The sequence below is a fragment of the Bradyrhizobium sp. UNPF46 genome (assembly GCF_006658625.1).
GTDB lineage: Bacteria > Pseudomonadota > Alphaproteobacteria > Rhizobiales > Xanthobacteraceae > Bradyrhizobium > Bradyrhizobium nitroreducens.
This window is the reverse complement of record NZ_LFJB01000018.1, coordinates 1-55,182: the sequence shown is the minus strand read 5'-3', so window position 1 is coordinate 55,182 and position 55,182 is coordinate 1. Positions and strand designations below refer to the sequence as shown.

53 protein-coding genes and 1 other RNA gene (1 of these 54 only partly in view) are annotated in these 55,182 nt (G+C 65.8%); 28 read left to right on the top strand and 26 right to left on the bottom strand.

From position 1 onward, the window contains the following. Window positions 1–831: the 3' portion of an aldo/keto reductase gene (locus UNPF46_RS08540; RefSeq protein WP_142249717.1), read on the top strand. 147 nt of this gene lie to the left of the window's left edge; only the last 831 of its 978 coding nucleotides appear in the window; its start codon lies off the left edge, out of view; its stop codon occupies window positions 829–831. 3 nt (window positions 832–834) lie between these two features. Beyond that, window positions 835–1,686 carry an amidohydrolase family protein gene (locus tag UNPF46_RS08535; protein ID WP_142249688.1) on the top strand — a complete coding sequence of 284 codons (852 nt, stop codon included), beginning with the start codon at window positions 835–837 and terminating at the stop codon, window positions 1,684–1,686. 66 nt (window positions 1,687–1,752) lie between these two features. Here the strand turns inward: UNPF46_RS08535 and UNPF46_RS08530 are convergent, their stop codons facing one another. Continuing rightward, a complete protein-coding gene (locus UNPF46_RS08530) occupies window positions 1,753–2,982 on the bottom strand; it encodes an ABC transporter substrate-binding protein (RefSeq protein WP_142249687.1) in 1,230 nt (409 codons plus the stop codon). A gap of 116 nt (window positions 2,983–3,098) precedes the next feature. Then, window positions 3,099–4,025 (bottom strand): class I SAM-dependent DNA methyltransferase, encoded by a 927-nt coding sequence (locus tag UNPF46_RS08525; RefSeq protein WP_100174893.1) that lies wholly within the window; start codon window positions 4,023–4,025, stop codon window positions 3,099–3,101. A 68-nt stretch (window positions 4,026–4,093) separates the two neighbouring features. Here UNPF46_RS08525 and UNPF46_RS08520 point away from each other — a divergent pair, with 68 nt between their 5' ends. The 5 genes from UNPF46_RS08520 to UNPF46_RS08500 all read left to right on the top strand — a co-directional run bounded on the left by UNPF46_RS08520 (window position 4,094) and on the right by UNPF46_RS08500 (window position 9,507). After that, on the top strand, window positions 4,094–5,131 hold the full coding sequence (locus UNPF46_RS08520; RefSeq protein ID WP_142249686.1) for a ligase-associated DNA damage response exonuclease: 1,038 nt from the start codon (window positions 4,094–4,096) through the stop codon (window positions 5,129–5,131). Beyond that, window positions 5,128–7,005: an ATP-dependent DNA ligase gene (locus tag UNPF46_RS08515; RefSeq protein WP_142249685.1), complete on the top strand. Its 1,878-nt coding sequence runs from the start codon at window positions 5,128–5,130 to the stop codon at window positions 7,003–7,005. The genes UNPF46_RS08520 and UNPF46_RS08515 overlap by 4 nt, the downstream gene beginning before the upstream one ends. A 106-nt stretch (window positions 7,006–7,111) precedes the next feature. Then, window positions 7,112–7,414 carry a DUF6460 domain-containing protein gene (locus UNPF46_RS08510; RefSeq protein WP_100174896.1) on the top strand — a complete coding sequence of 101 codons (303 nt, stop codon included), beginning with the start codon at window positions 7,112–7,114 and terminating at the stop codon, window positions 7,412–7,414. A 31-nt stretch (window positions 7,415–7,445) separates the two neighbouring features. Next, a complete protein-coding gene (locus UNPF46_RS08505) occupies window positions 7,446–8,180 on the top strand; it encodes an MBL fold metallo-hydrolase (RefSeq protein WP_142249684.1) in 735 nt (244 codons plus the stop codon). A gap of 1 nt (window position 8,181) precedes the next feature. Then, window positions 8,182–9,507: an MATE family efflux transporter gene (locus UNPF46_RS08500; RefSeq protein WP_142249683.1), complete on the top strand. Its 1,326-nt coding sequence runs from the start codon at window positions 8,182–8,184 to the stop codon at window positions 9,505–9,507. A gap of 103 nt (window positions 9,508–9,610) precedes the next feature. Here UNPF46_RS08500 and UNPF46_RS08495 read toward each other — a convergent pair whose 3' ends face one another. Then, window positions 9,611–10,708: a quinone-dependent dihydroorotate dehydrogenase gene (locus UNPF46_RS08495; RefSeq protein WP_142249682.1), complete on the bottom strand. Its 1,098-nt coding sequence runs from the start codon at window positions 10,706–10,708 to the stop codon at window positions 9,611–9,613. Next, complete coding sequence (locus UNPF46_RS08490; RefSeq protein ID WP_142249681.1) at window positions 10,705–11,049, bottom strand: DUF952 domain-containing protein; 345 nt, start codon at window positions 11,047–11,049, stop codon at window positions 10,705–10,707. Before UNPF46_RS08490 ends, UNPF46_RS08495 begins: the two co-directional genes overlap by 4 nt. 192 nt (window positions 11,050–11,241) lie before the next feature. On the opposite strand from UNPF46_RS08490, the gene UNPF46_RS08485 reads away from it, so the two are divergent. Next, window positions 11,242–11,895, top strand: coding sequence for a S24 family peptidase (locus UNPF46_RS08485; protein WP_142249680.1), 654 nt, complete (start codon window positions 11,242–11,244; stop codon window positions 11,893–11,895). Window positions 11,896–12,028: 133 nt separating this feature from the next. Continuing rightward, window positions 12,029–12,781, top strand: coding sequence for a carbonic anhydrase (locus tag UNPF46_RS08480; RefSeq protein WP_142249679.1), 753 nt, complete (start codon window positions 12,029–12,031; stop codon window positions 12,779–12,781). Between the two features lie 105 nt (window positions 12,782–12,886). On the opposite strand, the gene UNPF46_RS08475 is transcribed toward UNPF46_RS08480, so the two are convergent. The 5 genes from UNPF46_RS08475 to UNPF46_RS08450 form a co-directional block, all read right to left on the bottom strand. Then, complete coding sequence (locus tag UNPF46_RS08475) at window positions 12,887–14,542, bottom strand: lysine--tRNA ligase (RefSeq protein ID WP_142249716.1); 1,656 nt, start codon at window positions 14,540–14,542, stop codon at window positions 12,887–12,889. 228 nt (window positions 14,543–14,770) lie between these two features. Next, entirely contained in the window at window positions 14,771–15,721 is a 951-nt protein-coding gene (locus tag UNPF46_RS08465) for an ABC transporter substrate-binding protein (RefSeq protein ID WP_142249715.1), read from the bottom strand. A gap of 218 nt (window positions 15,722–15,939) precedes the next feature. Beyond that, the gene (locus UNPF46_RS08460) at window positions 15,940–16,530 is read right to left on the bottom strand and encodes an SCO family protein (protein ID WP_100174908.1); all 591 of its coding nucleotides are present in this window, start codon (window positions 16,528–16,530) and stop codon (window positions 15,940–15,942) included. A 24-nt stretch (window positions 16,531–16,554) separates the two neighbouring features. Next, window positions 16,555–16,749, bottom strand: coding sequence for a hypothetical protein (locus tag UNPF46_RS08455; RefSeq protein WP_142249678.1), 195 nt, complete (start codon window positions 16,747–16,749; stop codon window positions 16,555–16,557). Window positions 16,750–16,874: 125 nt separating this feature from the next. After that, a complete protein-coding gene (locus UNPF46_RS08450) occupies window positions 16,875–17,396 on the bottom strand; it encodes a hypothetical protein (RefSeq protein ID WP_174718706.1) in 522 nt (173 codons plus the stop codon). 275 nt (window positions 17,397–17,671) lie between these two features. On the opposite strand from UNPF46_RS08450, the gene UNPF46_RS08445 reads away from it, so the two are divergent. The 7 genes from UNPF46_RS08445 (at window position 17,672) to UNPF46_RS08415 (ending at window position 25,463) form a co-directional block, all read left to right on the top strand. After that, complete coding sequence (locus UNPF46_RS08445; RefSeq protein WP_142249677.1) at window positions 17,672–19,330, top strand: FAD-binding dehydrogenase; 1,659 nt, start codon at window positions 17,672–17,674, stop codon at window positions 19,328–19,330. A gap of 3 nt (window positions 19,331–19,333) precedes the next feature. Further along, window positions 19,334–20,254, top strand: coding sequence for an extracellular catalytic domain type 1 short-chain-length polyhydroxyalkanoate depolymerase (locus UNPF46_RS08440; protein WP_142249676.1), 921 nt, complete (start codon window positions 19,334–19,336; stop codon window positions 20,252–20,254). A gap of 151 nt (window positions 20,255–20,405) precedes the next feature. Beyond that, entirely contained in the window at window positions 20,406–20,756 is a 351-nt protein-coding gene (locus tag UNPF46_RS08435) for a RidA family protein (RefSeq protein ID WP_063199776.1), read from the top strand. A gap of 213 nt (window positions 20,757–20,969) precedes the next feature. After that, window positions 20,970–21,335, top strand: a complete 366-nt coding sequence (locus UNPF46_RS08430) for a nuclear transport factor 2 family protein (RefSeq protein WP_142249675.1) — start codon at window positions 20,970–20,972, stop codon at window positions 21,333–21,335. A gap of 265 nt (window positions 21,336–21,600) precedes the next feature. Beyond that, the gene (locus UNPF46_RS08425) at window positions 21,601–24,189 is read left to right on the top strand and encodes a ligase-associated DNA damage response DEXH box helicase (RefSeq protein ID WP_142249674.1); all 2,589 of its coding nucleotides are present in this window, start codon (window positions 21,601–21,603) and stop codon (window positions 24,187–24,189) included. 54 nt (window positions 24,190–24,243) lie between these two features. After that, entirely contained in the window at window positions 24,244–24,915 is a 672-nt protein-coding gene (gene pdeM / locus UNPF46_RS08420) for a ligase-associated DNA damage response endonuclease PdeM (protein ID WP_174718707.1), read from the top strand. A 116-nt stretch (window positions 24,916–25,031) separates the two neighbouring features. Beyond that, complete coding sequence (locus tag UNPF46_RS08415; protein WP_100174916.1) at window positions 25,032–25,463, top strand: hypothetical protein; 432 nt, start codon at window positions 25,032–25,034, stop codon at window positions 25,461–25,463. Window positions 25,464–25,589: 126 nt separating this feature from the next. Here the strand turns inward: UNPF46_RS08415 and UNPF46_RS08410 are convergent, their stop codons facing one another. Continuing rightward, entirely contained in the window at window positions 25,590–26,369 is a 780-nt protein-coding gene (locus UNPF46_RS08410; protein ID WP_181769844.1) for a DUF2865 domain-containing protein, read from the bottom strand. Window positions 26,370–26,666: 297 nt separating this feature from the next. Beyond that, the gene (gene pyrE / locus UNPF46_RS08405; RefSeq protein WP_100174917.1) at window positions 26,667–27,230 is read right to left on the bottom strand and encodes an orotate phosphoribosyltransferase; all 564 of its coding nucleotides are present in this window, start codon (window positions 27,228–27,230) and stop codon (window positions 26,667–26,669) included. A 201-nt stretch (window positions 27,231–27,431) separates the two neighbouring features. Between pyrE and UNPF46_RS08400 the strand changes: the two genes are divergently transcribed. Beyond that, on the top strand, window positions 27,432–28,058 hold the full coding sequence (locus UNPF46_RS08400) for a glutathione S-transferase family protein (RefSeq protein WP_142249673.1): 627 nt from the start codon (window positions 27,432–27,434) through the stop codon (window positions 28,056–28,058). A 182-nt stretch (window positions 28,059–28,240) separates the two neighbouring features. Here UNPF46_RS08400 and UNPF46_RS08395 read toward each other — a convergent pair whose 3' ends face one another. From UNPF46_RS08395 to UNPF46_RS08385, 3 genes are all read right to left on the bottom strand, one after another. Then, a complete protein-coding gene (locus UNPF46_RS08395; protein ID WP_100174919.1) occupies window positions 28,241–28,876 on the bottom strand; it encodes a LysE family translocator in 636 nt (211 codons plus the stop codon). Window positions 28,877–29,111: 235 nt separating this feature from the next. Further along, window positions 29,112–32,168, bottom strand: coding sequence for a DNA polymerase I (gene polA / locus UNPF46_RS08390; protein WP_142249672.1), 3,057 nt, complete (start codon window positions 32,166–32,168; stop codon window positions 29,112–29,114). 217 nt (window positions 32,169–32,385) lie between these two features. After that, window positions 32,386–33,453 (bottom strand): acyltransferase family protein, encoded by a 1,068-nt coding sequence (locus tag UNPF46_RS08385; RefSeq protein WP_142249671.1) that lies wholly within the window; start codon window positions 33,451–33,453, stop codon window positions 32,386–32,388. 200 nt (window positions 33,454–33,653) lie between these two features. Between UNPF46_RS08385 and UNPF46_RS08380 the strand changes: the two genes are divergently transcribed. The 4 genes from UNPF46_RS08380 (at window position 33,654) to UNPF46_RS08365 (ending at window position 39,954) form a co-directional block, all read left to right on the top strand. Further along, window positions 33,654–34,970 (top strand): UDP-glucose dehydrogenase family protein, encoded by a 1,317-nt coding sequence (locus UNPF46_RS08380; protein ID WP_100174922.1) that lies wholly within the window; start codon window positions 33,654–33,656, stop codon window positions 34,968–34,970. 176 nt (window positions 34,971–35,146) lie between these two features. Then, window positions 35,147–37,621 (top strand): ATP-dependent helicase HrpB, encoded by a 2,475-nt coding sequence (gene hrpB, locus UNPF46_RS08375; protein ID WP_181769843.1) that lies wholly within the window; start codon window positions 35,147–35,149, stop codon window positions 37,619–37,621. Between the two features lie 128 nt (window positions 37,622–37,749). Then, entirely contained in the window at window positions 37,750–38,262 is a 513-nt protein-coding gene (locus UNPF46_RS08370) for a TIGR02281 family clan AA aspartic protease (protein ID WP_100174923.1), read from the top strand. Window positions 38,263–38,454: 192 nt separating this feature from the next. Next, complete coding sequence (locus UNPF46_RS08365; RefSeq protein ID WP_142249670.1) at window positions 38,455–39,954, top strand: phosphomannomutase/phosphoglucomutase; 1,500 nt, start codon at window positions 38,455–38,457, stop codon at window positions 39,952–39,954. 14 nt (window positions 39,955–39,968) lie between these two features. On the opposite strand, the gene UNPF46_RS08360 is transcribed toward UNPF46_RS08365, so the two are convergent. The 3 genes from UNPF46_RS08360 to UNPF46_RS08350 form a co-directional block, all read right to left on the bottom strand. Next, window positions 39,969–40,808 (bottom strand): sterol desaturase family protein, encoded by an 840-nt coding sequence (locus UNPF46_RS08360; RefSeq protein ID WP_142249669.1) that lies wholly within the window; start codon window positions 40,806–40,808, stop codon window positions 39,969–39,971. Window positions 40,809–40,817: 9 nt separating this feature from the next. Then, on the bottom strand, window positions 40,818–41,129 hold the full coding sequence (locus UNPF46_RS08355; protein ID WP_347338498.1) for a cysteine rich repeat-containing protein: 312 nt from the start codon (window positions 41,127–41,129) through the stop codon (window positions 40,818–40,820). Between the two features lie 74 nt (window positions 41,130–41,203). Next, window positions 41,204–41,425 (bottom strand): hypothetical protein, encoded by a 222-nt coding sequence (locus UNPF46_RS08350; RefSeq protein ID WP_142249668.1) that lies wholly within the window; start codon window positions 41,423–41,425, stop codon window positions 41,204–41,206. 182 nt (window positions 41,426–41,607) lie between these two features. On the opposite strand from UNPF46_RS08350, the gene UNPF46_RS08345 reads away from it, so the two are divergent. Then, window positions 41,608–42,330 (top strand): response regulator, encoded by a 723-nt coding sequence (locus UNPF46_RS08345; protein ID WP_100174926.1) that lies wholly within the window; start codon window positions 41,608–41,610, stop codon window positions 42,328–42,330. Then, window positions 42,330–43,679, top strand: coding sequence for a sensor histidine kinase (locus tag UNPF46_RS08340; RefSeq protein WP_142249667.1), 1,350 nt, complete (start codon window positions 42,330–42,332; stop codon window positions 43,677–43,679). The genes UNPF46_RS08345 and UNPF46_RS08340 overlap by 1 nt, the downstream gene beginning before the upstream one ends. Before the next feature lie 179 nt (window positions 43,680–43,858). On the opposite strand, the gene UNPF46_RS08330 is transcribed toward UNPF46_RS08340, so the two are convergent. From UNPF46_RS08330 to UNPF46_RS08290, 9 genes are all read right to left on the bottom strand, one after another. Next, the gene (locus tag UNPF46_RS08330) at window positions 43,859–44,368 is read right to left on the bottom strand and encodes an Lrp/AsnC family transcriptional regulator (RefSeq protein WP_100174929.1); all 510 of its coding nucleotides are present in this window, start codon (window positions 44,366–44,368) and stop codon (window positions 43,859–43,861) included. Window positions 44,369–44,438: 70 nt separating this feature from the next. Continuing rightward, window positions 44,439–45,389 carry a sugar kinase gene (locus UNPF46_RS08325; RefSeq protein ID WP_181769842.1) on the bottom strand — a complete coding sequence of 317 codons (951 nt, stop codon included), beginning with the start codon at window positions 45,387–45,389 and terminating at the stop codon, window positions 44,439–44,441. A gap of 10 nt (window positions 45,390–45,399) precedes the next feature. Next, window positions 45,400–46,344 carry an NAD(+) diphosphatase gene (gene nudC / locus UNPF46_RS08320; protein WP_142249665.1) on the bottom strand — a complete coding sequence of 315 codons (945 nt, stop codon included), beginning with the start codon at window positions 46,342–46,344 and terminating at the stop codon, window positions 45,400–45,402. Window positions 46,345–46,353: 9 nt separating this feature from the next. Beyond that, window positions 46,354–46,773, bottom strand: a complete 420-nt coding sequence (locus UNPF46_RS08315) for an HIT domain-containing protein (protein WP_100174931.1) — start codon at window positions 46,771–46,773, stop codon at window positions 46,354–46,356. A gap of 289 nt (window positions 46,774–47,062) precedes the next feature. Continuing rightward, the gene (locus UNPF46_RS08310; RefSeq protein WP_142249664.1) at window positions 47,063–48,190 is read right to left on the bottom strand and encodes a muconate cycloisomerase family protein; all 1,128 of its coding nucleotides are present in this window, start codon (window positions 48,188–48,190) and stop codon (window positions 47,063–47,065) included. Beyond that, complete coding sequence (locus tag UNPF46_RS08305; RefSeq protein WP_142249663.1) at window positions 48,187–48,942, bottom strand: SDR family NAD(P)-dependent oxidoreductase; 756 nt, start codon at window positions 48,940–48,942, stop codon at window positions 48,187–48,189. Before UNPF46_RS08305 ends, UNPF46_RS08310 begins: the two co-directional genes overlap by 4 nt. Beyond that, entirely contained in the window at window positions 48,942–49,736 is a 795-nt protein-coding gene (locus tag UNPF46_RS08300; RefSeq protein ID WP_142249662.1) for an amino acid ABC transporter ATP-binding protein, read from the bottom strand. The genes UNPF46_RS08305 and UNPF46_RS08300 overlap by 1 nt, the downstream gene beginning before the upstream one ends. Then, window positions 49,733–50,395, bottom strand: coding sequence for an amino acid ABC transporter permease (locus UNPF46_RS08295; RefSeq protein WP_142249661.1), 663 nt, complete (start codon window positions 50,393–50,395; stop codon window positions 49,733–49,735). Before UNPF46_RS08295 ends, UNPF46_RS08300 begins: the two co-directional genes overlap by 4 nt. Before the next feature lie 121 nt (window positions 50,396–50,516). Continuing rightward, entirely contained in the window at window positions 50,517–51,362 is an 846-nt protein-coding gene (locus tag UNPF46_RS08290; protein WP_100174936.1) for a transporter substrate-binding domain-containing protein, read from the bottom strand. Between the two features lie 182 nt (window positions 51,363–51,544). Between UNPF46_RS08290 and ffs the strand changes: the two genes are divergently transcribed. The 5 genes from ffs (at window position 51,545) to UNPF46_RS08265 (ending at window position 55,053) form a co-directional block, all read left to right on the top strand. Then, window positions 51,545–51,641, top strand: an RNA gene (gene ffs, locus UNPF46_RS08285) — signal recognition particle sRNA small type. A 95-nt stretch (window positions 51,642–51,736) separates the two neighbouring features. After that, complete coding sequence (locus UNPF46_RS08280; RefSeq protein ID WP_142249660.1) at window positions 51,737–53,575, top strand: DNA polymerase III subunit gamma/tau; 1,839 nt, start codon at window positions 51,737–51,739, stop codon at window positions 53,573–53,575. Window positions 53,576–53,602: 27 nt separating this feature from the next. Next, window positions 53,603–53,923: a YbaB/EbfC family nucleoid-associated protein gene (locus UNPF46_RS08275; RefSeq protein WP_100174938.1), complete on the top strand. Its 321-nt coding sequence runs from the start codon at window positions 53,603–53,605 to the stop codon at window positions 53,921–53,923. A 1-nt stretch (window position 53,924) separates the two neighbouring features. Then, window positions 53,925–54,527: a recombination mediator RecR gene (gene recR / locus UNPF46_RS08270; RefSeq protein WP_097661786.1), complete on the top strand. Its 603-nt coding sequence runs from the start codon at window positions 53,925–53,927 to the stop codon at window positions 54,525–54,527. A 91-nt stretch (window positions 54,528–54,618) separates the two neighbouring features. Then, window positions 54,619–55,053 (top strand): hypothetical protein, encoded by a 435-nt coding sequence (locus tag UNPF46_RS08265; protein ID WP_100174940.1) that lies wholly within the window; start codon window positions 54,619–54,621, stop codon window positions 55,051–55,053. Window positions 55,054–55,182: the final 129 nt, after the last annotated feature.

Sequence of the window (55,182 nt, the reverse complement as noted above, 5' to 3'; positions counted from 1 at the left end):
ACCGCACCGCTCTACGGCTTTGGTCTTGCCGAGCGGCGACTCGGCGCGTTCCTGCGGCAACAGAAGCGCGACTCCTACGCCATCTCGACCAAGGTCGGCCGCCTGCTGCGTGCGCCCGATGGCGGCGCCACCGAGGACGAGCATTACAAGGGCACGCCGCGCGAACGGCCGGTGTTCGATTTCAGTTATGACGGCGTGATGCGCTCGGTGGAGGAGAGTCTTGCCCGTCTCGGGCTCGACCGCGTCGACGTCCTGCTCGTGCACGACCCTGACGATCACTATGACGAAGCCGTCACCGGTGCCTTCCGCGCGCTGCAGCGCCTGCGCGCCGATGGCACGGTCAAGGCGATCGGCGCCGGCATGAACCAGTCGGAGATGCCGGTCCGCTTCGCCGAAGCCGTGCCGGTCGACTGCTTCCTGCTCGCCGGCCGCTACACGCTGCTCGACCAGGGCGCGCTGGACGCGTTGTTTCCGGTCTGCACGGCGAAGGGCATCGGCATCCTCCTGGGCGGCATCTACAACAGCGGCATCCTGGCCAATCCGCATGCGGGCGCGAAGTTCAACTATCGGGATGCCGATGCGGCGCTGGTGGCGCGGGCGCTCGAACTCGACGCGCTCTGCCGCAAGCATGGCACCGAGCTGAAGGCCGCCGCGCTGCAGTTCTGCATGGCGCATCCGGCGGTCACGGTCGCCGTGATGGGTGCGCGCAATGCGGGCGAGGTCGCCGACAACATCGCGATGTCGGAGAGGGCGGTGCCGGCCGCGTTCTGGCAGGAGCTGCGCGCGCGAAACCTCGTCGATGCGCGTGCGCCGCTGCCGGGCGGAGCGTGAGGCATGATCATCGACGCCCACCAGCATTTCTGGGATCCCGCGCGTGCCGATTATCCGTGGATGGCGGCGGACGAGCTCGCGCCGATCCGGCGTGCTTTCGGTCCTGCCGATCTCGCGCCGCTGCTGAAAGCGAACGGCATCGATGCCAGCATCGTGGTGCAATGCCGCTCCTCCCTGGAGGAGACCGAGGAATTCTTGGCGATTGCACATGCCACACCGTCGGTGATCGGTGTCGTTGGTTGGGCCGACCTGACGGACGGCGCGCTCGGCGACACGCTCGACCGGTTGCGCGGCTTGCCGGGCGGGGACAAGCTCGTCGGCATCCGCCACCAGGTGCATGACGAGACAGATCCCGATTGGCTGCTGCGCGAGGACGTCCAGCGCGGCCTCACCGCCGTGTTCGCGCGCGATCTCGCCTACGATGTCCTCGTCCGCAGCCGCGAGCTGCCCGCCGCGATCGCCATCGCGCAGGCCTTTCCGCAGGCGCGCTTCGTGCTCGACCACGCGGCCAAGCCGCCGATCGCCGATGGTGGAAGCTCCGAATGGTCCGATCGCATCAGGGCGCTCGGGGCGTGCGGCAATGTCTGGTGCAAGATCTCCGGGCTCGCGACCGAGGCGATCTGGAACGATTGGGACGCGGAGCGCCTGTTTCCGTTCGTCGCGCATGCCGCAAGCTGTTTCGGCGAGGACAGGCTGATCTTCGGCTCGGACTGGCCGGTGTGCCTGCTTGCGGGAAGCTATGGCGAGATCAAGAACGCGCTGGAAACCTGCCTGGCCAGGCTTGGCTTGCAGGTGCGGGACAAGGCGTTTGGGGTGAATGCCGCGCGGGCGTATCGGCTGGCGATCGCGCCTTAGCGCGATACGCAGGTTTCCTTCCTCTCCTGACAGCGCAGGAGAGGAGAGGTGGCGAGAGGCTTCGGCCTACTCCGACATCGGCTTGTCGGAGATGTCCCAGTCCTTGCCGGTGAAGGTGGAGATGAAGAGCGTCTTCATCGGCGTGTAGTCCTCGGGCGTGTAGTCGTAGGTGACGCCGTCCAGGAAATAGGGCGAGTGGAAGCCCTTGAGGTTGGAGGCCTGCTTCAACACGTTGGCGCGGGTGAGGTCGTCGCCGCAGCGCCGCAGAATCTCGCCCATGGTCACCGCCTGGCCGTAGCCGGCGAAGGCGATGGTGTTGTCGGGGTCGATGGCCGGGGTGTACTTCTTGCGCAATTCCTCGAACGCCATCACGTCGGGGTCCTTCTCCCATTTGGGCAGGCCGACCTCCTTGTTATAGCGGATGGCGACGATGCCGGTGGCGTTCTCGAGCCCCGCGGCATTGAGGATCGAGCGGCCGGTCGAGCCCGCGGAAAGAAGCTGCAGCGGCTTCCAGCCGAGCTCGGCGACTTTCCGGATCGACTGCGACGACGCCTTGCCGGTCGAGATGTTGTAGAATACGTCGGCGCCCGACTTCGAGAGGTTGATGAGCTGGGAATCGACGGTCGGCTCGGTCAGATCATAGGTCTGCTCCATGATCACCTTTGCGGTGCCGCCGGCGTCTTCCAGAACCTTCTTGAAGGGACCGAGGAAGTCGCGACCAAAGTCGTCGTTCTGGTAGAGGATGCCGATCTTGGCGTTCGGCTTCACACTGACGACGTGGCGGGCCAGGATGCGCGCCTCGGTCGGATAGAGCGGCAGGCCCGCCATCGTCCATTTGAACTCCTTCGGGTTGTTCCACTTCGATGCGCCGGTATTGAGCAGCAGCTGCGGCACGCCCTTGGAGTTCAGATATTTGTGCACGGCGGTCTGCGGCGCGGTGCCGAGCGAGCCGTAGAGCGCGAGCACCTCCTCCTGCTCGACCAGGCGCCGCGTGGCCTCGACGCATTTCGGCGCGCTATAGGCGTCGTCCATGGTCAGGAACTTGACCTTGCGTCCGTTGATGCCGCCCTTCTCGTTCAGCATCTGGAAGTAGGCTTCGCCGATGCGCCCCAGCACGCCGTAGAGCGAGCCGGGACCGGAATGCGGCACGGTCTGCCCGATCTTGATCTCGGTGTCGCTGGCGCCCGCATCGTATTTTTTCTCTGCGGCCCAGACGTAGGGCGCGGGCAGGGTGGATGCGGCGATGGTGGCGAGCGCGGCGGCGCTGAAATCGCGCCGCGATGGATTCTTCGTCATTATTTGTTTCTCCCTAGCGCGCGCATTGTGCTGGCATCGCAGCTCGGCTCGCAAGTGGGAAGTCGCAACTTTGCGACGCAATGACGTTCAAATCGCGGGACGCTTAGCGCCTAGACTCAAGTTTTCTCGGCGACGACGACGAGGCCGCGCACCGGCTCGTTGTTCTCGATGCGCGGTGAGGCCGCCTGCAATGTCAGAAGCTTCAGCCCGGCCCTGACCAGCGCGCTCCGCACATATTCCGCTGCATGGGCATAGCGCAAGCCTTCGCCGAGTATGATGCCGTTGCCATCGTGGGTCTCGAGCGTGAAGGCGAGCACGCCGCCCGCTGCAAGCACGCGCCTTGCTTCCGTCAGCACCGGTGCGAGATCCGACAGATACACAAATGCGTCCGCCGCAATCATCAGGTTCGCGCTTGCATTGGGCTTGCCGCGCAAGCCATCGATCATGTCGGCGACTTCGAGCTCAGCGTACAGACCCGTCGCGCGCGCCTCCTTGATCATGCCGGACGACAGGTCGATGCCGGTGAAATGATCGACCTGCTTGGCGAAGGCGGCGGCCGCGAGGCCGGTGCCGCAGCCGAGATCGATGGCACGCTTGAACAGAGCCGGCTTCCTGGCGGCGACGCGTGCGGCGATCACCGCCTTGAAGATCAGGGACGGCGCGCGATATTCGAGATCGTTGACCAGCACATCCTCGAAATGCGGCGCGTATTGATCGAACAAGGCCTGCACGTAGGCCTTCGGCATCTCGGAGAGTTGCTCGTCGCCCAGCCGTATCAAACGCAAGCCGGCGCCGTGCTGGTCGTCCGGGTCAGACTCGCGCGCCTTCCGGAAGGCGGCGATGGCCTTGTCGCGCTCGCCGAGCTCGTCGCGGATTTCGCCCAGCGTGAACCAGGCCGAGGTGAAGTTCGGCGCGATCTCGAGCGCTTGTTCCAGCAGGTCGGCGGCGGCGGGCAGATCACCCTTGAGCTGGAGATCGCGGGCGAATTCGAAGCGACGGTCGGCGATGAGATCGCCCGAGGACAGGAACAGGCGCAGAGGCATTGAGGAACCAAAGGAGCGAAGCAGGCGGGGCGACTCGAAGATACGGCGACCCCACCTATATATCAGGCATGCGTCCGCAAGACATCCTGTTGCCAGCTGCTGCCGGTCTATGCTGCAAGCCCGGTGGCTTTCATATCGACCCCGTCCGCCCCGTGGAGTGGGCCGTGATCACCCACGGCCATTCCGACCATGCCCGCCCCGGCCATGGCGCCGTGCTGGCGACGCAGGAAACGCTGGATATGATGCGGCTGCGCTATGGCGAGAACTTTGCTGGGTCGACGCAGGCCATTGGCTATGGCGAGGAGATCCGGCTCGGCGACGTCAGCGTGAAGTTTCATCCCGCCGGCCATGTGCTGGGTTCGGCGCAGATCGCGGTGACGTGCAAGGACACCTGCATCGTCGCCTCCGGCGACTACAAGGACGCGCCCGACCCGACCTGCACGCCGTTCGAGCTGGTGCCCTGCGACGTCTTCATCACCGAAGCCACGTTCGGCCTGCCGGTGTTCCGGCATGGCGATGCGAGCGACGAGGTCAGGAAGCTGCTCGCGTCCGTCGCGCTGTTTCCGGAGCGCGCGCATCTCGTCGGCGCCTATTCACTCGGCAAGGCGCAGCGCGTGATCAAGCTGCTGCGGCAGGCCGGCTACGATGCGCCGATCTATCTGCATGGCGCAATGGAGACGATTACCGCGTACTACCAGAGCCGCGGCATCGACCTCGGCGAGCTCAGGCCGGTGAAGGGGGTGAAGAAGGCGGCGCTCGCCGGCACCATCACGCTGGCACCGCCCTCGGCGACGTCAGACCTCTGGACGCGCCGCTTTCCCGATCCCGTCACGGCATTCGCCTCGGGCTGGATGCGGGTGCGCGCCCGGGCGCGGCAGCGCGGCGTCGAGCTGCCGCTGGTGATCTCCGACCACGCCGATTGGGACGGTCTCACCGCCACGATCGGCGCGACCGGGGCCGGCGAGATCTGGGTCACCCACGGCCAGGAAGATGCGCTGGTGCATTGGTGCAGGTCGCAGGGCCTGAAGGCGCAGCCGCTCGATCTTGTCGGCTATGGCGACGAGGAGGAGAGCGAGGCGCCGGCCACTGACGAGGCCGAAGCATGAACCGCTTCGCCGAACTGCTCGACCGTCTCGCCTACGAGCCCGGCCGCAACAACAAGCTGCGTCTGCTGGCCGGCTATTTCCGCGAGGTCGGCGATCCCGATCGCGGCTATGCGCTGGCCGCGCTCACCGGTGCGCTCAGCTTCAAGCATGCCAAGCCGGCGCTGATCCGCGATCTCATCGCATCGCGCACGGATGAAGTGCTGTTTGGGCTGAGCTACGACTATGTCGGCGATCTCTCCGAGACGGTGGCGTTGATGTGGCCGCGGCGCGTCGCAAGCAACGACAAACCTTTTCCCGGCCACCCCTCTCCCCCGCCCTCCCCCACAAGGGGGGAGGGAGCGCAGCGGAACCCGCGGCCACCAGCGAGCAGCACGACTGATCGCGATTCCCAAAGTGATGGACGCATTACTCTCTCCGTTCCCTCCCCCCTTGTGGGGGAGGGTCAGGGAGGGGGGTACTCCGGGCGAGATGCCGATGAGCCGCTCCACCCAAGCAACCACAACAACCCGCCACCCCCGACGCTCACCGAGGTCGTCACCACGCTGCGCACCCTCGGCAAGACCGAGTTGCCGAAACAGCTCGAACGCTGGCTCGATGAGCTCGACGAGACCGGCCGCTGGGCGCTGCTGAAACTCGTCACCGGGGCGCTGCGGATCGGCATCTCTGCGCGCCTCGCCAAGACCGCGGCCGCGGCGCTCGGCGACAAGGACCCGCATGAGGTCGAGCTGATCTGGCCGGGGCTCAGCCCGCCCTATCTCGACCTGTTCGCCTGGCTGGAAGGCCGCGGCGACAAGCCGGTCAATCGCGATCCCGCGCCGTTCCGCCCGGTGATGCTGGCGCACGCGATCGAGGATGCGGATTTCGCTGCGCTCGATCCCGCCGACTACATCGCCGAATGGAAATGGGACGGCATTCGCGTGCAGGCGGTCGCCGGCCGCGACGAGCGCGGCCACATCATTGCGCGGCTCTATTCGCGCACCGGCGAGGACATCACGGGGAGCTTTCCGGATCTCGTGCCGTCGCTTCGTTTGCCGGGTGCGATCGACGGTGAGCTCTTGATCCTGCGCGAGGGCCGCGTGCAGAGCTTCAACGTCCTGCAGCAGCGGCTCAACCGCAAGGTCGTCTCGCCCAAGCTGATCAAGGAGTTTCCGATCCATCTTCGCGCCTACGACCTGCTCGGCGATGACGAGAACGATTTGCGCGAGCTGCCGTTCGCGGAGCGGCGTGAACGGCTGGAGATCTTCATCGGGAAGCTCAGCGATCCCCGCATCGATCTGTCGCCGACCGTGCCCATCGCAAGCTGGGAGGCGCTGACGGCCGCGCGCGCCGATCCCGCAAGCGCCGGCGCGGGCGAAGATGCCGATGCCGTCGAGGGCGTGATGCTGAAGCGGCGCGATGCACCTTATCTGCCCGGACGTCCCAAGGGCCAATGGTGGAAGTGGAAGCGCGATCCGCACATCATCGACGCCGTGCTGATGTACGCGCAGCGCGGTCACGGCAAGCGCTCGTCCTATTATTCCGACTACACCTTTGGCGTCTGGACCGCGGGCGAGGGCGGCGACGAGCTGGTGCCGGTCGGCAAGGCCTATTTCGGCTTCACCGACGAGGAGTTGCTGCAGATCGACCGCTTCGTCCGCCGCAACACCACCGAAAAATTCGGCCCCGTCCGCCACGTCGTGCACGAGCCGGAGCAGGGGCTGGTGCTGGAGGTCGCCTTCGAGGGCCTGCAGCGCTCGCCGCGGCACAAATCCGGCGTTGCCATGCGTTTCCCCCGCATCAGCCGCCTGCGCTGGGACAAGCCGCCGCGGGAGGCGGACAGGCTGGAGACGCTGGAAAGGATGCTGAAGGCGGAGCCGGCGGAGATCGAGGCGTGACGCGCCCGAATTAAACTCCCGTAACCCGATTGACGCTCGCTTGCGGGTTCCCCATGTGCCCCGCCGTGCCCTATAATGGGGTCGAATTCGCCCTGAGGAGTTTGCGATGGTCCAAGACGTCAGAGATTTGCCGGCCGGCCGCAGTGATGGCCTGAACCGCTTTCTCGGCGGCTCGCCGCTGGCGGTCGCGTTTCGGCTGGTCCTGCTCTCGATCCTGGTCGGCGTCGTGCTCGCGGCGATCGGATTCGATCCCTGGAACATCCTCACCAGCATCCGCCTGCTGTTCCAGCGCCTGTGGGATCTCGGTTTCGACACCATCAACTGGCTGTGGCGCTACTTCCTGCTCGGCGCGGTCATCGTGATCCCGATCTGGCTGCTGTCGCGCCTGTTCGGCACGCCGCGCCGCTAAGTTCATCTGGTCCGGAAGGAGCCCGCAGCCGATGCAACTCCGCTTTGTCGGCTGCGGCGACGCCTTCGGCTCCGGCGGCAGGCTCAACACCTGCTTCCACGTTTCGGGGCGCGAGGCCAACTTCCTGATCGATTGCGGCGCGTCGGCCCTGCCGGCGCTGAAGCGGCTCGAGATCGACCGCAACGAAATCGATCTCATCCTCATCACGCATTTCCACGGCGACCATTTCGCCGGCCTGCCATTCCTCCTGCTCGACGCGCAATTCTCGCGGCGGACCACGCCGTTGACGGTCGCGGGCCCGCAGGGCATCGAGCGGCGGCTGCGTGAGGTGACGGAGGTCTTGTTCGAGCATTCCTCGAAGACCAGGCAGCGCTTCGAGCTCGACGTCGTCGAGCTCGTGCCCGGGCAAAGCCGGACCTTTGGCTCCGTGACGGTGACGCCCTATCCCGTCGTGCACGGCGAATCCGGTGGTCCCTTCCTCGCCTACCGCGTCGAGGCCGAGGGCCGCACGCTCGCTTACAGCGCCGACACCGAATGGACGGAGGCGCTCATTCCGCTGGCGCATGGCGCGGACCTTTTCATCGCCGAGGCCTACATGTACGAGAAGGTGGTCAAGAACCATCTCAGCCTGAAGACCTTGGAACAGCATCTGCCCGACATCGGCGCAAAACGCCTTGTCCTCACCCATATGAGTGACGACGTGCTGTCGCGGCTGGATGACATTGCGCATCTCGCCGCCGAAGACGGCATGGTCCTCGTATTCTGACATGCACGCGCCTGTCCTGCTCAAGATCGGCTCCCGTCAGGTGTTCGCCATCGCGGGTCCCGCGATGGTTGCGAACCTCACGACGCCGCTGATCGGCGTGGTCTCGACCACCGCAATCGGCCGGCTCGACGATGCGGCGCTGCTCGGCGGCGTCGCGATGGCCTCCGTCATCTTCGACTGCCTGTTCTGGCTGTTCGGCTTTCTGCGCATGAGCACGCTCGCCTTCACCGCGCAGGCGCTCGGCGCCGGCGAGACGCGCGAGCCGGCCGCGATCCTGGCGCGCGGCTTCATCGTTGCCGGCCTGATCGGCGCCGTTCTGATCATCCTGCAACTGCCGCTGGCTGCACTCCTGTTCGACCTCATGGGTGGCAGCGAGGGCGTGACGCGGGCAGCAAAGACCTATTTCGGGATCCGGATCTGGTCGGCGCCCTTCGCGCTGGCGAATTACGTCATCCTCGGCTGGCTGATTGGCCTCGCCCGCGCCAATGCTGCCCTGCTGCTTCAGGTCGTCATCAATCTCGTCAACATGGCAGCGACGATTCTGCTGGTGCTGGTCTACGATACCGGCATCGCCGGTGCCGCGATCGCCGCGCTGCTGTCGGAGGCGGTCGGACTTGCCCTCGGCGTGATCGTCTGCCGGCACTATGCCGATTCCGGCTTCGCCGTACCGTACGCGAACCTGCTCGACCGCGACAAGCTGTTGCGGCTGCTGGCGGTGAACTCCGACATCATGATCCGCACCGCGGCGCTGATCGCCGTGTTCCTGTTCTTCACCGCCAAGGGCGCGCAGGCCGGCGACGTCACGCTCGCCGCCAACTCCGTCCTCAACAATTTCCTGCTGATCAGCGCCTTCTTCCTCGACGGCCTCGCCAATGCAGCCCAGCAGCTCTGCGGCCGCACGCTCGGCGCCCGCGATCCAAAAGGCTTTGCCGCGTCGACCCGGCTGGTGCTGCTTTGGGGGCTCGGCTTCGCGATCGTCGTCGCCGTGCTGTTCGCGCTGTTCGGGCCGGCGCTGATCGATGTCATGACGACGAGTGATGACGTCCGCCGGGCCGCGCGCGAATTCCTGCCTTTCGTCGTGATCGCGCCCATTCCCGGCGTGTTCGCCTTCGGCTTCGACGGCATCTATATCGGCGCGACCTGGGCGCGCGAGATGCGCAACCTGATGCTGGCTTCGTTGGTGATCTTCTTCGCTGTTTGGTGGGCGCTGCAAACGCTCGGTAATGCCGGGCTGTGGTGGGCGCTGATGGCCTCCTACCTCTCGCGCGGCGGCTTGCAGGCCGCGAGGTATCCAACGCAGTTCAGGGCGACGTTTTCGAAAGCGTAGAAGAATCGTAGCCCGGATGGAGCGCAGCGTAATCCGGGGCCCTCGCAGTTGCGGATCGAATCCCGGATTGCGCTGCGCTCCATCCGGGCTACGGAATCACGCCTCACATCCCCGGCCAGTCTTCGGCGGTGAGCGTCGCCGCATCCGCGCCGACGATCTCGGACAGCGAGTCGCGCCCGGTGCGAAGCAGCGTCGAGGTGAGGTCGCGCTTGATCTCGTCGACGAGGCCGAGGCCCTTGTAGACCAGCGACGAATAGAGCTGGATCAGGCTCGCGCCCGCGCGGATCTTGGTCAGCGCGGCGCCGCCGGAATCCACGCCGCCGACGCCGATCAGCGGGAATGCGCCCTCGACGCGCACATAGGTCTCCGCGACCATCCGCGTCGACAGGCGGAACAGCGGCCGGCCGGACAGGCCGCCTTGCTCCTTGGCGCGCATCTCCTCCCGCAGCGTGCTCGGCCGCGAAATCGTCGTGTTCGACACGATCATGCCGTCGACCCTGCGCGAGCGCGCGACCTGCACGACATCGTCGAGCTGGGCGAGGCTCAGATCCGGCGCGATCTTGAGCAGCACCGGCGTGTCGCCGGCCTTCTGGCGCACGCGCTCGCGCGCGTCGATCACGCGCGCGAGAAGATCGTCGAGCAGCGCGCCTTCCTGCAAGTTGCGCAGGCCCGGCGTGTTCGGCGAGGAGACGTTGACGGTGAAATAGCTCGCGACCGGTGCGAAGGTCTCGATCAGCTTGACGTAGTCGGCGACGCGATCCGGCGAATCCTTGTTGGCGCCGACATTGACGCCGACGATGCCGCCGTGCTGCGCGCGCGCGGCAAGCCGGCGCAGTGCCACGTCCGCGCCGTCATTGTTGAAGCCCATGCGGTTGATGATGGCTTCGTCGCGCTCCAGGCGAAACAGCCGCGGCCGCGGATTGCCGGCCTGCGGCTTCGGCGTCACCGAGCCGATCTCGACGAAGCCGAAGCCGAGCCGCAGCAGCGCGTCCGGCACCTCCGCGCTCTTGTCGAAGCCGGCGGCCATGCCGATCGGGTTGGGAAAGTTGAGTCCGAAGGCGCGCATCGCGAGCTTGGGATCATCGGTGCGCGGCTTGATCGGCGGCAGGAAGCGCAGGCCCTGGATCGCCAGGCGATGCGCATCTTCCGGATCGAGCCAGCGCAGCACCGGCAGCGAAAAGGCGTCGAAAGCGCGGATCACGGGGCAAGCTCCGGAACGTCGTGGCCGCCGTCGGAGCGGATATTGAGGTTCATCACCGCGATGACGGCGCCGAAATCGAGCTCGCCATAGAGATGCGGAAAAAGCTCCTCATTGCGCGAGCGCTCCCAGCGCAGCTCGCTGCCGAGCGCGTCGCCGTCGACCTCGACCAGGAACAGCGCGCGCTGTCCGAAATAGTGCTTGCGCAGGGTCTCGGGAACCTGGGCGGCGGTCGAGAAATGGATGAAACCGTCGCGCGCGTCGTCCGCGCTGCCGCGGTAGACACCCTGCCGTTCCGCCTCACGCCAGGCCGAGGCCGGACAGATTTTGTAGATCTTGACCACCGCTTGCGCAGCCCTGTTTGCTCTTTGAGTCTCTTGGGTTTTTTCGTCTCGTGCGGGTCCCGAGAGACCCCGGCGCGACCGTAAAGGCCGCCCCTGACGAACTCAAGAGTTAGCCGCGACCTCTTGCGCGAAAAACGGAAAACCGGTTGATTTGAGGACAGTTTTCCTGAGTTGCGACGGGCTGGACCTTCCATGGTCAGACAGGCCAAAGCGCAGAGGATACTCACTCACGACCAGATCTGGGTCGCGCTGGATCGGCTGGCGGCGCGCGCCGGTCTGTCGCCGTCCGGCCTTGCCAAGCGCGCCGGGCTCGATCCCACCACCTTCAACAGGTCCAAGCGCGTCACCTCCGACGGCCGCGAACGCTGGCCCTCGACCGAATCGATCGCGAAGGCGCTGGCCGCCGCCGACGCCTCGATCGAGAGCTTTGCGAAGCTGATCGACGACGACGCGGGCGAGGCCCGCTCGGTCCCGCTGCTCGGCTTCGGGCTGGCCGGCGCGAGCGGGGCCTTCGACGAGTCCGGTCTGCCTTCCGGCAAGGGCTGGACCGAAACAGCGCTTCCCGCCACCGGGGACAGCCGCACTTTTGCGCTGGAGATTTCCGGCGATGCGTTCGCACCTGTCTATCGCGACGGCGACATCGTCCTGGTGTCGCCGGGTGCGCCGATCCGCAAAGGCGATCGCGTGCTGGTGAGGAGCAAGGCGGGCGAGATGACGATCGCAACGCTGCGGCGCCGCACCGCCAAGGCACTGGAGCTGCAATCGCTCGATGCGTCGCAGGCCGTGCGCACGATGGCGGCGGGCGAGGTGGCGTGGATTGCGCGCATCGTGTGGACGAGCCAGTGACCGTGACCTTAACCGCCTCCTGACTCGCATTCCTGGGGGCCGCGCTTCGTCCCGATCGCCATTGCGACTCACCGGCCCTCTCGCATAGGTTGCGGCCGATACTACCGCTCCAGCTTTATCTTAGGGGAATACGATGAATCGCCGTCACGCATTGAAGGCCCTCGCGGGTCTCGCACTTTGTCCGCTCTGCAAGCCGGCCTTCGCCGCCGAAGGCGCGCATTGGAGTTACGAAGGCGCCGGCGGCCCGGCCAAATGGGGCGATCTTGATGCGGCCAACAAGGCCTGTGCGGTCGGCCTGCAGCAATCGCCGATCGACATCGAGGCGACGATCAAGTCGCAACTGCCGGTGCTGAAGCTGAACTGGGGCAAGAGCGCCGACACCATCGTCAACAACGGGCACACCATCCAGCTCAACTTCGCCGAGGGCAGCACCTTGATGCTCGGCGATGTCAAGTACAAGCTGCTGCAGGTGCACTTCCACCGGCCGAGCGAGCACATGATCGGCGGCAAGAACTTTCCGATGGAGGCGCATTTCGTCCACCGCAACGAGGCCGGCGGCCTCGCCGTGGTCGGCGTGCTGATGGCCGAGGGCCGGGCGAACCCGGCTTTCGGCAAGATCGTCAAGACCATGCCGGCGGCGGAAGGCCCGGCCGTGAAGGCCGATGCCGGCATCGATCCGCACGCCATGCTGCCCTCGAAGCTCAGCTATTTCCGCTATCCCGGCTCGCTGACGACGCCGCCCTGTTCGGAGGTGGTCGAATGGCTGCTGCTGACCACCCCGATCCAGGTCTCGGCCACGGACGTCGCGGCGTTCGCAAAGCTCTATCCGATGAACGCGCGCCCGGTACAGAAGGACAACAGGCGGTACGTGCTGAAATCGATCTGAGCGAGCGCTGAAGGTCCGTAGCCCGGATGGAGCGCAGCGCAATCCGGGACGACTGGAGCGCTCGTGAAGACCCCGGATTTCGCTGCGCTCCATCCGGGCTACACATTACCACGGTCCCGATGCGCTCCGCGCCAGCGCGCCGTCGATCATGTTGACGGCATTCTGCACGCCATACACCGCGACGAAGGAGCCGAAGCGCGGGCCCTTCTCCTGGCCGAGCAGCACCTGGTAGAGCATGTTGAACCAGTCCAGCGTGACGCCGGGCCGGCCATCCTTGCCCTTCTTGACCTGGTCGAGGAACGGCTCGCGGCGACCGATCTCGTAGACGACGTTCTGGATGTCCTCTGGCGTTGCGTCCGGCGCAAGCTGCGACAGCGCATCGCGCAGATCCTGTAGCGCCGCGCGCTCGGTGTCGGTGGGCACGCGGAACTGCTTCGTCGGCGCGACGAAGTCACGGTAATAGTTGATGGCGTAGCCGACCATGGCATCCAGCTTCGGATGCGTCTGCGGGCTCACGCCGGGACGGTAGCGGCCGATGAAGCCCCACAGCGTCTCGGCATTCTCCGCGTTCGACGAGGACACCAATGTCAGCAAGAGCTGGAAAGTGACGGGCATGTCGCCCTTCGGTGGCTTGCCGTTGTGGATGTGCCAGACCGGATTGCCGAGCTGCTGCTTGCCGTCCTGCTTGGGAAAGCCATCGATGAATTGCTGATAGTCATCGACCTGGCGCGGGATGACGTCGAAAAACAGCCGCTTCGCCGCCTTCGGCTCGCGGTACATGAACAGCGACAGCGATTCCGGCGAGGCGTAGCGCAGCCATTCGTCGATGGTGAGGCCGTTGCCCTTCGACTTCGAGATCTTCTGGCCCTTCTCGTCGAGGAAGAGCTCGTAGTTGAAGCCTTCGGGCGGCGTGCCTCCGAGCGCCCTGGCGATCGCGCCGGACAGCTTCACGGAATCGATCAGGTCCTTGCCGGCCATCTCGTAATCGACGCCGAGCGCGACCCAGCGCATCGCCCAGTCGGCCTTCCACTGGCACTTGACGTTGCCCCCGGTGACCGGCGTCTCGACTTCCTGGTTGGTATCGGGGTCGAGATAGGTCACCGTACCGGCCGCGACGTCGCGGCGGATCATCGGCACCTGCAGCACGATGCCCGTGGTCTTGCTGATCGGCAGGAACGGCGAATAGGTGGCGCGGCGATCGGGGCCGAGCGTCGGCAGGATGATCTCCATCACCTTGTCGTAGGCTTCGAGCATCCTGAGCAGCGTCGCGTCGAAGCGGCCGGACGTGTAATAGTCGGTCGAGCTCGCGAACTCGTAGTCGAAGCCGAAATGATCGAGGAAGGCGCGCAGCCGCGCATTGTTGTGGTGGCCGAACGAGGGGTATTCGTTGGAGAACGGATCTGGCACCTGCGTCAGCGGCTTGCCGATATGCGGGGCCAGCATCTCCTTGTTGGGGACGTTGTCGGGCACCTTGCGGAAGCCGTCCATGTCGTCGGAGAAGGCGAGCAGGCGCGTCTTGATCTTGTCCTCGGTCAGGACGCGGAAGGCATGGCGCACCATCGAGGTGCGGGCGACCTCGCCGAACGTGCCGATATGCGGCAGGCCCGACGGCCCGTAGCCGGTCTCGAACAGCACCTCGTCCTTCGGGCTCTTCTTCAGCCGCGCGACAACGGCCTTCGCCTGCTCGAACGGCCAGGCGTTGGATTGTTCGGCGAGCGCACGTAAGTCGCTCGGGCTCATGCTGGGATCGATAACGGACATCAAGAAGGGCCTCCGGGCCGCGGAAAATAGCGATTTTTGCGCGGAATGCAAAAGTTGGTGCGGCTGTTGCCGCTCTACTCCCTCGCCCCGTTCTTACGGGGAGAGGGTTGGGGTGAGGGGCTGCTTCCGCAATGATGGTGAGAATTGGACTCGCGGAGAGTCCCCCTCACCCGGAATTTGCTCTCGCAAATTCCGGCCTCTCCCCGCAGGCGGGGAGAGGCGAAGAAACTAGAACGGGCTCACCGAGAAATACCGCAGCCACAGATCGGTGTAGCGGCCTTTTTCCCAGACCCGGAACAGCGCCCAGTTCAGGGCCTGGCGCAGCACGTCGTTGCCTTTGCGGACGGCGATGCCGATGCCTTCGCCGAAGAAGCGGCTCTCGACGAAGGGGCCGCCGGAGAAGGCGCAGCAATCGCCGGAATCGGTGCCGTTGATCCAGAACGCCAGCGAGATGGCGTCGCCGAAGATGAAGTCGACCTCACCCTTGCGTAAGGCTGCGCGCATCGCATCGTCGTTGGGATAGGGGTGCAGCTCGGCGTCGGTGAACATGGCCTTCAGATAGGCCTCGTGCGCGGAGCCGGCGATGACGCCGACCTTCTTGCCCTCGAGAAATTCCGGGCGGATCTCCGGCATCACCGCGTCCTTGCGCGAGGCGAAGCGCGCCGGCACGCGGTAATAGGGATCGGTGAAGTCGACCCGGGCGCGCAGCTGCGGGCTCACCGCCATCGAGGCGATGATGGCATCGCCCCGGTTGGAGGTGAGCGCGTCCACCAGCGTCTCGAAGCGGCGCATCTGCACCGTGCAGGTGACCTTGATCTCCTCGCACAGGCTGCGGGCGAGATCGACGTTGAAGCCGGCCGGGTTGCCGTCGGCGCCGGTGTAGTTGAACGGCGGATAGTCGGTCTCGGTCAGGAAGCGGATCACGGTCAGGCGCGACAGGTCCGGCCGTTCGGGGCGACGCCTTGGGTCCCAGAAGCCGGGCACGGCCTGGGGGGCCGCAGTTTGAGGGGCGGATTGGGGCGCGACCTGCGGCGTGGCCTGGGGCGCCGCTGGAGGCTGCTTGGCGGGCGCCTGCGCGTTGACGGCCGGGGCGCATCCCAGCAGGCAGAGGCCGGCGGCCAGCGCCGTCAGCAAGCCACGGGCAGATTTGAACGATTTCGCCTGTTGCGATGGAGCCATCGGCCGGAAATGAACGAATTTCATTGGGATCGGAGGGCGTTATAGACCATCCCGCCGGGAACGCGAGCGCCGATTATGGGCTGGGCAAAGGTCCCTCCGCCGTCATGCCCGGGCTTGTCCCGGGCATCCACGTCCTTTCCTGACCCGCCCAGGAACGTGGATGGCCGGGACAAGCCCGGCCATGACGGTGTGGAAACGGTTCGGCCCGAACGCAGGCCTCAGAGATACTTCTTCAAATCCGCCGCCGCCTCTTCCGGCGTCCGCTTCAGGTTGAACGGCGAGACGAAACGGCCGTCGCGGTCCATCAGGTAGATCAGAGCGGTGTGGTCCATGGTGTAGTCGCCGTCCTTGGTCGGGACCTTCTTGGCGTAGACCCGGTAGGAGGTGATGACCTTGGCGGTCTCGGCGGGATCGCCGGACAGGCCTTCGAGGTGCGGATCGAAGCTCGACAGATAGTCCTTCATGGTCGCCGGCGTGTCGCGCTCGGGATCGACCGAGATGAAGACGGCATTGACCTTGTCGGCATCCTTGCCCAGCGCGCGCAGCACTTCCGAGATCTCGAACAGCGAGGTCGGGCAGACGTCGGGGCAATGGGTGTAGCCGAAGAAGATCAGGGTCGGCTTGCCCTTCAGGCTCTTGTCGGTGACGGTCTTGCCGTTCTGGTCGGTAAGCTGGAACGGGCCGCCGATCGCGGCCGGCTGGGCCACCTTGCTGACCCCGCCCATGGCCCAGAACATGATCAGGAGCCCGACAACGAGGCTTGCGGCGAAGGCGGTTGCGATCACCAGCGGACGGGTGGCGGAGCTCATGAGCGGAAAACTTCCTGTCGCGGATCAGAAGCAGGTGGCGAAACCGGCCCGGATCATTTCGAAGAACATCTGCGTGCCGTAGTGGAACCACAGCGCCAGCGCGCCGAGCACGAGCATTCCAAAGGTCGCCACGCCCACCCACAGCAGCACGGACGGCGTCCGGCCGGCAGTGGACGAATTGTCCTGTAACGGATGCGAGGGGTGCAGAGGTTGAGCCATGACAACGATCGGGGGGCGAAGGCCCCGGTTCCAAGCCTTCAGATAGGCTCTGGCCCGCCTGCGGGCAAGCGCTGCCGGCGGGCCGGAACGATCCGGTCAGGTCGAGAACGTCAGTCCGGGGAACGTCAGCGCAGCAGCTGGCCGCGGGCGGATTCGAGCTGATCGGCCTGGGGGAGCGGCCGGCGCGACGGCTTGATGGTCGAGGCCTGCGCGTCCAGGTAGCAGGGCTTGTACATGGCCTGGAGCTGCTTGCCCTTCAGGAACAGCATGTGCGGGGTGAGACCGCCGCGCTGGCTGATCCAGCGCTTCACCTGCGAGGGGTACATCGCATAGAGCATCTGGGTCGCCTCGGGATTGGTGACGGCGCGGCCATTGCTGCCGAAATCCCACGCAGCGTGGAAGCCGAGCGTCGCGCTTGAGGTCACGCAGATGCGGTCATGCGGGATGGCGCCGAGGACGATGGTACAGGCGGAGGCGCACAGGCCGTCGATGATGACGGTTTCGCCGGATTGACGCAGGTCCTGGTACTTGTCGACGTAGGTTCCAATCCGGCCACCGCGGTCATCCGCGATCCGAACCACCGCGTGAGAAGCCCCCATGCCAGCGATCAACAGAACCGCCGCAAGCAACCCCGTCAGAAACCTCATTGTCCCCCGCCCCAGTCGAATCTGCGTGTCCGGTGGTGATGCACGGCTAGCGTCCGTCGTAACCGAGGTTTTGTCTAGGCAGGCCGGCTCGATCAAAACAAATTCAAATCCAGTGTTGCGTCCGCGCTGCACTCGCTGGGTCTCTATCCCAAAGTGGAACAAGTTAAGGATGTCTTGCGTGCCACGGCCTTGATCTCAGTTACAACCGCTGGCTTCAATCCGGGCGAATACAGGGGAACCCATCGAGGTGGGAATAATAGTGGAGGGGGAAATACATGGCTGAGGAGACGGACGTCATCGTCGTCGGCGCCGGGCTGTCGGGCCTCGTCGCTGCGACCGAGATCGCGGACGCGGGCAAGCGCGTGATCGTGGTCGACCAGGAAGGCGAGCAGTCGATTGGCGGCCAGGCGTTCTGGTCGTTCGGCGGATTGTTCCTGGTCAATTCGCCGGAGCAGCGCCGGCTCGGCATCAAGGACTCCTACGATCTCGCCATGCAGGACTGGCTCGGCACCGCCGGCTTCGACCGCGACGAGGATTTCTGGCCGCGCCAATGGGCCGAAGCCTATGTCGCGTTCGCGGCCGGCGAGAAGCGCGCCTGGCTGCGCGCGATGGGCCATCGCATCTTCCCCGTGGTCGGTTGGGCCGAGCGCGGCGGTTACGATGCGATGGGGCACGGCAATTCGGTACCGCGCTTTCACGTCACCTGGGGCACCGGGCCTGGGATCGTCGAGCCGTTCGAGCGCCGCGCGCGCGAGGCGGTCAAGAGCGGCCGGCTAATCTTCAGGTTCCGCCACCGCGTCGATGCGCTCTCCATCACCAATGGCACGGTGGATGGCGTCGGCGGCGCCGTGCTCGCGCCTGACAATGTCGAGCGCGGCAAGAGCTCCTCCCGCAACGTGGTCGGCGAATTTGCGCTGAAGGCGCAGGCCGTGATCGTGGCGTCCGGCGGCATCGGCGGCAATCACGAGCTGGTACGCCAGAACTGGCCGGAGCGGCTCGGCACGCCGCCAAAGTTCATGATCTCCGGCGTGCCCGAACATGTCGACGGCCGCATGATCGGCATCACCGAGAAGACAGGCGCGCGCCTGATCAATCGCGACCGCATGTGGCATTATGTCGAGGGCATCCAGAACTGGAATCCCATTTGGCCGCGCCACGGCATCCGCATCCTGCCGGGCCCGTCCTCGATGTGGTTCGACGCCACAGGCACGCGGCTGCCGGCGCCGCTGTTCCCTGGCTCCGATACGCTCGGCCAGCTCAAATACATCATGTCATCAGGCTATGAATATTCCTGGTTCATCCTGACCCAGAGCATCATCAAGAAGGAGTTTGCGCTGTCGGGCTCGGAGCAGAACCCCGATTTGACCGGCAAGAGCTGGCGCATGACGATCAAGCGCGCCACCAACAAGGGTGCACCGGCGCCGGTGGAGGCGTTCAAAAGCCATGGTGTCGACTTCATCGTACGCGACAAGCTCGAGGATCTTGTCGCGGAGATGAACAAGCTTGCCGGCAGCGACCTCCTCAAGCTCGAGCACATCAAGCTGCAGATCGAGGCGCGCGACCGCGAGATCGCCAACCCCTACGTCAAGGACGCGCAGGTGATGAACATCCACAACGCGCGGCGCTACATCGGCGACAAGCTGATCCGCACCGCGTCCCCGCACAGGATCCTGGATCCCGCGCAGGGACCGCTGATCGCGGTCAAGCTCAACATCCTCACCCGCAAGACGCTGGGCGGCTTCGAGACCGATCTCGACTCGCGCGTGTTCGGCGCCGAGGGCAGCGTCATTCCCGGCCTCTACGCGGTCGGCGAAGCCGCCGGCTTCGGCGGCGGCGGTGTGCACGGCTATCGCTCGCTCGAAGGCACCTTCCTCGGCGGCTGCCTGTTCTCGGGCCGCAATGCCGGCCGTGCTGCGGCGAAAGCGGTGGGGTAGCTGATGCGGCGGTGGATGCTGCGCATCGGCGCGCTGGTCGCGGCATTGGCCGCCGCATCAGGAGCATCCGCCGAGACGATCGACGTCAACGGTGTGAAGCGCTCCTACACGGCGCAGCTTCCGGCGAAGACGCCGGCGCCGCTCGTGGTCGCGCTGCACGGCAAGACCCAGCGCGGCGCCGACATGGTGGCGCGGACGGCGTGGCCGCAGGTCGCCAAGCGTGAAGGTCTTGCCGTGGTGTTTCCCGACGGCCTCAACCATGCATGGGCCGATGCGCGGACAAAAGCGGGACCCGCACTGCGCGGGCCTCCGCCGGGCACCGACGACGTCGCCTTCATCGCAAAGCTCGTCGAGAAGCTGGTGGCGAACGGCACCGCCGACCCGAAGCGGGTTTATGTCACCGGAGTCTCCAATGGCGGCGCCATGGCGATGACGCTTCTCTGCGCCCGCGCCGACCTGTTCGCGGCCGGCGCGAGCGTGATCATGAACCTCACCGACGAGGCCGCCGTCACCTGCCATCCGTCGCGGCCGCTGCCGATGCTGCTCATGAACGGCACGGCCGATCCGCTGGTGCCCTACGCCGGCGGACGCGGATCGAGCTATTTTGCCGCAGACGGATTCTGGTCGACCGAGGAGACGCTGGCCTTCTGGCGCAAGCTCAACGGCTGCGAGACCGACGATGCGGCACGGTCCGATCTGCCCGACAGCAACGCTGCGGACCAGTCCACGGTGACGCGGATCTCATCGCGCTGCCCTGGAGGCCACGACGTCGTGCTCTATCGCGTCAACCATGGCGGCCATCGCATGCCCGGATTTGCGCCGGATGCCCGCTTCCCAAAGGTCGCTGCCAGCCTGCTCGGGCCGCAGAACGGCGACATCGACGGCGCCGAGACGATCTGGGCTTTTTTCAGTCGGTTTCCTTGAAGCGCCAAGCGCCGCTCTGGCGCATGCGCCGCAGGCAACGCATGCGTGCGGGGCAACACATGCGTGCCCTGCAACGCAATGCGTGCCAGGGGTGGCAGAGCGCGAGGTGCTGGGCTAGACAGGGCCGCCATTCCAGTGAGGAGATCCGTAAATGAGCATTCAGCGTTTCGAAACCGGTCCGCGCATGAGCCAGGTCGTCGTGCACGGCAACACCGTCTATCTCGCCGGCGTCGTCGCCAACAAGGCGGCCGGCGAAAGCGTGACGAAGCAGACCCAGGACATCCTGGCCACCATCGACGGCCATCTCGCCAAGGCCGGCACCGACAAGTCGAAGCTGCTCTCCGCCACGATCTACATCACCGACATGAAGACCTTCGGCGAGATGAACGCGGTGTGGGACGCCTGGGTCTCGCCCGGCAACACCCCGGCGCGCGCCACCGTCGAAGCCAAGCTGGCTGCGCCGCAATACACCGTCGAGATCATGGTGGTTGCCGCGAAGTAATCTTCGCAAACTACAGGCATACGAAGAGAGCGCGATGACGACGTCATCGCGCTCTCTTTTTTGCGCGACTTTGTTCTCTTTGCGCATGATCTGATCGGAAAACCGCTCCACACTTTTCCGGATCATGCGCATGACCTGCGAGGTAATCGATTGGCGCTCCCGAACCTTCGATAGTGACGGCAGCCGAATACGGCGCCATCGAAGGAGAGCATCATGACCGACCCCACCACCGTCGCCCGCCGCTACATCGAGCTCTGGAACGAGCGCTCGGCCGGCCGCCGCCGCGAGCTGCTCGGCGAGAACTGGACGAATGATGCGAGCTATGTCGATCCCCTGATGAAGGGCGATGGCCGCGACGGCATCGAGGCGCTGATCGCGGGCGTGCAGCAGCGCTTTCCCGATTTCAAATTCACTCTGATCGGCGAGCCCAACGGTTATGGCGACCACATCCGCTTTTCCTGGGGCCTCGGTCCCGACGGCGCCGACAGTCCGATCAAGGGCACTGATTTCGCCGTGCTGAAGGACGGCCGGATCAGAAGCGTGACCGGATTTCTCGATCAGGTGCCGGCCGGGGCGTGAGACCGCGGCCCGTCGCGGAGCGATCTCGCCTGTGGCCATCCTTCGAGACGCCCGCCTTTGGCGGGCCCTCAGGATGAGGATTGTGTGCGTTGCGCTAGTTCCAACGAGCACTGATGCTGCTTAGCCTCATCCTGAGGAGGCGCGAAGCGCCGTCTCGAAGGACGAGGCGCGTGCTCAGGTCGCGCCGTTGAGCGACCACCCTCCCCGTGCAGCGGGGAGGGCACACCCCTCGACGAAGCCACTCTCGCGGCTTACCTGTCATGGCGTGACGCGCCGTATCCTCAAAAGTCAGGCCGAGACGCCTTCGCTGCTGCCCAACCGCTTCAAGGCGTGGTTCGCGGCCCGCGGCTGGTCGCCGCGCGCGCATCAATTGGCACTGCTGGAGAAGGCGCGCGAGGACCGCTCGGCCCTGTTGATTGCGCCAACCGGCGCGGGCAAGACGCTGGCGGGATTTCTGCCGACGCTGGTGGAGCTTTCGACCCAGGCGGTCGAGCGGGACGCAGGCGCGAAGCAAAGCCTCGTCTCCACCGGCCGCGGCCTGCAACGGACCGGCGGCCTGCACACGCTCTACATCTCGCCGCTCAAGGCGCTGGCCGTCGACATCGCGCGCAACCTCGAGCGGCCGATCGCGGAGATGGGCCTGCCGATCAAGGTCGAGACCCGCACCGGCGATACGCCGGTATCGCGGCGCCAGCGGCAGCGGCGCTATCCGCCTGATGTGCTGCTGACGACGCCCGAGCAGCTCGCGCTGCTGCTGTCCTCCGACGATGCGCCGTTCCTGTTCTCCTCCCTCAAGCGCATCGTGCTCGACGAATTGCATGCGCTGGTGACGTCCAAGCGCGGCGACCTGCTCTCGCTCGGCCTCGCGCGGCTGTGGCGGCTGGCGCCGCAGATGCGCGCGATCGGCTTGTCGGCGACGGTGGCCGAGCCGGAGCAGCTCGCGCGCTTCCTGGTGCCGCAGCCCGATGGCCGGGAGCGAGCAGCCGACATCGTCGTCGCCGGCGGTGCGGCGCCGCCTGAAGTCGAGATGCTCGACACGCGCGAACGCCTGCCCTGGGCCGGCCACAGCGCGCGCCACGCGCTCCCCGAGATCTACGAGCTGATCAAGGCGAACAAGACCACGCTGGTCTTCGTCAACACCCGCAGCCAGGCCGAGATGCTGTTCCAGAATCTCTGGGCCATGAACGACGACGGCCTTGCGATTGCGCTGCATCACGGCTCGCTCGACGTTGCCCAGCGCCGCAAGGTCGAGGACGCGATGTCGGCCGGCCGGCTGCGCGGCGTGGTCTGCACGTCGTCACTCGATCTCGGCGTCGATTGGGGCGACGTCGATCTCGTCGTCAACATCGGTGCGCCCAAGGGCTCCTCGCGCCTGATGCAGCGCATCGGCCGCGCCAACCATCGCCTCGACGAGGCCTCGCGCGCGGTGCTGGTGCCGGCCAATCGTTTCGAGGTGCTGGAGTGCCGCGTCGCGATCGACGCCATTGCCGAGAATGCACAGGACACGCCGCCGCTGCGCACCGGCGCGCTCGACGTTCTGGCGCAGCATGTGCTGGGCCGCGCCTGCGGCGAGCCGTTCCTCTCTAATGAACTCTATGCCGAGGTGCGCACTGCTGCGCCTTACGCCGATTTGTCGCGGCAGGATTTCGACGATGTCGTCGATTTCGTCGCCTCCGGCGGCTACGCGCTGAAGACCTATGAGCGCTTCGCGCGCATCAAGCAGGACAAGGAAGGACGCTGGCGCGTCGCCAATCCCAAGGTGCGGCAAAGCTACCGCATGAATGTCGGCACCATCGTCGAGGACGACATGCTCAAGGTTCGCCTGGTGCGCTCGCGCGGCGGCGGCCATGGCAAAGCAGGCGGCTCGACCGGCGTGATCGCACGCGGCGGCCGGCTGCTCGGCGAGATCGAGGAAGCCTTCATCGAGGGCCTCTCGCCCGGCGATACCTTCGTGTTCTCAGGCGAGGTGGTGCGCTACGAGACCCTGGTCGAGGACCAGGTCTATGTCTCGCGCGCGCATGACAAGGACCCGAAAGTGCCGTCCTATATGGGCGGCAAGTTTCCGCTCTCGACCTATCTCGCCGAACGCGTGCGCCGTCTGCTCGACGACGGCCGCGCCTGGGGCGGCTTGCCGGAGCAGGTGCGCGACTGGCTGTCGTTGCAGAAGGATGTCAGCAGCGTGCCGGCGGTGCGCGAGCTCCTGGTCGAAAGCTTTCCGCGCGCCAACAAGCACTACATCGTCTGCTATCCCTTCGAGGGACGTCTCGCGCATCAGACCCTCGGCATGCTGCTGACGCGCCGGCTGGAGCGCGCCCGCGCGCGCCCGCTCGGCTTCGTCGCCAATGAATATGCGGTGGCGATCTGGGGGCTCGGCGATCTCTCCTCCATGATCCGCGACGGCCGGATCGATCTCAACGCGCTGTTCGACCCCGACATGCTCGGCGACGATCTCGAGGCCTGGCTCGCCGAATCCGCGCTGATGAAGCGCACGTTCCGCAACTGCGCCATCATCTCCGGCCTGATCACGCGCCGGCATACCGGCGAAGAGAAGAGCCGCCGCCAGGTGCTGTTCTCGACCGATCTCGTCTACGACGTGTTGCGCAAGCACCAGGCCGATCACGTCCTCCTGCGCGCCGCGCGCGCCGATGCCGCTACCGGCCTGCTCGACCTGCGTCGCCTCAGCGACATGCTGGTACGTATCCAGGGCCGCATCACGCACCGGGAACTCGACCGTGTCTCCCCGCTGGCCGTGCCCGTAATGCTGGAAATCGGCCGCGAGTCAGTCTATGGCGAAGCTGCAGACGAGCTCTTGGCGGAAGCCGCCGACGAGCTCGTCAAAGAGGCGATGGGATAGCAGCAGGTTCTTGACGTGACGACAGGCGCGCAGGTTTCGGGGGATGTCGACGACATGCGCGTGTCGACAGTTGCCATCAGCGATGTGACCTTCGCCGCCGATCTCTCCGGCGCACTGTTCTGGGAAGAGCAGCGCCTGCTCGTCGTCTCCGACCTGCATCTGGAAAAAGGCTCCAGCTTCGCCACCCGCGGCGTGCTGCTGCCGCCTTACGACACGCTGGCGACGCTGAGCCGCCTGGCTGCAGTCATCTCCCGCCATGATCCGCGTACCGTGATTGCACTCGGCGACAGCTTTCACGATCGCTTCGCACATGAGCGGTTGTCGCCGGACGATCGCGATGCCGTCGCCGCGCTCCAGACCGGTCGCGACTGGATCTGGATCTCCGGCAACCACGATCCGATGCTGCCGCGCGATCTCGGCGGCACAGTCGCGGACGAGGTTGCGATCGGTCCGATCACCTTCCGTCACGAGCCGACCGGCGCGCGCGGCGAGGTCGCCGGCCATCTCCATCCCAAGGCGCGGGTCTCGGCGCGCGGCCGGTTCCTGGAGCGCCGCTGCTTCGCCTCCGACGGGATGCGCGCGGTGATGCCGGCGTTCGGCGCCTATGCCGGCGGCCTCAGCATCCGCGATGCCGCCTTCGCGAAGATCTTTCCGGCCCGGGGCTTTGTGGCGCATCTGCTCGGCGACCGCCGCGTCCACGCCATTGCGGCCTCGCGCTGCTCCTGAAATTTCGGCGCGTCCAGAACAAATTAAGAACACTTTAGCAAGTCTTTGATATATCATTGTGATTCGGCGCGTTGCCGACACAATATCTAGCGTCTGTCAGACTTTGCGAGGACTAGATGTCCACCATCGCCTTCGATCAATTTGCCCTCACCCGGATCGCCGATTTCGCGCGCTCGCTGTCGCGGCTGCATCAGGCGGCGCGGCGCCAGCGGATCGACGACGACCAGTTCGACCGCGAGTTCAACGCGGTGTGCCAGTCGATCTGGGGCTACACCATCGACGACGTCAGCGACGAACTGTTCTCGACCGAGGATCATCTTTTCCTGGACACGCTGGACGAAGCGCAGGCGCGTATCTTCGCGGCGGAGCAGGGCTACGACCTCGTCGGCGATCAGGGCATGCTGACGGACTGGTGGGGTTTCTGCTGGATGATTTTGGCGGAGAAGCGCGGATTGCTGACGGCGGAAAATCGCGCTGCCGCGCGCGCGGCGATCGAGGAGAAATATCTGGCGGCGCCGAACGTGATCGGGGTGATCATCGGGAGGTGACGGCGCGCTCGCCGTCATTCCGGGGCATCGCGCAGCGATGAACCCGGAATCTCGAGATTCTCAGGTGCGCAATTGCGCACCATAGTTCGATGCTGTCGCATCGTCCCGGAATGACAATCCTTGCTACTACTCCAACCCAGCCCGCTTCGCCGGTTTCTGCGTCGCCGTCTTCGGCACCGTCACATTGGGCAGCGTCTCGCGCACGATCTCCGCGGCGGGCGCATCCGCCGACACCGTCTCGGCGCGCACCGGGGCCACCTTCATCTCGCCGAGGCGGGCGCGGACCTGGGCGGTGAGGCCGGGGTAGGAGGCAACGGGCGTGAAGTCGGCAGCCTGGTCGTTGCCGACGCGAATGCCGGTATAGGCGACGAGGCCGTCGGTGGTGGCAATGACGTCGCCGGCTTTCAGCGAGGAGTCCAGCGCGAGATCGACCGGGGCAAGGCCGACCGGCTCGCGGCCGTTGCAGGTGCAGTCCGAACGCAGCGCCTTGCGATAGGCGAAGGCGTTCTCGCTGTCGGCATAGCGCTCGCCGGTCTGCGACGCCGCACCGTCGATCGAGGAGCCGAAATAGACCTTGGTCGCGCTGGCGGGACAGAACGCCTGACACATCTGCGCCGGCGAGGCGAGGCCGCGCATCAGCGGGAAATATTTGCCGTCGCAGCTACGCACGCAGAAGGCAGGTCCTGAGCCTCCGGCGGCCGCCGAGCGGGTTGGCGGCACATATGGCTGGGTTGCGGCATTTTGCTGGCCGGTGAAGGGATCGGCGTAGGAGCTCGCCTGCTGCGGCACCTCGCGCTGCGGCCGCTGCTGTTGCATGCCGCCGAAGAAGAAGTCGAACAGGCCTTCGGCCGAAACCGGGGCGGGAGCCGCAAGCAGCGGTGCTGCAAGCGCGGCGGCTACAAGCATCGCGCGACGCCGCCGGCGCGCATGGGACAGGACTGTACGCAACGCTCACTCCACCCGACGCTACTGAACCGGCCGGGATCCCCAAGGGAACTCAGCACATGATTCACCATAACGTGGGATGGTAAATGAGCGGTTGAGGAGGGAGCCGGTCTCGTGCCCCGGACGCTGCGCAGCGCTCCTTCAGCGGTGCGCTGCAGAGCCGGGGCCCATGCGGATCGGAAAACAAGACTGGGTCCCGGTTCAGCGGCGCATCGCCGGGGGCGCTGCGCCGCGCCCGGGACACGGGAGCGAGAATCGCTACCCCTTCAAGAATTCCGAGGCCTTGTACAGCGAGCGGAACGGCAGGCCGGCCGCGCCGAACGTGTCGGTGGCGCCTTCCTCGCGATCGACCATGGTCAGCACCAGCACCACTTCGGCGCCGGTCTCGCGCACGGATTCCACCGCCTTCATCGCCGAGCCCCCCGTCGTGGTGACGTCCTCGACGATCACGACGCGCTTGCCGGCCAGCGTCTCGCCCTTGGGCAGGCCTTCGATCGCGAGCTTGGCGCCGTGCTCCTTCGGCTTCTTGCGCACGAAGAACGCCGCGATCGGATGGCCCTTGATCCATGAGATCTGCGCCAGCGCGCCGGCGAGCGGCACCGCGCCCATCTCGAGCCCGCCGATGAAATCGAGATTGTCGTCCTTCAGCGTCTCATAGGTCAGTTCGGCGAGCAGCGTCGCCCCCTCGGGGTCGAGCATGGTCGGCTTGAGGTTGAAGTAGAAATCGCTCTTGCGGCCCGACGCGAGCGTCACCTCGCCGCGGCCGAAGGAGCGCCGGCGGATGATTTCGAACAGGCGGGCGCGGGAGGCAGATTTCGACACAGCGGTCCCTCGAACAACGTTTTTAAAGAAGGCGGAATTTATCCGTGACAGCAGCGACATTCCAGAGGGGGCGTCCCTCGTCAACAGGGATCGGCCATCCCCGGCCGCCGGTTGTGGGGGCGCGACCTTCTGGAGTAGGTGAGAGCCCGGATCGGGCCGACGCCTCCTCCGGGAGGAAACGGGCATGGGAAGGAAGCGAAAATGACCATCGAGCTGCACACCTGGAACACGCCGAACGGCCGCAAGATCTCGGTCGCGCTGGAGGAGATGGGGCTGCCCTACAAGGTGGTCCCGGTGAACATCACCAAGGGCGAGCAGATGGCCGAGGGGTTCCTGAAGCTCTCCCCGAACAACAAGATCCCGGCAATCGTCGACCCCGACGGCCCGGACGGCAAGCCCGTCAGCATCTTCGAATCCGGCGCGATCCTGCTCTATCTCGGTGAAAAGACCGGCAAATTCCTGCCGAAATCGCTGGGCGCGCGCGTCCCGGTCTACGAATGGCTGATGTGGCAGATGGGCGGCTTCGGCCCGATGCCCGGCCAGGTGCACCATTTCATCGCGCTCGAAAACGAGCAGGACCGTGCCTACGGCCTGAAGCGTTACATGGCCGAGACGCGCCGGCTCTACGGCGTGTTGGACCGCCGCCTCGCCGACCACGACTTCGTCGCCGGCGACCTCTCGATTGCCGATTTTGCGATCCTGGGCTGGGCCTGGCGCCATCCTCGCCACAAGGTTGATCTGGCCGATTTTCCCAACGTCAAGCGCTGGTACGAGGCCCTGATGGCCCGCCCGGCGGTGAAGCGGGGAATGGAGGCGAAGCTGGATTGATGGGAAGCTCTTACCCTCCCCTGGAGGGGGAGGGTCGATCGCGCGCAACGCGAGCGGGGTGGGGTGATCTCTCAACGCGGGCAGTGTTCGGCGGGGAGGGACTTTCACCCCACCCCGTCTCACATTTCGCTGCGCTCAATGCGAGCCGACCCTCCCCCTCGAGGGGAGGGTGAAGAAATATCTCACACCTTCTTCGCTTCCACCGCCATCCGCACGGCAAGCCCGGCCAGCACCGTGCCCATCAGCCAGCGCTGCACCAGCATCCAGCTCGGCCGGTTCGCCAGGAACAGCGCGATCGATCCGGCGGCCAGCGCGATCATCGCGTTCACGCTGACGCTGATCGCGATCTGGATCGCGCCCAGCACGACTGACTGCGTCAGCACGCTGCCGGCGGCGGGATCGATGAACTGCGGCAGCAGCGCCAGATACAGCATCGCGATCTTCGGATTGAGCAGATTGGTGACGAAGCCCATCGCGAACAATTTGCGCGGGCTATCGATCGCGAGCTGCTTTACCTGGAATGGCGAGCGTCCGCCCGGCTTCACCGCCTGCCAGGCGAGCCACAGCAGATAGCCGGCGCCGGCAAAGCGCAACGCGTCATAGGCAAAGGGAACAGCGAGCAGCAGCGCGGTGATGCCGAACGCCGCACACAGCATGTAGAACACGAAGCCGAGCGCCACGCCGCCGAGCGAGACGATGCCGGCAGCCGGTCCTTGCGTGATCGAGCGCGAGATCAAATAGATCATGTTCGGCCCCGGCGTCAGCACGAGACCGAGGCAGACGAGGGCAAAGCCGAGCAGGGCGGATGTGTGGGGCATGGGTGAACCGGGGTGGAAGACGGTACGGTTCTAATATGCAAGGCCGCACTGGGCCATCGTGCAATTGCTCGGAGGACAATTCGGTCCCCGCAGACCACTTCAGTGTCGTCCCCGCGAACGCGGGGGACCCATACCCCCAGGGAGAAGTTTGACACGGCATGGTCATGGGCAATCTTCGCCCCACGCGATCCTGTGGCCATGGGTCCCTGCGTTCGCAGGCTGAGTATGTGGCGCGCTAATGCGCCTCGTCCCAATTATTTGCAGCACGCGCATCGACATGCAGCGGCACCGAGAGGTTCACGGCCGGGAACGGCGCGTCCTGCATCACGTGCTGCACGACCGGCAGCGTCGCCTCGACTTCGGCGTCCGGCACCTCGAAGATCAACTCGTCATGCACCTGGAGCAGCATCTGCGCCGAGAGTTTCTTTGCCGCGAGCGCGTCCTCCACCCGCGTCATGGCGCGGCGGATGATGTCGGCGGCGGTGCCTTGCAGCCGCGCGTTGATCGCGGCGCGCTCGTTGAAGGCGCGCACCGAGGCGTTGGAGGCCTTGATGTCGGGATAGTGCATCTTGCGGCCGAACAGCGTGGTGACGTAGCCGTGGCTGCGACAGAAATCGCGCGTCTCGTCCATGTAGGCGCGGATGCCGGGGAAACGCTCGAAATATTTCTTGATGTAGGCTGAGGCTTCCTCGCGGGCGATGCCGAGCTGATTGGCGAGCCCGAACGCGGAGATGCCGTAGATGATGCCAAAATTGATTGCTTTCGCGCGGCGGCGGATCTCGCTCGGCATGCCCTTGATCGGCACGCCGAACATCTCCGACGCCGTCATGGCGTGAATGTCGAGGCCGTCGCGGAACGCCTGCTTCAGCACGGGAATGTCGGCGATCTCCGCCAGCAGACGCAGCTCGATCTGCGAATAATCGGCGGAGACGAGCTTGTGCCCGGGCGTTGCGATGAAGGCGCGGCGGATCTTGCGGCCGTCCTCGGTACGAACAGGGATGTTCTGCAGGTTCGGCTCGTTCGACGACAGCCGCCCCGTCGTGGTCGCGGCCAGCGCGTAGGTCGTGTGCACGCGATGGGTCTGCGGGTTGACGTAAGTCGGCAGCGCGTCAGTGTAGGTCGATTTCAGCTTCGAGACCTGGCGCCACTCCAGAATCTTCTTCGGGAGATCGTGGCCCTGCTCGGCGAGATCGTCGAGGACCTGCGCGGTGGTCGACCATGCGCCGGTCTTGGTCTTGGTGCCGCCGGACAGTCCCATCTTGCCGAACAGGATGTCGCCGATCTGCTTGGGGCTGCCGACGTTGACCGGCTCGCCCGCGATCTCCTGGATCTCGGCCTCGACCCGCGCCGCGGTCTGGGCGAAGTCGCCGGAGAGACGCGACAGCACCTGGCGGTCGATCGAGATGCCGCGCCGCTCCATTCGCGCGAGCACGGAGACCAGCGGCCGCTCCAGCGTCTCGTAGACCGTCGTCATGTGCTCGGCGACGAGGCGCGGCTTCAGCACGCGCCAGACCCGCAAGGCGACGTCGGCGACTTCGGCCGACAGCGCCGCGGCCTTGTCGATCGGCACCTGGTCGAAGGTGATCTTGCCCTTGCCGCTGCCGAGCAATTCGCTCTCCTTCAGCATGGCATGGCCAAACCAGCGCTCGGCGAGCGAGTCGAGTTCATTCGAACCTCGTCCGGCATCGAGCACGTAGGAGATCAGCTTGGCATCGTCGATGTTGCGCAAGGTGATGCCGTGCTGCGCCAGCATCACGGCGGCGAATTTCACGTCGAAGCCGATCTTGAGAATGCCCGGTGATTCCAGCACCGGCCGCAGTGCTTCAATCGCATCCTCATGCTTGACCTGGTCCGGAGCGAGGCCGGCGTCGAACAGGCCGGCGCCGCCGCCGGACTGCTTGTGCGCCAGCGGCACATAGCAGGCCTCGTTCGGCGCCAGCGCCAGTGCGATGCCGCAGAAATCGGCCTGCATCGGATCGATGGAGTTGGCCTTGAGCTCGATCGCGACATGACCGGCGTCGTGAATGCGCGCGATGAAGCCGTTGAGCTCCTTGAGCGTCTTGATCGCCTGATACTTGGCTCGGTCGACCGGAAGCTTGCGCAAGGCCTCCTCGCGCGCGGTGGCCAGCGAGATCGGCGCGCCTTTCAGGCTGGCGCCCTTGTCGCCCTTGTCACCGCCCGTTGCGGTGGCCGCAGGAGCGGTGAAGAGATCGCCCGAGGCCTCGGATGATCTTGCTTTCGCCGCATCGCCGCCAGCCCTGGCGCCGCTGCTGTTGCTCGCATCGGCATCGACATTGGCCGGATCGATCTGCGAATAATCGGCAACGCGGCGCGTCAGCGTCGTGAACTCCATCGCCTTCAGGAAGGCGATCAGCTTGCGCGCGTCGGGCTCGTGGACCGCGAGGTCGTCGAGCGGCACGTCCAGCTTCACATTGTCGTCGAGCAACACGAGTTGTCGCGAGATCCGCGCCTTCTCCGCGTTCTCGATGAGCGCCTCCCGCCGCTTCGGCTGCTTGATCTCGGTGGCGCGGAACAGCAATTGCTCGAGATCGCCATATTCGACGATCAGCTGCGCCGCCGTCTTGATGCCGATGCCGGGCACGCCGGGCACGTTGTCGGTGGAATCGCCGGCGAGGGCCTGCACTTCGACGACCTTCTCCGGCGGCACGCCGAACTTCTCGATCACCTCGGGGACGCCGATGCGGCGGTCCTTCATGGTGTCGTACATCATGACTTTGTCGTTCACGAGCTGCATCAGATCCTTGTCGGAGGACACGATGGTCGTGGTGGCGCCGCGTTCGCTGGCCTGCCGCGCATAGGTCGCGATCAAATCGTCGGCCTCGAAGCCGCCCTGTTCCAGGCAGGGCAGGTCGAACGCGCGCACGGCTTCGCGGATCAGCGCGAATTGCGGAATGAGATCGTCAGGCGCCGGCGGGCGGTGCGCCTTGTATTCGGGGTAGATCTTGTTGCGGAAGGTGACTTCCGACTTGTCGAACACGATGGCGAGGTGGGTCGGCCGGTTGTCGGCGGGCATGTCGCGGAGCAGCTTCCACAGCATGTTGCAGAAACCGAGCACGGCATTGACCTGCAGACCGTCGGACTTGCGGTTGAGCGGTGGCAGCGCGTGATAGGCGCGGAAGATGTAGCCGGAACCGTCGACCAGGAAGATGTGGTCGCCCTTGCCCGCCGCCTTCGCCGCGACCGGTTTGGCAGCAGCTGGCGCTGCGGGCTTTGTCTCGGCGGCGGCCTTGGTGTCAGCTTTGGCGGAGGTCTTTGGGGAGCTTTTGGGCATGGCCGCAATGTATGAATTTTTGCGGGCTTTGACAGCCTTGGAAGGGTGATTTTTGGCTTGCGGATGCCGCTATCCCCCGCTGTCATTCGCCACATACCCCACTGTCATTCCCCGCGAAAGCGGGGAATCCAGTACGCCGCGGCCTATCGATCAACAACGATCGTCTCTGGAATACCGGGTCGCCCGGTCGAGCCGGGCGACGACACCGAGAATGGCGCTACTCCGCCGCCTGCAACACCGGCCCCGCCTTCTTCGGCGCAATCCAGAACGCCTCTGGCCGCTCGAACAGGAAATTGCCGCCGAGCCGGAGCGCCACCCGCCAGATCGCGAGCGCGCCGAGCACGCCGGCGACGGTGACGATCAGCGACACCGTCCCGATATCAGGAATGATGCCGGTGCGCAGCAGCAGCGTGCGGGTCGCCGCCATCGGCAGGAAGAAGGCGAGATAGATCACGATCGAATGCTCGCCGCAGAAGCGCAAAAAGTTCATCCACTGGGCGCGTGCGAGCAGCGTGCCCATCGTGATGATCGCGCAGGCGCCGGCAAAGCCGAGCACGAGCGAGACGAGCTTCCATTCGCTGGCCCCCAGCACGACGAGGCCGGCATTGACCAGCGCCCAGGTCGCGAGCGCTGCGAGCGCAAGCGCCGGGTGTTTCCGCGCACGGTCCGACAGCGCGAACACGTAAGGCGCGAACAGATAGCCTGAATAGAAATAGACGAAGCGCGCGCAGAACTCGTCGATGACGGTCCAGCCGGTCGAGATGCGGGCCGTCTCCAGCGCGGCGGCGACGAGCCAGACCGCGAGCGGCGGCATCTTGCGTGTCAGTTTTGTGACGACGAAGAAGATCGGCAGGAGATAGATGAACCACAGCGTGCCGAACGGTTCGATGAAGGATTCCAGATACAGGAAGCCAACATGGTGCCAGCCCGTCTCAGCCGCGAAAGCCGGCGCCTTGAAGGCGAACTGGATCGTCACCCAGACGACATAAAAATAGGCGAAATGCACGACCTTGCGGTCGAGATAGGTCCGCCAGTCCCGGTCGATCACCAGCGGTAGGAACAGGCCGGAGATCAGGAAGAAATCCGGCATCCGGAACGGCTTTGCGAAGGCCACGGCAACATGCATGAAACCGGTCTCGCCGGCGGCGAGCTCGACCCCCAGCGCCGAATGCATCATCACGACCATGATGATGCAGATGCCCTTGGCGTAGTCGACCCAGTCGACACGCGCGGCGGAAGAGGCCTCGGTGCCTCCGCTCCCTGCGATTGTGCCTGATGGTGCCATGGTGTCCCTTTTCGAGGCGTGTTCCGGCCGTCCTGTTCGGGTGTGGGGCAGTGTGGGGCCTCCACGGTTTCCGACTTCTTTACCGGTTCAATTCCCGTGCCGCTTTTTTGCATGCGGACTGTTCCTTCCGCTCGGGAAAATGCTAAACCGCCCGGCGTCGGGGTTTCGTTTCGTTAACCAATTCAAGACAGGGACTTTTCATGCGCATCGCGATGATCGGCACGGGCTATGTGGGACTGGTGTCCGGCGCCTGCTTTGCCGATTTCGGTCACGACGTCACCTGCGTCGACAAGGACGAGAAGAAGATCGCGGCGCTCCACCGCGGCGAGATCCCGATCTATGAGCCCGGCCTCGACGAGCTGGTCGCGACCAACGTCAAGGCCAAGCGGCTCGACTTCACCACGGACCTGTCGAAGCCGGTCGCGGATGCCGATGCCGTCTTCATCGCGGTCGGCACGCCGTCGCGCCGCGGCGACGGTCACGCCGATCTCTCCTATGTCTACGCCGCGGCGAAGGAGATCGCGCAGTCGCTGTCCGGCTTCACCGTCGTGGTGACGAAGTCGACCGTGCCTGTCGGCACCGGCGACGAGGTCGAGCGCATCATTCGCGAGACCAATCCGAACGCCGATGTCGTGGTCGCCTCGAACCCCGAGTTCCTGCGCGAGGGCGCCGCGATCCGCGACTTCAAGTTTCCCGATCGCGTCGTGGTCGGCACCTCCGACGAGCGCGGCCGCAAGGTGATGGGCGACATCTACCGCCCGCTGTCGCTGAACCAGGCGCCGCTGATGTTCACCGCGCGCCGCACCGCGGAGATGATCAAATACGCCGCGAACGCGTTCCTTGCGACCAAGATCACTTTCATCAACGAGATCGCCGATCTCTCCGAGAAGGCCGGCGCCAACGTGCAGGAGGTCGCGCGCGGCATTGGCCTGGACAACCGCATCGGCACCAAGTTCCTGCATGCCGGTCCCGGCTTCGGCGGCTCGTGCTTCCCGAAGGACACCAAGGCGCTGATCAAGATCGCGCAGGATTACGACGTCTCCTTGCGCATCGTCGAATCCGTGCTGGCCGTGAACGAGAACCGCAAGCGCGCGATGGCGCGCAAGGTGAGCCAGGCGCTCGGCGGCAATCTGCGCGGCAAGACTATCGCGGTGCTCGGCCTCACCTTCAAGCCCGACACCGACGACATGCGCGATGCGCCGTCGATCCCGCTGGTGACGGGCCTGATCGATATGGGCGCCAAGGTCAAGGCGTACGATCCCGTCGGCATGGAGCAGGCCAAGGGCGAGCTGCCGAGCATCACCTATTGCGAGGATGCCTATTCCTGCGCGCAAGGCGCCGATGCACTCGTCATCGTCACCGAATGGGTGCAGTTCCGCGCGCTCGATCTCGACCGGCTCAAGAGCGTCATGGCGCAGCCCGTCGTCGTCGACCTCCGCAACATCTACCGCCCCGAGGAGATGGAAGCCGCCGGCTTCACCTACGACAGCATCGGCCGTCCGCCCGTGCAGGGCTGAGGGCAGGCTGGTTATTCGCGATGGCCCTTGTGGCCCTGTCATTCCGGGGCGCGCATAGCGCGAACCCGGAATCTCGAGATTCCGGGTCTGGTCCTTCGGACCACCCCGGAATGACGGAGCCAGAGGTAAGACGTGAATGCCCCGCAGAAGGCCGGGCATGACGAACGGATAGACTTTTGCCCCGCAGCTTCGACACGCCCCTCCCCATTGATGCCGTGCTCGACGACCTCTCGCGCACGCTGGAGGCGCATAATGCTGCCGTGCTGGTGGCGCCTCCCGGGGCCGGCAAGACCACGCGCGTGCCGCTGGCTCTGCTCGATGCGCCCTGGGCCAGGGACAAGAAGATCATCGTGCTGGAGCCGCGGCGCATCGCGGCGAGGGCCAGCGCCGACCGCATGGCCAAATCGCTCGGCGAGCGCACTGGGGAGACCGTCGGCTATCGCGTCCGCTTCGGCTCGAAGGTCTCGCGCGCGACCCGCATCGAGGTGGTGACGGAGGGCATCTTCACCCGCCAGATCCTCGACGATCCCGAACTCTCGGGCGTTGCCGCCATCCTGTTCGACGAATTCCACGAGCGCTCGCTCGACGCCGACATGGGCCTCGCGCTGGCCCGCGACGCGCAGACCGGCCTGCGCGAAGATTTGCGCATCCTCGTGATGTCGGCGACGCTCGATGGCGCGCGTGTCGGAAAACTGCTCGGCGATGCGCCCGTCGTCGAGAGCGAGGGACGCGCCTTTCCGGTCGAGACCCGCTATCTCGGCCGCAAGGCGGATGCGCCGATCGAGCGGCAGATGGCGGATGCGATCGCCTCCGCGCTGCGGGCCGACAGCGGCTCCGTGCTGGCGTTCCTGCCGGGCGCCGCTGAAATCCGTCGCACCCAGAATTTTCTCGGCGAGCGTGTGCAGGACGCTTCGATCGAGATCGTGCCGCTGTTCGGCGCGCTCGATGCTGCCGTGCAGGACCGTGCCATTTCTCCCGCGCCCAGGGGCATGCGCAAGGTGGTGCTGGCGACCTCGATCGCGGAGACCTCGCTGACGATCGAAGGCGTGCGCATCGTGGTCGATTCCGGGCTTGCCCGTGTGCCGCGCTATGAGCCCGATATCGGCCTCACGCGGCTCGAGACCGTGCGCGCCGCGCGCGCGGCGGTGGACCAGCGCCGCGGCCGCGCCGGCCGTACCGAGCCCGGGGTCTGCTACCGGCTCTGGGACGAGCCGCAGACGGCCTCGCTCGCGCCCTACACCCAGCCGGAAATCCTGAGTGCCGACCTGTCTTCGCTGGTGCTCGATCTCGCGCAATGGGGCGTCAGCGATCCCGCCGCGCTGTCGTTCCTCGATCCGCCGCCGGGGCCCGCGTGGAAAGAGGCCAAGAGCCTGCTCGTGGAGCTCAACGCGCTCGATGGCGACGGCCGCATCACCGCCGAAGGCAAGAGCCTGCGCGCGCTGGCGCTGCCGCCGCGGCTGGCGCGCATGATCGTGGATTCGCATCGCGCCGGCGAGGGCGAAGCCGCCGCCGAGATCGCCGCCATCATCACCGAGCGCGGGCTTGGCGGTGACAGCGTCGATCTCGAGCACCGGCGCGACCAGTTCCGCCGTGATCGCTCGCCGCGCGCTGCCAGCGCGCGCGACCTCGCGCGGCGCTGGGCCTCGCAGGTTGCGGCCTCGGAGAAGGCTGGACCGCAGGAGGATCTCTCGACCGGCCTGATGCTGGCCTATGCCTTCCCGGACCGGGTTGCCCGCAATCGCGGCAATGGCAGTTTTGTCCTTGCCAATGGCCGCGGCGCCGCCGTCGAGCAGACCTCCTCGCTCGCCCGCGCGCCCTACATCGCGATCGGCGAAATGACGGGAACGGCGGCGAGCGGACGTATCCTGCTCGCTGCGCAGATCTCCGAGGGCGAGATCGAACGGCATTTTGCCGAGCATATCGCTACCGCCGACGAGATCTCGTTCGATCGCGGCGCCATGGCGCTGCGCGCGCGGCGCAAGCGTGTGCTGCATGCGATCACGCTGTCCGAGGCGACGATGGCCGTGTCTCCCTCGGAGGACACCGCGCGCATCTTCGCGGATGGATTGATCGCCGCGGGCCTCGACCGGCTGCCCTGGTCGAAGGCCGCCAAGCAATGGCGCGACCGCGTGATGTTCCTGCGCAAGGCCGAAGGAGATAGCTGGCCGGATCTTACCGACGACGGATTGATCGCGCGGCGCGACGATTGGCTGGTGCCGGCGCTCTACGACAAGATCGCGCTGAAGGACATTTCGCCCGGCGATCTCTCCGATGCATTGATGGCGCTGCTGCCGTGGGAGATGCGCGCGCGGCTCGATCGCGAGGCACCGACGCATTTCGAGGCGCCGACGGGAAGCGTGCTCGCGATCGACTACGAGGCCGAGCAGGGGCCGACCATCGCAGTGCGGCTGCAGGAATTGTTCGGCCTCAACACCCATCCCTCGATTGCGGCCGGCAAGGTGCCGCTGGTGCTGGAACTGCTGTCGCCGGCGCAGCGCCCGGTGCAGGTGACGCGCGATCTTCCCGGCTTCTGGCGCGGCAGCTACGCCGCCGTGCGCTCCGACCTGCGCGGCCGCTATCCCCGTCATCCCTGGCCGGACGATCCGGCGAGCGCGGTGCCGACAAGGCGGGCGAAGCCGCGCGGGACGTGAGAAACGCGGCGGCGCATTAACCGTCCGCTCATCCTTTTCGTCAAAATGACACGGGCGCCGGCGTAGCTCCGCTCGCGGTCAGCCTTGTCGCGTGGTGAAATCGGGCTTTCCGGCTCGGAAGTGGTGTAATGCGTAACATTATGATCTTCGCGGCCGTCCTGATCGGCCTCGGCACTTTCATGGCGCAGCTGGCCGACAAGATGAGTTCGGCCTCCGCAACCTCGGCGCCGCGGACCACTGTCGCCGTTGCCGCGACCGCGCCGGCCGGCGGCCGCAGCCTCGCCATTTCCCGCGACGGTCGCGGTCATTTCCAGACTGAGGGCCGGATCGACGGCCAGCGCATCGGCTTCATGGTCGACACCGGCGCCTCCGTGGTTGCGCTCAATGAGACCTCCGCCGCCCGCTTTGGCCTGCGTCCCTCGCGCAGCGCGTACAATGCCACCGTCTCCACCGCCAACGGCACCATCAAGGCCGCGCGCACCCGCATCGCCATGCTCGACGTCGGCGGTCTCATCGTGCGCGACGTCGACGCCATGGTGCTGCCCGACGAGGCGCTGTCGGAGAACCTGCTCGGCCTCTCCTTCCTGTCGCGCCTGAAGCGCTTCGAATATTCCAACGGCCAGATGGTGCTGGAGCAATAGGCGAAAGCCTGTGGCGATCGGGCGCCGTCCATTTCAAACGTGATTTCTTTGCTTCCACCGCCCCGGCGGTAACGTTTCTTCGTTACCAAACTGCCGCAATTATCGGCCATAAGCCTTCATTCCCGCCTTCCGCTGCGGCCCGGCATTCGCTAAGGCTGCCTCAATTCCTGCTCTTTTCACGAGATCGTCTCAATGTTCCCGAAGCCGAAATCCGTCCTGCTGCCCAACACCTACGCCTTCGAATCCGAGCCGATGGTGAAGCCGACGGGCTTTCGCGAGTACGACGCGCGCTGGTTGTTCCAGAAGGAAATCAACCTGATGGGCGTGCAGGCGCTCGGCATGGGTCTTGGCGCGCTGATCGCCGAGCTCGGCGTCAAACAGGAGATCGTCACCGGCCACGATTTCCGCGGCTATTCGGCCTCGATCAAATACGCGCTGATTTCCGGCCTGATGGCGGCGGGCTGCAAGGTCCACGACATCGGGCTTGCGGTGACGCCGATGGCCTATTTCGCGCAGTTCGATCTCGACGTGCCCGCCGTTGCGATGGTCACCGCCTCGCACAACGACAACGGCTGGACCGGCGTCAAAATGGGCGCCAACCGCCCGCTGACCTTCGGGCCCGAGGAGATGACGCGGCTGAAGGAGATCGTGCTCAATGCCGAGTTCAAGAACAAGGCCGGCGGCTCCTACCAGTTCCACGAGAATTATCCGGCGCGCTACATTGCCGATCTCACCAATCGTCCGAAGCTGAAGCGCAAGCTCAAGGTCGTCGCCGCCTGCGGCAACGGCACCGCCGGCGCGTTCGCGCCGCAGGTGCTGGAGGCGATCGGCTGCGAGGTCATCCCGCTCGACACCGAGCTCGACCACACCTTCCCGAAATACAATCCGAACCCCGAAGACATGGAGATGCTGCACGCGATCCGCGACGCGGTACTGCATCACAAGGCCGATGTCGGCCTGGGCTTCGACGGCGACGGCGACCGCTGCGGCGTCGTCGACAATACCGGCGAGGAGATCTTCGCCGACAAGGTCGGCGTGATGCTGGCGCGCGACATGTCGGCGATCCACAAGGACGCGCATTTCATCGTCGACGTGAAGTCGACCGGCCTGTTCGTCACCGACCCGGTGCTGCAGAAGCAGGGTGCGAAAACCGACTATTGGAAGACCGGCCATTCCTACATGAAGCGCCGCACCCACGAGACCGGCGCGCTCGCGGGCTTCGAGAAATCCGGCCATTTCTTCTTCAACAAGCCTTATGGGCGCGGCTACGACGACGGACTCGTCTCGGCGCTCGCGATTTGCGACATGCTCGACCGCGCCCCCGGCAAGTCGATGGCTGACCTGAAGGATGCGCTGCCGAAAACCTGGTCGTCGCCGACCATGTCGCCGCATTGCGCCGACGAGACCAAGTACGGCGTCATCGAGCAGGTGGTGAAGCACTTCGAGGGCTTGCAGGCCAAGGGCGCCAAGATCGGAGGACAGGCGATCCGCGATCTCGTCACCGTCAATGGCGTGCGCGTCACGGTCGAGGACGGCAGCTGGGGCCTGGTGCGCGCCTCCTCCAACAAGCCCGAGCTCGTCGTCGTGGTTGAGAGCCCGGTCTCCGAGCAGCGCATGCACGACATGTTCGAGATGGTGAACAGCGTGCTGCGCACGCATCCGGAAGTCGGCGAGTACAATCAGAAGATCTGAGCGCCTGCGCGCGCTCAGCCTCCGGGCGGTCCGAACAGGGCGCGCAGCTTCGCGCCCGCGCCCCGCGCCTTCCATGCGTCGCCCAGCATCGCGATCCATTCGCCCAGCGCGATGCGGATCGGATTGAAGGACGGCGTGCCTCCGACCAGGCCGAAGCGGAGCGGCTGGTCGCTGGGCTGTTCGGCAAAGGTGCCGAACAGCCGGTCGAACACGATCAGGATGCCGCCATAGTTCTTGTCGAGGCACGGCGTGTTGCAGGCGTGATGCACGCGATGATGGCTCGGCGTGTTGAGCACCCATTCGAGCACGCCGAGCTTCGGCGCGAACTCGCTGTGGATGAAGAACTGGTACAGCAGATTGATCCCCAGCATTGCGACGATCGCGAGCGGGTGAAAGCCGATCAGCGCCAGCGGCAGGAAGAACAGGAAATTGCCCGAGATGTTGCCGGTCCAGCCGAGCCGGATCGCCGCCGTCAGGTTCAGCCGCGTGGTCGAGTGATGCACCGCATGCGTCGCCCACATCCAGCGAATGCGATGCGAGGCGCGATGCTGCCAGTAATAGAGAAGCTCGCTGCCCAGGAATAATCCCGCGAGCGCAGGCAGGCTGGTCTGTTCGAAGTCGAACAGCCGGTGCTCGTACAGGAAGGCGAACGGTACGGCGAGAATTCCGGCCTCGACCGCGCGGAGCAAATTCTGCCCCAGCGCGACACCGAACGACGCGACGCTCTCGCGCCAGTCGTGGGTGTCCTGATGTGCGAGCCGCCCGATGCCGTATTCGAGTAGCATCAGGCCGATCGCGGTGAACAGGATCACGCGACGGAGCGTCGGGTCGAGCAGGATGGACGCGTAACCCATGGCGGCCTCCTACTTCGGCGCGACGCCGGCGCTGGCGGCTCCGTCCCTCAGCGCCTGCGCGCGAGGCAGAGCTTGCGCGCAGGTCGAGGTGAGCTGGCCGGCATGAGTTTGCAGGCAGGCCAGGATGCGTCCTCCACCCGGCGTAACGCCGCTACAAAGGCGGTCATAGTCGGCACGGCAAGCCTGCATGACCGCCCGTGCTTCGCTGCGCATCTGCGGCGTGATCTGCGTTTGCAACTGGCTCTGGGCAGACGCGGAGGTCGAGGCGACGAGGGCGACGATGGCCGCAGTTTGCGGCAGGAAGCGGAAAATCGGTGGCACGATGCTGATCCTTTCTGATCTGGTGAGGCGGGTCGTCGTCGCGCAGGGCGAGCGCGGCGACGACGTCGAGGAGCTCAGCGCGAGACAGTCCCGGTCCGGGTGTAGGTGTTGCCGGCCGGACCCGTGCGGGTGACGTTGCGCGAGCAGCTTCCGTTGGCGCAGCCTCCCGTCACGTTGACGCTGGAGGTGCCGCGCGGCCCGTTCGCCGTCGCCGACCGGGTCCAGGCATTGGCATCGGCCGCCGCGGCAACCGAGAGGCCGCCGATGACGAGGGTGGTAAGGAAGAACTTGGTCATGCTTGTCGTCTCCTTCTGGGGACTGCCGTAGGCGGCAGCCATGAGGGGAGACTGGTCGGGCCGCGTCTGCGACGCATTGCCGGGACGAAACGATTGTTATGGCTTTGTCGGCCCGATGTAACACTGTGTAACAAGATCGCCGCCGCCCTTGCGCAGCGGGCGCGGTCGTCCACAATACGGCGATGAACACGCAAGCGGCCACGATTCTCATGGTGGAGGACGATCCCGAGATCAGCCGCCTCGTCGCCGACTTCATGCGGCGCGAGGGCTTCGAGGTCGCTTGCGTCGCCGACGGCAAGGCGATGGATCAGATGCTCCAGCGCCTACGACCCGACCTCGTCATCCTCGATTTGATGTTGCCGGGTGAGGACGGGTTGTCGATCTGCCGCCGCCTGCGCGCCGATGATTCCGTCCCGATCCTGATGCTCACGGCCAAGAGCGACGAAATCGACCGCGTGGTCGGCCTCGAGATGGGTGCCGACGACTACCTTGCAAAGCCGTTTGGTCCACGCGAACTGCTCGCGCGGGTGCGCGCCATCCTTCGCCGCGCCAATGGCACGCCTGCAAAGCCTCTGGTCCGGCGTTTCGCATTCGACCGCTTCGTGATTGATCTCGACTCCCGCAGCGTGGAGACGCCCGAGGCCGAGACGGCTGCGCCGCAGCTGACGAGCGCGGAATTCGACCTGCTCGGCTGTTTCGTGCAACGCCCGCGCCGAGTGCTCACGCGCGACCAGATCCTCGACTGGACCCGTGGCCGTTCGGCCGAGCCGTTCGATCGCACGGTGGACATGCTGATCTCGCGGCTGCGTCGCAAGCTCGACGCCGCAAGCCCGGGCTCCAACCTGATCACGACGGTGCGCAATGGCGGCTATCTGTTCACCGCGCCCGTCAGGCAGGTGTCGTGATGCTGCGCGTGACGCTTGCTGCACGGCTGGCGCTGATCGGGCTGGTCGGATTTTCGGTGGTCGTCACCGTCATCCTGGCGATCTTCTACCGGACGACGGTGCATGAGAACGAGCTGACGCGGCCATCGCCGGCGCGGCTTGATGCGCTTGCAACGCTGCTCGAGCGCACCGCCGGCGATTCCCGGCAGACGGTTCTCGATGCGGTGTCGTCGCCGCAATTCGTGGCGCGGATTGTGCCCTCAGGCACACCGGTCGCCGGTGAGACGCCCGCGCAGCAGGCGCAGTTGCGCGAGACCTATGCGGCGGGCCTTGCGGGCCGCGCCGTGGAAATCGTGGCGCCGCCGGACCATCGCGCCAGCCGCTGGTTTCCCCGTATAGCGCGGCTGATGGCCAACGCGATCGAATTCCGCATCGGCCTGCGCAGCGGAGAGATGCTGATCGTCGATGCCTATACCCGCCTGCCGGTCACCCCGATTGGCCTGCCGGTCGGCTTCGGCGCGGGCCTGTTCGGCTCGATCGTAGCGTTGCTGGCATTGCTGGTCATGCAGCGCGAGACGCGGCCGCTGGCGCAGCTCGCCGCGGCGGTCGATCGCGTCGATTTGTCGGCTGATCCGCCGACGCTGCCGGACGCCCGCCGCAGCGCGCCGGAAATTCGCGCCGTCATCGCCGCCTTCAACCGCTTGCAGGGACGGCTCGCCGAGATGCTGCGCGCGCGCATGACGCTGGTCGGCGGCATTGCCCATGATGTCAGGACCTTCGCGACGCGGCTGCGGTTGCGGGTCGAGCACATCCCTGACGATGCCGAACGCCAGCGGGCGGTAGTCGATATCGACGACATGATCCGGCTGCTCGACGATGCGCTGCTATCGACGCGTGCCGGCGCCGGCGGCCTGTCACAGGAGATGATCGAGCTTGCTGCGCTGATTGCCGTCGAGGTGCACGACCGGCGCGTTCAGGGCAAGCCGGTCGAGCTGGTGACGGACGACCGCGCCCGAAATGCGGTCGTGCTCGGCGACCGGCTGGCGCTGCGGCGTATCCTCGCCAACATCATCGACAACGCGCTCGCTTACGGCCATGCCGCGCATGTGCGCACGGCGCTGAAGGATGGTGCCATGGTCGTGTCGATCGACGACGAAGGGCCGGGCATTCCCGCCGATCAACGCCAGACCGTGCTGGAGCCGTTCCATCGGCTGGAGAAGTCACGCAATCGCGCCACCGGTGGCGCCGGCCTCGGTCTCGCAGTGGTGCGCAATCTGGTCGAGGCCCATGGCGGCACGATCGAGATTGCCGCGGCCTCCGGCGGAGGTACGCGTGTCAATGTCACGCTGCCGGTGTTTCAACCAGGCTAGATCGGCATATTGAATCGATCGGCCGCGGGCTGGAAAACCTCTCCCGCTTGCGGGGGAGGTCGGCGCGGAGCGCCGGGTGGGGGCTCTCTCCGCATAAGGACTGTCCCATTGAGGAGGCACCCTCTCCCCAACCCTCTCCCGCAAGCCCGCAAGCGGGAACATCGTGGCAGACAGGAACCTTAAGCCGCCACCACCGCCGGGATCGGCAGCGTGGTGACCGACTTGATCTTCTCCATCGCAAAGCGCGAGGTGACGTTCTTCAGCGGCACGGCGCTGATCAGCTTCTTGTAAAACACGTCATAGGCTTGCATGTCCGCGACGACGACGCGCAGCATGTAATCGACGTCGCCGGCCATGCGATAGAATTCCATCACCTCGGGCATGGCGCTGACGGCCTCGGCGAATTTCTTCAGCCAGGCGTCGGAATGGTCGGAGCTTTCGACCGACACGAACACGGAGATGCCGAGCCCGATCTTGTTCTGATCGACGAGGGCAACCCGCTTGATGATCACGCCGTCGGCCTCCAGGCGCTGGATGCGCTTCCAGCAGGGGGTCGAGGACAGGCCGACACGGTCGCCGATCTCGGCGACTGATAGCGAGGCATCCTCCTGGAGTACCATCAGAATCTTGCGGTCGATGGCATCGAGGCGGCGGCTGGTCTCGGGAGGCTGGACAGCGAGGTCAGTCATTTGAAGAACTTTGTTCCATTTCAGGGCGGTCTATCCCTGATATAGAGAAAATATTTCTATATCAAGTCCATTATCTCGGCGACCTGCTGGCCTCCGCCAGCTGCGCCGCCTGCAAAAGCTCTTCAACTTCAAGGCGTTGCGGGGCGGCCTGGCCACCGCCATGGCGGGTGCATTTCAGCGCTGCGGCGGCCGCGGCGAATCGCAGCGCCTCCCTGACCCCCTCGCCCTCGGCCAGGCGAAGCGTGAAGGCGCCATGGAAAACGTCGCCGGCACCGAGCGTATCGACCGCCTGGACCGGGAAGGCCGCGGTCTCCTCCAGCTCGCCCGCCTCGTTCAGCCAGATCGTGCCGTCCGGGCCGCGGGTGGCTGCGAGGAAGGCCGGCGTCAGTCTGGCCAGACGCTTCAACGCCTCGCCGTCTTCGGTGATGCCGGCCGTCTCCTGAACCTGCTCGCTGGAGAACAGCAGATGCGAGGCCGCTGTGAGCAGGCCGTCCTGCAAGGACATCGCGCGGTCGACGCCGACGATGACGGGAATGCCGCGCCGGCGCGCCTCGGTGCAGAGGGATATCGCGAACGCCGCGCAGCGGCTTTCGACGAGGACGGCCTGACAACCGTCGAGCAGCCTGTCGGCATCTGGCAGCTCGACCGTCCAGAGAGCCGGATCGCGATAGATGGTCAGCGTCCGCTCACCCGAGGGCTCGATCATGATCGCGGACACCGGCGTGGTCACGTCAGGCATGCGCACGATGTGCATGGTGTCGATGCCCTCCTGCGCCATCTGCGCGAGAATGAAGCCGCTCGACGTCTCGCGCGCATCGCCCATGGGCCCCGCGAATGCGACGCGGCCGCCGAGCCGTGCGATCGCGATGGCGGCATTGAGCGCGTTGCCGCCGCAGATCTCGGCGAGATGGGTGGCATTGGCCTTGCTGCCGCGCGCGGGAACGGCGTCGACCCGGAAGGTGAGGTCGCGCACGGGAATGCCGATGCAGAGGATGCGTGGCGCAGTCCCGGATGGCACCATCGACGCTCGCTTATGCGCCGCTCTTGTCGTGGACCCAGCGGCCGAGCAGGTGATGGGCGATGGCGAAGGGATGCGGGCCGGCGAGCCCGTCCGGATGCGTCCGTGTCAGCATCAGGGCGGCCTCCTCGCGCGTGAACCAGCGCGCGTCCTCCAGCTCCATGCGGTCGACCACGATCTCCTCGCTGACGGCCCGCGCGCTGCAGCCGATCATCAGCGACGACGGATAGGGCCAGGGCTGGGTCATGTAATACTGCACGTCGGTGCAGCGAATGCCCGATTCTTCCAGGATCTCGCGGCGCACCGCGTCCTCGATGGTCTCGGCGGCCTCGACGAAACCGGCGAGGCACGAATACATGCCGGGCGGGAACTGCTTCTGGCGGCCGAGCAGGCACTTGTCGCCGGAGGCCACCAGCATGATCACGACCGGATCGGTGCGCGGAAAATGCTCCGCCTTGCAGGAAGGGCAGTCGCGCTTCCAGCCGCCTTCCTTCATGGCGCTGCGCGCGCCGCAATTGGCGCAATAGCCGTGGCGCTGGTGCCAGCTCACCATCGACTTCGCCATTGCGATGGCCGAGAGCTCGTCGGGCGGGATCGCACCTTGCATTGCCATGCCGCGCAATTCGGTGACGGTGTAGTCCTCGCGACCCACCAGCTTCTCGGCGGCGGCCTGCGACAGGCCCATGCCGAACATCGCCGCGCCGTCGCGAAGCCCGAGGAAGATCGTGCCGGGATTGGCGCCGCACTTCAGCGCCTCGTCGATCGAGAGCAGCGCGCGCACCTTGTCGCCCTCACGCTTGACCAGCAGCGAGTCGCGGTAGACGACATAAGCGCGCGAGGTTGGCTTCTGCTCCATCGCGAACAGCTTCTCGTCGTCACGGCGCAGATGCGCGGCGCGATCGAGGATGTTGGTGACGAAGGCCGGCTGTCCCAGCGGAAAGGCGTCGAATGCTGACATTATGTTCTTTCAACCCAACCAGATCTTGCGGCGAAGCGCGCTGATGAAATTCTGAACCTCTGCGGCGTCATGCGCCAAAGGCGGCATCACGCCCCAGACCGGCCGCGGCCAGGCCGCGTCACTGGTGCGGCGCGCGATGATGTGGACGTGAAGCTGCGGCACGAGATTGCCGAGCGCCGCGATATTGAGCTTGTCGCATCTGGTGATCTCCTTCAGCGCGCGCGAGACGCGGGAGATCTCGGTCATCAGCTGCGCCTGCTGCACCTCGTCGAGATCGATGATCTCGACCGCATCGGGGCGCCGCGGCACCAGCAGCAGCCAGGGATAATGCGCGTCCTTGATGACCAGCACCTTCGACAGCGGCAGATCGCCGATGTCGATGGTGTCCTCTTTCAGGCGGGAGTGCAGCGACCAGGCGGGATCAGACATATGCGTTTCCGGATGGCCCGATGGGGTCGGGCGTGTTGGAGTGACCATACGATACCGAGTCGGCGAGGGGAAGGATGGGGCTCCGCTGCTTCTGCATACACGCTCGTCATCCCGGACAAGCGCGCCCAAAGCGCGCGCCGATCCGGGATCCATAACCACAGGAAACGGCTATAGCGCGAGCTGGTAACTCCGAATCTTCGCCAAACTCAATCCTGTGGTTACGGATCCCGGGTCTGCGCTAACGCCTGCCCGGGACGACGACCGAGTTTGTAGCGATGCTGGCGGCCCCTCACGCCTCCGCCAGCACCCTTGCATTGGCGCGGATCGAAGCTTCGCTGACGCGGATGCCGAGGCCTGGGCCGTCGGGCACCACGACATGACCCGCGCGGTTGGCGACGCGCTCTTCCAGCACGTCCTCGGTCAGCACATGATGCGGCATGTAGAATTCGCAGCCGAGCGAGATGCCCGGCGTCGCCGCGATCAGCTGCGTGCCGGCGGCGAGGCCGATGCCGCCCTCCCACAGCGTGCCGCCATAGCCGGGCAGGCCGGCGATGTCGGCGATCGCCATGATCGCCTGCGCCTCGAACAGACCGCCGGCCTTCATCAGCTTGATCGAGACGGCGTCGGCCGCCTCGCGGCGCACCACCTCCATCATGTCGCGGCGGTCGAAGCAGCTTTCGTCGGCGAGCACGGGCGTTTCCAGCGCTGCGGTGAGTTGCGCCATCACGTCGAGATATTTGCGCGGCACCGGCTGCTCGATGAAGGTCGGCGCGAACTCCTCGACATCGCGCAGGATCTTGATGGCGCCGAACGGCGCCAGCGCCTGGTTGTAGTCGACGCGCAGATCGACCTTGTCGCCGAACTCCTTTCGGATCGCCGCGAGGTGATCGAGATCCTCGCGATGCGGCTTCACGCCGGTCTTGACCTTGTAGATGACATTGCCGTCCGGAACCATCTTGCGCATGCGCTCGAGATCGGCAGGGAAGTCGGGATCGGCGATCGAGAAAGAGAGGGGAATGGTGTCGCGCACGCGGCCGCCGAGCAGATCGGCGACCGAGAGTCCCGACGATTTGCCGACGATGTCGAGCAGCGCCATCTCGATTGCGACTTTTGCTTCGGCATGGCCGACCAGCGTGCGGTCGAGCTCGGCCATCAGCGCGCGGATGCGGCGCACCGGCTTGCCGAGCACGATCGGGCGCAGATAGATGTCGAGCGCGGAGAACGCCGCTTCCGGCGTTCCCGTGAAGACCTCCCACGGCGCGGCCTCGCCCCAGCCGATTACGCCGTCGCTCGCGGTGAGCTCAATCAGCACGCGCTTGACCGTGCCCTTGACGTTGCCCACGCCTTGCAGGCGCGCCATCCTGATCGGGCTTTCGATCAAGAACAGCCTGATGCGTGCGATTGTTGCTTCGGTCATGTCAGGCCTCCATTGACGTGCCAGATCTGGCCGGTGACGTAGGACGCTTTCGGGGATGCCAGGAAGGCGATGATCTCGGCGACTTCCTCCGGTCGCCCGCGGCGGCGCATCGGGATCAGCGCCTCGGTCGCGGCGATTTGCTCGGGCGACAGCCGGCTCTCGCTCGGCTTGTCCTTGACGATGAGGCCCGGCGAAACCGCATTGACGGTGATGCCGTCTTTCGCGAGCTCGATCGCGGTCAACCGCACCAAGGCTTCCAGCGCGGAGCGGCTTGCGGCCGTCGCCGCGAAGGGCGCGAATTCGGGCCGGATCGCGTGTGCGACGAAGGACGACACCGCGACGATGCGCGCATCGTGGCCGGCGCGTAGCAGCGGCAAGCCCGCCTCGACCATTCGCGTGAAGGCCAGCGCGGACTCGTCCATCGCTTGCCGGAACTGATCCGCCGGCGTGCCGATCGCGCTGCCGCGGCGGGCGTGGCCGCCGACCAGGATCAATCCGTCGAGCCGGCCGAAGGCGGCTTTTGCGACGGCGATGGCGTCGGAAACCGCGGTCTCCTCAGCGAGATCGCCGAGGCATTTTGCGACCACCGCGCCTTTCGCTTCGGCTTCCGCCGCCGTGGCGTCGAGGCCTTCCGCGTTCGAGCGTGTATGGAGCAGCAGCGCGGTGCCGGACGCTGCGAGCAATCTGACGGTGGCGCGGCCGATGCCGCTGGCAGCACCGGTGACGAGATAGACGCGATTGATATCGGGCATCAGGATACTGCGTTGGCCGGCGGTAATGCGCCGGTGCGATGGAAATGGCTGAGGAAGGCGCGCGTGGCGCTTTCTTTTGGATTGTCGATCACCTGCCGTGCCGGACCTTCCTCGACCACGACACCGTCGCGCATGAAGATCAGGCGGTCGGCGACCTCGCGCGCGAACGCGATCTCGTGGGTCACGATCACCATGGTCATGCCTTCGGAGGCCAGCTGCTGGATCACGTTGAGCACCTCGCCGACCAATTCGGGGTCGAGCGCCGAGGTCGCCTCGTCGAACAGCATCACGTCGGGCTCCATCGCGAGCGCGCGGGCGATCGCGACGCGCTGCTTCTGTCCGCCGGACAGCGTCGCGGGATATTGGTCGGCCTTCTCGGCAAGACCGACCTTGGCGAGCTGCGCTCGCGCCAGCTTCTCGGCGTCGGCCTTGGCCATGCGCCGCACCGTGACCGGCCCCTCCATCACGTTCTGCAGCGTCGTCATGTGCGGGAACAGGTTGAAGTGCTGGAACACCATGCCGGTGGTGGCGCGGAATCTTGCCAGCGACTTCACATCGGGCAGTTTTGCACCTTCACCGAATGAAAAACGGGTGTCGCCGACGCGGACGCTGCCGCCGTCGGGCACGACAAGGAGATTGATGCAGCGAAGCAGCGTCGATTTGCCGGAGCCCGATGGGCCGATCAGCGCCACGACGCCGCCCTTGGCGATTTCGAGGTTGATGTTCTTCAAAACCTCGTTGCTGCCGAAGCTCTTGCGCAAGGCCCTGATCTCGATTTTGGCCGTCTCGCTCATTCGCTCACCGCCAGTCGCTTCTCGCCGCGGCGGACGATGATGGTGAGCGGGATCAGGATCGCGGCATAGGCGACCGCGACCGCGGTGTAGGTCTCCAGCGGCCGGTAGCTGTCATGGGCTGCGACCTGGCTCTGGTAGACCAGGTCGGGCACCGCCAGCACCGAGACCAGCGAAGTGTTCTTGAACTGGATGATCGACTGGTTCATCAGCGCCGGGATCATGCGCTTGATCGCCTGCGGCAGCACGATGCGCCGCATGCTCTGGCCCGGCGTCATGCCGAGCGCGGCGCCGGCTTCGGACTGGCCCTTGTCGATCGAGATGATGCCGCCGCGGATGATCTCCGAATAGAACGAGCCGCCATAAAGCGAGAGCGCCAGCGCCGAGGCGGTGATCGGCGTCATCTCGACTCCGGCGAGGATCGGCAGCGCGTAATAGAACCAGATCAGCTGCACCAGGATCGGCGTGCAGCGAAAGGCTTCGATGAAGGTGAGGGCGAGCAGGCGCAACGCCCTGAAGCGCGACAGGCTGCCGAAGGCCCCGAGCAGCCCGAACAGCAGCCCGCACACCACGATGACGATCGTGAAGCCGACGGTGACGCCGAGCCCATTGAGAAACAGCCAGCGATAGCTCCAGAGGATGCCGAAGTCCCACTGATACATGTGTTTGTTTACTCGTCGTGGGTGCCGTTGGCACCGTCATTCCGGGGCGCCCGAAGGGCGAACCCGGAATCTCGAGATTCCGGGTTCGATGCTTCGCATCGCCCCGGAATGACGGTCGAAGTTACAGCGACACGCCCGGCGGAATGTCCGCTTCCGTCACGCCCACCAGCTCCATGTTGGTGATGATCGCGTTGCGGATGAAGCCGAGGCCCTTGTTGAAGTCGATCCAGGTGTTGACGTAGTCGCGCCAGGTCTTGTCGGCCTCGCGGCGGAAGCCGGCATTCGACGTCGTCGCGAAGATCGGTGTCGGCAGCACCAGCTGGCCGAGCGACGGGTTCTTCTTCAGCACGGTCAGCGACAGCATGGTGATCAGGCACTGCGCGTCGACGCGGCCGGTCTGCAGCGCGGCGGTGGCGTCGTCGGCGGTCTTCAGCCGCGTGATCTGCGCCTTCGGCGTCAGGCGGCTGACCACCTGGTCGTGCGAGGAGCCCTGGTCGACCGCGATCTTGATGTCGGGCGAGTTCAGCTCGGCCCAGCTCCTCGGCTTGAAGTCCTTCTTGCAGAGGATGGCGAAGGCGTTGTTGAAGACCGGCACGGAGAAATCGACCACCAGCGCGCGCTTCGGCGTCGGGTTCAGGCCGAAGAAGATGTCGATCTTGTTGGCCTGCAGATCCAGCACCGAATTCCCCCAGGTGGTCTCGGTGATCTCGAGCTCGGCCTCCATGTCGTCGGCCAGGCCCTTGGCGATGTCGATGTAGAAGCCCTTCCACTGGCCGCTGGAAAGATCCTTCATGTAATAGGGCGCGCCGCCGCCAACCGCGCCGATTCGCATCTTCTTGGTGCGGCGGATGCGGGCAAAGGTCGATTCGTTGGGATCGGCAGTCTGGGCTACGGCCGGGGCGGCCAGCGTGGCTGCGGCGACCGCGCCGAGTCCGACAATCGATGCAACATCACGACGTGTAACCATTGGGATCACTGCTTTTCTGGTTGGGTGGAGTTCCGCCAAGGTTCTTAGCAAGGTGGTGCAAACAGAGAAAGCACAGCCTATCGGCTGGGCAGGTCCGGAATTGCCCGGATGCTGGGCAAACTCGATCCGTTCGAGCCGATACCCGCTTGCTTTCCGCTTCCTTTGGCCCCAAATAGGGACCGGGAGATTGGCGGTGGACGAGCCACTCGCCAACCGGGTCAGGTCCGGAAGGAAGCAGCCCTAACGAGGTCCGGATCGGGTCGCTCGTCAGTCTCCTACCTGTTTTTCCGAGCGAATTGCGCCGGCGGGCCTTCCCGCCAGCGCGCTCCTTTCCGCAAAAGCCGGCCGAGAGACATTTCATTGCGGATCGACCGATGACCGACGCTGGCGCCCCCCCAAATCCTGATAGCGCCGGCCAGGCCGGCAACGCGCCTTACCGGGTGCTGGCGCGCAAATACCGCCCTTCCAGCTTTGACGATCTGATCGGCCAGGAGGCCGTGGTCCGCACCGTCTCGAATGCGTTCGAGACCGGCCGCATTCCGCAGGCCTGGATCCTCACCGGCGTCCGCGGCGTCGGCAAGACCACCACCGCGCGCATCCTGGCCCGGGCGCTCAACTACGAGATGCCGGATGGCTCGGTGAAGGGCCCGACCATCCACATGCCGACTTTGGGCGTGCATTGCCAGGCGATCATGGAAAGCCGGCACATGGACGTGCTGGAGATGGATGCGGCCTCGCATACCGGCGTCGACGACGTCCGACAGATCAATGACAGCGTGCGCTATGCGCCGGCCAGCGCCCGCTACAAGGTCTACATCATCGACGAAGTCCACATGCTGTCGACGGCGGCGTTCAACGCCTTCCTGAAGACGCTGGAGGAGCCGCCGGAGCACGCCAAGTTCGTGTTCGCGACGACGGAGATCCGGAAAGTTCCGGTCACGGTGCTGTCGCGCTGCCAGCGCTTTGATCTCCGCCGCGTCGAGGCCGACGTGCTGATGAAGCACCTCGCCAACATCGCGGCCAAGGAAAACGTCGAGATCGAGCCCGAGGCGCTCGGCATCATCGCGCGCGCCGCCGAAGGCTCGGTGCGCGATTCGCTGTCGCTGCTCGACCAGGCCATCGCGCATGCGGCCGGCACCGTGAAGGCCGACGCCGTCAGGCAGATGCTGGGCCTCGCCGACCGTACCCGCGTCATCGACCTGTTCGATTCGCTGGCGCGCGGCGACATCGCGGCCGCTTTCAAGGAATTCCGCGATCAGTATGACGTCGGCGCCGATCCGATCGTCGTGCTCTCGGACCTTGCCGAATTCGTCAATTTCGTCACCCGCGTGAAGATCGTGCCGGCGACCGCCGACAACGTCGCCTATGGCGAGACCGAGCGCGTGCGGGCGAAGGAATTCGCCTCGAAGATCTCGATGCGCGTGCTGTCGCGGATGTGGCAGATGCTGCTCAAGGGCATCACCGAGGTGCAGGCCGCGACGCGTCCCGCCGCGGCCGCCGAGATGGTGCTGGTGCGCATCGCCTATGTCGCCGACCTGCCGACGCCGGACGAAGCGATCAGGATGCTGGAGCAGAACGGCGGCGGCTCACCGGTCGTGAACGGCGGCGGAGCTGCGCGCAGCAGCGCGCCATCCGCGCCGATGGCGTCGGCCGCGCCGGTGTCCGCTCCGCCCGTGCGCATGCCGACATCGTCACCGACCGCGTTCGGTGGTGGCGCCCGGCCGCAGATGGTGGCGCCCGCGCCGGATCCGCAAGGGGCGGCACCCCAGCTGCGCGTCACGAGCTTCACCCAGCTCGTCGCGCTCGCCGGGCAGAAGCGCGACATCATGACCAAGAGCGCGCTCGAAGGCGACATGCGCCTCGTCCGTTTCGAGGAGGGCCGGCTGGAAGTCGCGCTCGAGCCCAACGCCTCCAAGACCATGATCTCGGAGCTTGCCAAGAAATTCGAGCTGTGGACCGGCCGGCGCTGGACCATCGTCGTCTCCAACGAGCAGGGCCAGCCGACGCTGCGCTCGGTGAACCAGGCCGCCAAGCAGGAGCATGCGCGCACCGCGGAGGCCGATCCCCGCGTGCAGGAGGTGCTGTCGCGCTTCCCCGGCGCGAAGGTCGTCGAGGTCCGCAGGCTTGCCCCCGAGGCGCCGGAAGCCAATATAAACGCCGACTATGGCAGTGACGATCCGCCCGACGGTTCCGACGGCGACGACGATCTCTGAGCCATTTCTTTTCAAGGACGAACACCGATGGCTGATTTTCTCGGCATGATGAAGCAGGCAGCGCAGCTGCAGTCCAAGATGCAGGAGATGCAGGACCAGCTCGCTAACGTCGAGGTCGAGGGCATCTCCGGCGGCGGTCTCGTCGCCGTGCGCATGACCGCGAAGATGGACGTCAAGGGCGTCAAGATCGATCCCTCGCTGATGAAGGCGGAAGAGCGCGAGGTGCTGGAAGACCTGCTCGTCACCGCGTTCGGTGATGCGCGCCGCAAGGCGGAGGCCGCGATGCAGGAGAAGATGCAAGCCCTCACCGGCGGGCTCGGCCTGCCGCCGGGGTTGTTCGGCCAATAGTATGGGCGCGGTTGCAGGTCCAGAAATCGAGCGGCTGGTTCAGCTGCTTGCACGGCTGCCGGGCCTTGGCCCGCGCTCGGCGCGGCGCGCGGCGCTGCATCTGATCAAGAAGCGCGAAGCGCTGATGATGCCGCTGGCCTCTGCCATGCAGGTGGCGCTCGACAAGGTGCAGGTCTGCAAGACCTGCGGCAACATCGATACGCAGAATCCCTGCACCGTCTGCACCGATCCGAAGCGCGATCCCGCCATCATCGTCGTCGTCGCCGACGTCGCCGATCTCTGGGCGCTGGAACGGGCCAATGCGACTCAAGGGCGCTACCATGTGCTGGGCGCGACATTGTCGCCGCTCGACGGCGTCGGCCCGCAGGATCTGACCATCGACGCGCTGGTGGCACGCGCGCATGATGCGCAGGTGCACGAAATCATCCTGGCGCTGAATGCGACGGTCGACGGCCAGACCACCGCGCATTACATCACCGATCTGCTTCAGGACGCCAATGTGAAGGTGACGCGGCTCGCCCACGGAGTTCCCGTCGGCGGCGAGCTTGATTATCTCGATGAAGGTACGCTATCGGCAGCGATGCGGCAGCGCACCCTGTTCTAGAGCGTTTTCGAGCGAAGTGGATACCGGTTCGCGTGAAGAAAACGCGTCAAAACAACAATCTCCATCCCAAGATCTCACGGAACGCAACGACATGACGAAACTTTTCGCCACACGATTGGCTTTGGTCGCGACGATGGCGATGCTGGCAACCCCGGCCATGTCAGCGCAGCAGGACGACGGGGCGCCGCCGCCGTCGAAGCCCGGCAAGCCGATCAACACCGGCGACGTGCTCTCGGGTGCCTTGAACGCGATGAAAGTGCGCGACGTCAAGAACGGCAAGCGGGTGCCGATGTATCAGATCACGTCCGAGCCGCGCCGCCTGCCGGCGCCGAACGGGCTGTGCAATCTGGAGACCGGACCCGAGACCTTCCAGCTCGTCACCTCCAGCGATGCGCAGGCCACGCAGTTGAAATCGTTCGTCGGCAAGGAGATCTCGGTGAAGGTCGACGAGGTCGCCTGCGCCAGCGATCCCGGCCAGATGAGCGAGGCCGTGATCACGAAGTGGAGCCTGATCAAGAAGCAGTAGGGCGGCCTGGCTCTTCCCCCGGTTCCGGTGTCATCGCCCGCGCAGTGTTTAGACCGGACAGATCACTGACAGGTGTTCGGAGACATAGCTGACACATCAAGATGGGCTGGATTGGTCGATTCGGGAGGC

What these genes read in the sequence shown, in the direction of transcription:
- UNPF46_RS08295 (WP_142249661.1), bottom strand. Translation starts at nt 50,395, where the DNA reads ATGTATCAGTGGGACTTCGGCATCCTCTGGAGCTATCGCTGGCTGTTT.
- UNPF46_RS08475 (WP_142249716.1), bottom strand. Translation starts at nt 14,542, where the DNA reads ATGTCCGTTATCGATCCCAGCATGAGCCCGAGCGACTTACGTGCGCTC.
- UNPF46_RS08345 (WP_100174926.1), top strand. Translation starts at nt 41,608, where the DNA reads ATGAACACGCAAGCGGCCACGATTCTCATGGTGGAGGACGATCCCGAG.
- UNPF46_RS08515 (WP_142249685.1), top strand. Translation starts at nt 5,128, where the DNA reads ATGAACCGCTTCGCCGAACTGCTCGACCGTCTCGCCTACGAGCCCGGC.
- UNPF46_RS08455 (WP_142249678.1), bottom strand. Translation starts at nt 16,749, where the DNA reads ATGGCTCAACCTCTGCACCCCTCGCATCCGTTACAGGACAATTCGTCC.
- UNPF46_RS08485 (WP_142249680.1), top strand. Translation starts at nt 11,242, where the DNA reads ATGGTCAGACAGGCCAAAGCGCAGAGGATACTCACTCACGACCAGATC.
- UNPF46_RS08340 (WP_142249667.1), top strand. Translation starts at nt 42,330, where the DNA reads ATGCTGCGCGTGACGCTTGCTGCACGGCTGGCGCTGATCGGGCTGGTC.
- UNPF46_RS08370 (WP_100174923.1), top strand. Translation starts at nt 37,750, where the DNA reads ATGCGTAACATTATGATCTTCGCGGCCGTCCTGATCGGCCTCGGCACT.
- UNPF46_RS08465 (WP_142249715.1), bottom strand. Translation starts at nt 15,721, where the DNA reads ATGGCTCCATCGCAACAGGCGAAATCGTTCAAATCTGCCCGTGGCTTG.
- UNPF46_RS08330 (WP_100174929.1), bottom strand. Translation starts at nt 44,368, where the DNA reads ATGACTGACCTCGCTGTCCAGCCTCCCGAGACCAGCCGCCGCCTCGAT.
- UNPF46_RS08305 (WP_142249663.1), bottom strand. Translation starts at nt 48,942, where the DNA reads ATGCCCGATATCAATCGCGTCTATCTCGTCACCGGTGCTGCCAGCGGC.
- UNPF46_RS08530 (WP_142249687.1), bottom strand. Translation starts at nt 2,982, where the DNA reads ATGACGAAGAATCCATCGCGGCGCGATTTCAGCGCCGCCGCGCTCGCC.
- UNPF46_RS08380 (WP_100174922.1), top strand. Translation starts at nt 33,654, where the DNA reads ATGCGCATCGCGATGATCGGCACGGGCTATGTGGGACTGGTGTCCGGC.
- polA (WP_142249672.1), bottom strand. Translation starts at nt 32,168, where the DNA reads ATGCCCAAAAGCTCCCCAAAGACCTCCGCCAAAGCTGACACCAAGGCC.
- UNPF46_RS08535 (WP_142249688.1), top strand. Translation starts at nt 835, where the DNA reads ATGATCATCGACGCCCACCAGCATTTCTGGGATCCCGCGCGTGCCGAT.
- UNPF46_RS08520 (WP_142249686.1), top strand. Translation starts at nt 4,094, where the DNA reads ATGCGTCCGCAAGACATCCTGTTGCCAGCTGCTGCCGGTCTATGCTGC.
- UNPF46_RS08275 (WP_100174938.1), top strand. Translation starts at nt 53,603, where the DNA reads ATGGCTGATTTTCTCGGCATGATGAAGCAGGCAGCGCAGCTGCAGTCC.
- UNPF46_RS08480 (WP_142249679.1), top strand. Translation starts at nt 12,029, where the DNA reads ATGAATCGCCGTCACGCATTGAAGGCCCTCGCGGGTCTCGCACTTTGT.
- UNPF46_RS08350 (WP_142249668.1), bottom strand. Translation starts at nt 41,425, where the DNA reads ATGACCAAGTTCTTCCTTACCACCCTCGTCATCGGCGGCCTCTCGGTT.
- UNPF46_RS08435 (WP_063199776.1), top strand. Translation starts at nt 20,406, where the DNA reads ATGAGCATTCAGCGTTTCGAAACCGGTCCGCGCATGAGCCAGGTCGTC.
- UNPF46_RS08450 (WP_174718706.1), bottom strand. Translation starts at nt 17,396, where the DNA reads ATGAGGTTTCTGACGGGGTTGCTTGCGGCGGTTCTGTTGATCGCTGGC.
- pdeM (WP_174718707.1), top strand. Translation starts at nt 24,244, where the DNA reads ATGCGCGTGTCGACAGTTGCCATCAGCGATGTGACCTTCGCCGCCGAT.
- UNPF46_RS08460 (WP_100174908.1), bottom strand. Translation starts at nt 16,530, where the DNA reads ATGAGCTCCGCCACCCGTCCGCTGGTGATCGCAACCGCCTTCGCCGCA.
- UNPF46_RS08400 (WP_142249673.1), top strand. Translation starts at nt 27,432, where the DNA reads ATGACCATCGAGCTGCACACCTGGAACACGCCGAACGGCCGCAAGATC.
- UNPF46_RS08440 (WP_142249676.1), top strand. Translation starts at nt 19,334, where the DNA reads ATGCGGCGGTGGATGCTGCGCATCGGCGCGCTGGTCGCGGCATTGGCC.
- nudC (WP_142249665.1), bottom strand. Translation starts at nt 46,344, where the DNA reads ATGTCAGCATTCGACGCCTTTCCGCTGGGACAGCCGGCCTTCGTCACC.
- UNPF46_RS08360 (WP_142249669.1), bottom strand. Translation starts at nt 40,808, where the DNA reads ATGGGTTACGCGTCCATCCTGCTCGACCCGACGCTCCGTCGCGTGATC.
- UNPF46_RS08365 (WP_142249670.1), top strand. Translation starts at nt 38,455, where the DNA reads ATGTTCCCGAAGCCGAAATCCGTCCTGCTGCCCAACACCTACGCCTTC.
- UNPF46_RS08410 (WP_181769844.1), bottom strand. Translation starts at nt 26,369, where the DNA reads ATGCTTGTAGCCGCCGCGCTTGCAGCACCGCTGCTTGCGGCTCCCGCC.
- UNPF46_RS08310 (WP_142249664.1), bottom strand. Translation starts at nt 48,190, where the DNA reads ATGACCGAAGCAACAATCGCACGCATCAGGCTGTTCTTGATCGAAAGC.
- UNPF46_RS08500 (WP_142249683.1), top strand. Translation starts at nt 8,182, where the DNA reads ATGCACGCGCCTGTCCTGCTCAAGATCGGCTCCCGTCAGGTGTTCGCC.
- UNPF46_RS08430 (WP_142249675.1), top strand. Translation starts at nt 20,970, where the DNA reads ATGACCGACCCCACCACCGTCGCCCGCCGCTACATCGAGCTCTGGAAC.
- UNPF46_RS08415 (WP_100174916.1), top strand. Translation starts at nt 25,032, where the DNA reads ATGTCCACCATCGCCTTCGATCAATTTGCCCTCACCCGGATCGCCGAT.
- UNPF46_RS08395 (WP_100174919.1), bottom strand. Translation starts at nt 28,876, where the DNA reads ATGCCCCACACATCCGCCCTGCTCGGCTTTGCCCTCGTCTGCCTCGGT.
- UNPF46_RS08315 (WP_100174931.1), bottom strand. Translation starts at nt 46,773, where the DNA reads ATGTCTGATCCCGCCTGGTCGCTGCACTCCCGCCTGAAAGAGGACACC.
- UNPF46_RS08290 (WP_100174936.1), bottom strand. Translation starts at nt 51,362, where the DNA reads ATGGTTACACGTCGTGATGTTGCATCGATTGTCGGACTCGGCGCGGTC.
- UNPF46_RS08505 (WP_142249684.1), top strand. Translation starts at nt 7,446, where the DNA reads ATGCAACTCCGCTTTGTCGGCTGCGGCGACGCCTTCGGCTCCGGCGGC.
- UNPF46_RS08300 (WP_142249662.1), bottom strand. Translation starts at nt 49,736, where the DNA reads ATGAGCGAGACGGCCAAAATCGAGATCAGGGCCTTGCGCAAGAGCTTC.
- UNPF46_RS08445 (WP_142249677.1), top strand. Translation starts at nt 17,672, where the DNA reads ATGGCTGAGGAGACGGACGTCATCGTCGTCGGCGCCGGGCTGTCGGGC.
- UNPF46_RS08510 (WP_100174896.1), top strand. Translation starts at nt 7,112, where the DNA reads ATGGTCCAAGACGTCAGAGATTTGCCGGCCGGCCGCAGTGATGGCCTG.
- UNPF46_RS08385 (WP_142249671.1), bottom strand. Translation starts at nt 33,453, where the DNA reads ATGGCACCATCAGGCACAATCGCAGGGAGCGGAGGCACCGAGGCCTCT.
- UNPF46_RS08525 (WP_100174893.1), bottom strand. Translation starts at nt 4,025, where the DNA reads ATGCCTCTGCGCCTGTTCCTGTCCTCGGGCGATCTCATCGCCGACCGT.
- UNPF46_RS08325 (WP_181769842.1), bottom strand. Translation starts at nt 45,389, where the DNA reads ATGGTGCCATCCGGGACTGCGCCACGCATCCTCTGCATCGGCATTCCC.
- recR (WP_097661786.1), top strand. Translation starts at nt 53,925, where the DNA reads ATGGGCGCGGTTGCAGGTCCAGAAATCGAGCGGCTGGTTCAGCTGCTT.
- UNPF46_RS08265 (WP_100174940.1), top strand. Translation starts at nt 54,619, where the DNA reads ATGACGAAACTTTTCGCCACACGATTGGCTTTGGTCGCGACGATGGCG.
- UNPF46_RS08280 (WP_142249660.1), top strand. Translation starts at nt 51,737, where the DNA reads ATGACCGACGCTGGCGCCCCCCCAAATCCTGATAGCGCCGGCCAGGCC.